The sequence below is a fragment of the Peptostreptococcus sp. D1 genome (assembly GCF_900112955.1).
In the GTDB taxonomy this organism is placed as follows: Bacteria; Bacillota; Clostridia; order Peptostreptococcales; family Peptostreptococcaceae; genus Peptostreptococcus.
In genome coordinates, this window is record NZ_FONP01000004.1 from 115,343 (window position 1) to 156,464 (window position 41,122).

The window sequence follows — 41,122 nt, forward strand, 5'->3', positions numbered from 1 at the left end:
TCAATAATAAATTGCTTCATAACACACCTAATTTCTATATTGGGCTTACCAGTTCACCTTGCTCGACAAAATACAAATCATTTCTGATAACATCGACCTCCAAAGGATCGATCGAAACTTCCAATAACTCAATTAGCTTAGGCAAAAATACGTTTGTATTTAAATTTTTTATCGAGCCTGTTGAGATTATTGAATTTATTGTTATTTTATCATCCTCAACAGATTTTACTTCCAAGCTTTTTATCATAGGTATAATATCCATTTCGACCAATTTTCCTTTTTTATTCATCCTCGTAATATTCAACGTCTCTAATGACAGTATTTTATCAATTTTATCACTTACTTCAGACCTTGTAAAATGTTCAAGGTTTTCAATAACAAAATCATAATTTCCATATTCAATATTTCCTGCCAGAGATTTTACACCAGTCTGTATCTCAATACATTTGATAAAAGACATCCCTTCTGGTAACTGGCTGTTTATCTTTTCCGCCAATAATTCTGGAGATAGATTATTCTCTATTTCAATATCCACATATTCTCCATAGCTTTCAACACCCAAAGCAAGTGCATTACCATAGCTCATCTTGGGATGAGGATTAAACCCCTGTGAGTATGATAGTCTAACATCTGCTCTTCTGAATACCCTTTGAAATAGACGTTGAACGTCTAGGTGGGAAATGTATTTCATATCACCCAGCTTTGTAAATTTAATTCTCATTATTTTAGACATTAACACAATCCCCTTCCAATATCATTAACATTGACCCCACATCCCTTACATCCCCATCTGCAATCCTCAGTCAATTCATTATTCTTCGCCTTCTCGTTTTCTCTGATCAAGAATGCCTTTGTTACCCCTACATCGATATGATCCCATGGCAATATTTCTTCATAGCTTCTCTCCCTATGAGCGTAAAAGCTAGGATCCAAACCACAAGCTTCAAAGCATCTCATCCATCTATCAAAATCAAAATGCTCTGACCAGCCGTCAAATTTAGAACCGTTATTAAAGGCTTCCAATAGCACCTTTCCGAGTTTTCTATCCCCTCTGGAGAAAATAGCTTCCATCAAGCTAGATTTCGATTCGTGATAGTTATATTTTATATTGCCGTTTCTCAAGATTCCGACAAGATATTTTTGTTTTTCTCTTATTTCATCCTGAGTATTTTGTCCATGCCATTGAAACGGTGTAAAGGCTTTTGGCACAAAGGTTGAAGTCGATACAGTTACTCCAAATTTATTTCTCAATTTACCACCATTTATATCTCTGTAAATATCAATAACCTCATAAGCCAAATCTCTAATTCCATCCAAATCCTCATAGTTTTCAGTAGGTAATCCAATCATAAAGTACAGCTTCACACTGTTCCATCCCATCTGGAAAGCCTTGCTAACAGCATTTCTCAAATTCTCCTCAGTAACACCTTTGTTGATTACATCTCTCATTCTCTGAGAGCCTGCTTCTGGAGCAAAAGTTAAGCCAGTTTTTCTTACCTGCTGAATCTTTTCAGCAATTTCCATCGAGAAATTATCAAGTCTCAATGATGGTAAAGATACACCTATATTCTGAGATGCATATTCATCAACCAAAAAATCTGTTATTTCTTCAATATGACTATAATCACTCGTACTCAAGGAAGATAATGAAATTTCATCATACCCAGTATTTTTTATCATATTATCGACTATCCCCTTCAATCTCTCAACAGTTTTCTCTCTAATTGGCCTATATATCATCCCAGCCTGACAAAATCTACAGCCTCTAGTACATCCTCTAAACAATTCCAAAACAATTCTATCATGAATAGTTTCTACAAAAGGGACAATAATTTTCTCCGGATACTCAATTGCATCCATATCAGTTATTATTCTCTTTCTAGGATTTTTAGGCGCCTTTTCATTTATCACCCTCAATTCAGAAATAGTTCCATCTTGGTTATATTCAAATTCATAAAACGAAGGTATATAAACACCATCAATTTCTGATACCAGCTCTAAAAAATCTCTTTTCGTCTTCCCATTGTTGTATGGGTCCGTTTTCATCCAATCAATATATGCTCTAACGACTTCCCTATTCAATTGTTCACCCTCACCCAATAGTGCTATATCTACAAAGTCAGCCATAGGTTCAACATTATACGCACACGAGCCACCAACCATAACCAGAGGACATTTTTCATCTCTGTCTTTTGAAAGTAGTGGAATATTTGCCAAATCAAGCATATTTAAAATATTTGTATAGCATAGCTCATACTGTAGAGAGAATACCACAAAATCAAAATTAGTAATTGACTCCCTCGATTCAAGTGCAAATAAAGGAATATTGTTTTCTCTCATCTTTTCTTCCATATCTACTGACGGAGCATATACTCTTTCACAATACACGTCTTCATCTTGATTCAACGAATTATACAAAATATGAGACCCAAGATGACTCATTCCCACTTCATACACATCTGGAAAACAATGAGCATATCTTATCAAATTTTCATCATTCGTATCTTTGTGAATTGTATTTGTTTCATTTCCCAAATATCTCGCTGGTTTTTCTACTTTTTTTAGAATCTTTCCGAGATCTACTTTAGCAATCTCTTTATTCAATCTTTTATTTATTTTATTCACTACTATAAACCTTTCTAAATAACCTATATAGACAAAAGAGGTTAGGAGTAAATTCCCAACCTTCTTCTCCTCAAATATACATTTAAAACAATGCCAATGTTTGCAAGTGACGTTATAATCGAGCTACCGCCATAGCTTACAAATGGAAGTGTCACACCCGTCACTGGCATTAAACCAACAGTCATACCTATATTCTGTATAGTCTGGTATGTAAACATTCCTGTAATACCAACCACAATAAAAGTGCCATAGGTATTTTTCGATTTTTTTGCTATCATCAGCAATCTCGTAATCATAAGCACAAACATCAGAATTACAAATAGCATTCCTATTAATCCCAGCTCCTCGCCAATAACAGCAAAGATAAAATCCGAATCTCTAACTGGTAGAAAGTTTTCCTGATTTTGAGAACCCAAATAAAGACCCTTACCAAAAAGACCTCCAGACCCTATTGCTATCATCGACTGCAAAACTTGATAGTTTGTGCTAGCCTGTGGATTGAACAAATTCAAAATTCTCACCTTTTGATGAGGAGCCATAAAAAGATACATAATCGGTGTGAGTATCGCCGCTCCAATTATGATATTTCTTATTATTTTTTTATTCAATCCAGCAGTATACAGCATGAAGAATATTATGCACATAAACACTACAGCAGTTCCCAAATCAGGTTGTGCCAACAGCAATCCAATGAATGGAAGCACATATACGAACAATTTTCCCAAAACCTTTACATTTCCAATATTATCCTTATTGTTGTCAATAATTTTTGCATAGCTAAGGATAAAAGTAAATTTTACAATCTCAGAGGTCTGAAGATTGAAATTACCGATTTTTATCCATGATTTTGCACCAAATTGTACATCTCCGACTCCTGGTACCAACAACACCACCAATAGTAAAAAACTGACAATGTACAACTCTTTGTAATGCTTTCCAATACTATCATAGTCAAATATCAACAAAATTACGATTACAATGGTACCTATACAAAAAGCCAACACCTGTTTATAAATCTGTGAAAAATCACCTGTAACATTCGCATGAGTAGCACTGCTAAGAACCACCAATCCGAACAAAAAAATTGTAAATACAATAGCTATAAGCTTCCAGTCGAGGCTTTTTACTATTCTTATTTTTCTCTTATAATCAATTTTTTTCATCTAACTGCCTACTTCCCATATATTTGTAAAAAATCCGCCAGAATCTTATTGCTCTGGCTGATTTTTTTCTTCTCCATCCTTTAACAATCCATAATATTGACCAATCACTTCTCTAATCGGTAATACAGCATAAGAACTCGTTTCACCCTGAGGAATCAAGCAAGCCACCGCAATTTTTGGATTATCGGCAGGCGCAAACGCCACACACCAAGCGAATGAACCATAGTCAGCCTTAAACCTATCAATATCATCATCGGTTATATTGTGATTTAGCTGCTTGATTGCCATTCTTAGATACGCTGCATTTACTTTATCGCTGTTTTCCAATTTAACCTTTACTCCACGATCAAGCTCTTTCTGATATTTTTCTCTATCTTCCGTACTCGTATTAGTATTTGCAATCTTGGCTTTTAACTCTTTAATCTTGTTATTTGTCAGCTCATATTCTTTGTCAGATTTTAGCTTTTCATATTTTGCCATTACTTCACTCTCACTGACTGAGTATGATGAGAGATGGGATTTAAGATATTCTAGCTCATTATCACTAGGAATCTTTCCTGTCTTTTCGGCAGTACCAGTTTTTGAGGCCACCTTTATTGGAAATTTTGAAAAAGCATCCTTTGCCAACCCTATTTCAGAAACTCTAACCATTCCTATTTTTAAATCTTTCAGGTATGCATTGTCTTTGAAATCTACCTTTTCAAGTTTGCGAGCTGGCTCTTCTATAGTTTTACCACTTGAAGATTCAACCCTATCGACAACATTCATATTGACTAGATACCCGCCATTTGCGATAACGGAAATATATCTGGCAAGCTGAGCTGGGTTATATGCATTTTCCCCTTGACCTATAGCCAAATTAAATGTGTCCCCTACTCTCCACTTCGCAAAATTAAAATAGCTATATACGATATAGTCTGCATCCGAAGTAACATACTGTTCCTTGACATCAAGCTTTTTTAGACGCTCAATTGTCTCAGTTCTTCCAGGTATTTCTTTTTCATCTATCCAACTGACTATTTCATCTATATTTTTATCAAATTCATCCTTATTCTTCGTGTAATCTAGTCCTTCAAAATGGAATCTCATAGTTCTATCCAATGCAATCTTCAACTGCATTTTAATATTTTCTTTCTTTTGTTTCTCACTAGGTACCTTACCATTTCTTGTTTCGATTTGCTTTTCAAGACCTGTATTTTCATCTAGCCCAAATTTTTTAGCATACTCAAGTATTCTTGAGGCCCCCATTCCATGGTTTAAATTTTCTCCTGTAACCCAATTTCTATCACTACCAATAATATAAAAATACACGTTACACGACTCTTGAATAGCCTTGTAAAGATTTACTATCCCATGATTTTTACCTCCATGATGCCAGATATAGTCTGCAAAATTTCTATTTCCAAGTCTGATGACACCAGGATCATTGATTGTGTAGTTGGGATTTAAGCCAGATTCCAATGCTGCCATAGCAGTTATCATTTTAAATGTGGATCCTGGCTGGAACGCTCCCTGTGTCGCCAAATTTAAAAGTGGATTTGGAGCAAGAGTGTCGTTTTTATTTTTGGGCATATAATTACTATATTCCTCTGAGGTTATTCCATTTGCAAATTTATTTGGGTCAAAATTGGGATAGCTTGCCATTGCTAGTGTATCACCTTTAGTAACATCCATTACAACAATTGCACCTGAATTTGCCTTCGGTGCAATCTCTTTTATGTTAATATTTCCAAATTGGCTCTTAAAGGTAGATCCAGTTTTGGCAGATTTTATTGCCCTCTCCAACGATTCTTCGGCAACCTTCTGTAGTTTACTATCTATAGTTAGCTGAACACTTCCTCCAGAAGTAGGATTTACTGATTTCATTTCTTCTATCACTCTTCCCACACTATCGACCTTTACTTCTTTATATCCGGCAGAGCCTCTCAGCTTTTCTTCATAGCTTTTTTCGATTCCAGATATTCCCACCAGCTCATTTGGATTATATCCATTTTTTATATATTTCAACGCTTTTGTAGACGGTATTTTTCCCAAATACCCTAATATATGTGCAGCAAGATTTCCCTGTGGATAAACTCTTTTCTGTTCAACTGCAACTGAAATCCCCGATAGATTCATGGAATTTTCCTCTATTTCAGCCACAGTATCAGATTTGATACCTCTCGCCAAGGCTACAGGATTGTATTGTGTATATACTTTTGATTTTAGCATATCTCTTACAATCATAATCTTCCTAGCTTCCTTATCGCTCATAGAAGGGTCTATTTCGTAGTACTCTCTAATCGCTTTAAAAGCATTTTGTGCAGACGTATTTTTGTTCAGCTTATTATAACTGTCAAGCCAGTCTTCCTTATCTTTTTCCTGAGTAAACGTCCAATTTGATACCAATATTGGTGGATAGTAGCCCAAGGAATTTAGCTTTGACTGTAAATCAACAGGTTCAAGCTTTCTGTCAGTTAAGCCTATAACCTCATTTTTTATCAAATAATCTACAAAATGATAAAAGCTTTGCTTTGCGTTATAATTCTGGGGAATTGCATTATCGTCCTTAAATGCTTTTATATTCTTGTCAAAAGTATACAAAAATTTTCCGTTCTCAATAGTAATCGGAAACTCATCTGTATACTTTTCATTTTTTCTCTCCAGTATATTCAGAATAGAATAAGCGATTTTGTTCGCCTCTTTCTGATTTTCTTTTCCAACCTTGTTAAAGGAGTCTGCCACCACCTGAACAGTAAATTGAGGCTCGTTTCCAGCCAACAGAACTCCATTTCTATCTCTTATCTCTCCTCTTGGAGCTTGGACCATAATTTGCTTATAGGTCTTTTGATTTGCCATGTTAGTATAGTATAAATGTCTAAATGTTGTCATATAGACAATTTTACCTGAAACAACCAAAAGTATAACAAGTAAAACTTTATTAATCATACTAAGTCTGACTTTTATTTCTGAATTCTTTTTCGTTTTACTCATATTTACTCCACTCTAAGCTTAATCAGCTTATCGCTAAATATTGTATATAGAACATACGCCACCACAGTATTTGAAATTGGAATTACGATAACAGATTTTAATAATCCCACCAAAAGTGGAGTTGGTATAAAAAATATTGATGCAGTAACCACATCAAGTATTGAATATACAATACTTACAACAAAAACCAACAAGCTAACTATCAGCTTATTATCCTTAAAAATTGACTTTTCGATACTCGACAAAAAATATGATGTCCCAAGAAATAGTATCGATGTAACACCAATAATACCTCCCGTTGCCAAATCACCAATAAGTCCCAGAATACCCGTAATTATTAGAGAATAGCTTCTGTCGATGTACAACGAAATAAAAATAACGAAAATCAACAGAATATTTACACTAAAATAGGTGACAACATAATTTGTAAAAAATGTCTCCAGCACTACTATTATTAATCCAACGATAAATATAAATATATTCTTCATAGATACCTCCTAATCAATCTTCCTAGGTGGTATTATACTCACGATATCAAGCTTTTTAAAATCTACACTCGGTCTAACCTTTATATATTTCATAGATTTATTTTTATCGTACGTAACCTTCGAAATTTTACCTATTGGAATATTTTCAGGATATAAACCAAGTCCGGAGGTTACTATCAAGTCATTTTTTTCTGCAGTTGCCTTCGTGTCAAAAAAATATCCCTGCAACAGCTTATCGACATCACTAAAATCAGAGCTACCAACATCAGAAGACGTTGTAATTACACCCTTGCTCGTTTCTTTACCCGATATCTTAAAGCTTACAGATGCTCTTGAGTCGATAATTGATATCGCCTTTGAATATTTGTTGCTCACACTAAATACAATACCGACAACGCCATCGCCATTGATGACAATACTGTCCTTTACCACACCACTGTCAGCACCAGCATCAATGACAAATGTCTTATACCAATCACCCTCGTTTTTACCAATAATGCTTGCGGAAACTAACTGATTTCTTTTATTACTATCCACGTAATTAAGAGATTTTTTCAACATTTCCAATGACTCAAGTTTATTTTCATTATCACTTTGTTCTATTAATTCCTGTCTCAGCTTTTCATTTTCGGCATTTAGTTCCTTTAATTTCATCGAGTTGCTTCTGAAATTTATCAAATCATCAATAAATCCTCCCGTACTGGTAACGACGTTGTTTAGATGCTTCCCAAACCCATAAAAAACACTAAAAAATGGAGCTTCTTCTAAAAACTGCACCCTGCCTCTATTAGAAAAGGAATAAGCAGTTACAACCACCAAAAGTATAACCACTCCTGAAGCAATTATACTTTTGATGGTAAATTTCGATTTACTATCTTTACTAAGCTTCACGGAGACCACCAACTAACCTTCAGCATTCATTTTTACGATGCTGTTGAAGATATCTTCATTCTCTATCGACCTTCCAGCACCAATCGCAACACATTGCAATGGATTATCAACAACTGTAACCTTAAGTGCAGTTTCTGCTTCTATCAGCTTGTCCATACCTTTTAAAAGGGAGCCTCCTCCTGTTAAGAAAATCCCTTTTTCCATGATATCAGATGCCAATTCTGGAGGAGTTTGCTCCAGGGTTGTCCTTATTGCCTCAATTATTTCTGCAAGAGGCTCTCTCAATGCATCTCTGACTTCAGTAGAAGCTATTGTAATTGTCCTTGGAAGTCCAGTCAAAATGTCTCTTCCACTAACCTTCATTTCGGCTTCATTTTCACTAGGGAAAGCAGAACCTATCATCAGCTTTATATTTTCACAGGTTCTAGATCCTATTATTATATTGTAAGAGCTTCTGACATAATTTTCGATCGCATTGTCAAATTCATCGCCACCAATCCTCGTTGAATTGGCAACGACAACTCCACCAAGGGAAATAACTGCTATCTCAGATGTACCACCACCGATATCTACAATCAAATTCCCCTCTGGATCATTTACATTTAAGCTAGCACCAATAGCTGCTGCCATCGGCTCATCTAGTATATATACTTCTCTACCACCAGCCTGAATAGCGGCTTCTTCAATGGCCTTTCTTTCAACCTTCGTAATTCCACATGGAACACAGATAACTATCCTAGGACTTACTACTCCTTTTGAACCCTTCTGAATAAAATAGCTCATCATGGCTTGAGTCGCTTCAAAATCATTGATTACACCCTCTTTTATAGGCTGTATTGCAATAATATTCTCTGGAGTTCTACCGACCATTTCACTGGCATTTTTACCAACTGCTAAAATTTCGTTGTTATCCTCCCTAACTGCCACAACAGATGGCTCATCGACTACTATCCCTTGACCTTTTATGTAAACAAGAGTATTTGCAGTCCCCAAATCTATCCCCATATCATTAGTAATAATGTTATTAATATTCGACTTAAAAAATTTACTAAAAAATCCCATAAAATCCTCCCGAAAAAATATTTTAACTATTAATTTCTAATAGGTACTTTCATAAATAATATTCTACAATATCACTCTTTAGTATACCATAATTTCTGTATGTAATGTGTGATAAATTATCTAAAATATGGGACAAAAAATAAATATTTTTTGGTAGGCTATGTTTCATCAAAAAAATGTGTAAGAATCAAAAGTCTCCATTTTCCTTTAAACTATAGTAAGTTCCATCACCGATAATAATGTGATCCAGCACGCTTATACCCAAAATTTCACCACTTTTTTGAAGTCTATACGTAACACTCTTGTCTTCATTTGATGGACTTGGATTTCCTGATGGATGATTATGCATCAATATTACAGAATTTGCACTCTTTTTTACCGGCTCGCTAAATACCTCTCGTGGATGTACTATAGATGTATTTAAACTCCCTACCGATACATTTATATCACATATTATCTCATTTTTTGTATTCAGCAAAATTACCTTAAAGACTTCTTTTTTTAAATACCTCATTTCCTCAATATAATAAGTATACACATCCCAAGGATTTTCAATTTTATGCTTTTCTGGCAGAAAACAAGCCACTCTCTCCCCTAGCTCAAAGGCTGCTTTTAGTATTGATGCTTTTGTTTTTCCAATACCATCTATTTCACAAAGCTCCTCAACTGACAGATCCCTCAAGCCTCTTATTCCGTCTACGCTTTTCTTCAAAATCTTCGAGCTCAATGTTACTGCATTATTACTCCTATTTCCAGTTCTTATTAATATTGCTATTAATTCAGCATTAGACAAGCTTTTAGCACCTTTTTTTAACATTTTTTCAATTGGTTTTTCGTCATCATTCATCTCTTTTATTCTCAAATTATTCATTTTTCCTCCTAATATTATGGCTCTTCAGCTCTTATTAATCTACTAGATAATTATAGTCATATTTATCAAATCTCTGTCCCATACTCTTGAAATTTTAAAAAAGAAAAAACAAATACAATAAAAAAATAAATATAAAAAAACAGAATCTGACGTAAAAATACTTTTCAACAAAAAAGCAAAAACCTATAGACGACGGTGCCGTCTATAGGAAAAAATAGCCCTGATGGCATTCGAGGATGTGAGGGAGTTTGCCATCAGTTTATAGGGTAATTATACTTATAAAAATGAACAACTCATTTCTACACTTATATAATACCATTATTTCAAAAAAATATCAATAATTTATAAAGAAAAAATTAAATTTTTTAAAATAAATTCCAAATAAAAACAAAAGATAATATTTATCAAGGAAAATTTTGCATTTTTCTGGATTTTTTTTGAAAATATAGCTTTTTTCTATATATACAATAAGTAATATCTATAAATAAATTGAAATATTATCAGAAAAATAGTATAATATAATTATAATATAAAAAGTAAATGCTTTATAGCAAATACAAAGATAATATTAAAGCATTATAAATTAATTACTATCTTTGTGTTAAAATAATAAAAGAGGTGAAACTATGGATATTAAGCAATTAGAGGTTTTTGTAGCTGTTGCTAAATACAAAAGCTTTTCTAAAGCGGCAAGAGAATTATTTCTGACACAACCAACTGTTAGTTCACATATTCAAAACCTAGAAAACGATATGCAATGTATATTATTGAATAGAAACAGTAAATCCATAACGTTGACAGATTCAGGGAAAGTTCTCTATAATCATGCCATAATAATATTGAATGACTGTAAAAAAGCTATATATGATATCAAGGAATACTCTGGAAAAATCGAAGGATCTCTAAATTTAGTATGCAGCTCAATTCCCGAGGCATTTATTATACCTAATTTCCTAGAAAAATTTTGCAAAAAGTACCCAAATATTACTTTAACAATTGATCACTGTGATTCAAATCTGGTAGTTCCTGAGATATTGAGTGAAAGAGTGACATTTGGTATAGTTGGTTCAAAAAAAAAGCATCCACACATCAAATATAGTGAATTTGTACATGACGAGCTGGTTTTGATTTGTCCAAAATCCTTGGAGCTACCAAATGAAAATGGTTATATTGATATACATAAATTAAAGGACCTAAGCTTCATTATGAGAAAAGACGGCTCCGGTACAAGAAACGTAATTGTAAAGGCGTTAAATTCAAGTCCAGTTCCTTTATCACAGCTTACTACAAGAGCAAATGTTGAATCCAATTCTGCCGTAATAGAAATGGTTAAAAAAGGAATTGGATGTTCTTTTGTGTCATTTATATCAATAGAAGAAATGGCAAAAAGAGGAGAAATTAACGCATATAGAATAAAAGACTATTCCTTTGAAAGAAATTTTTATTTTATTCACTCTCGCAAGAAAATTTTCACTCCTACTGAAAAGAAGTTCTTGGAGTTTTTTGTGGATTATTATGATATTAGAGATGAAGAAGAGGACAAGGTAATTAACTCTAATGATTAAAAAATACACTGTAAAAAATATATTGTATATGAGTCTATGAAAAAAGTCTAAAATTGTAATTCCTCCTGTGATAAAATTAAATTATCATAGGAGGAATTTTTTTACAGCCTAGATAATATAACTGGCATAATAACAATTAAATTATTTAGGCAATGAATTATCATGACGCGAGCCATTTTGCATTGTACCACTTTATTTTTCATCTTTGGTATACCTAGATTTTAGTAGTATGCCTTAGACGTTAATAGTAGACGATTAATTGATACTCTCTGTTTCAGGAGTTACAACTGTAATATTATCCAGCTGTTGTCTAAAGCCTGCTCTAAAATTAGCCAAAAACTCTTCTCGCAAAATTTTTCTTTCTTTTAGCTCTTCAGCAGTGAGCTCTCTCTCCTTGGCAAGCTTTGCCAATTCGTTTATTCTAGCTAACTTAACCTTATCAAATTCATTAGAAATATCCATTTTTACCTCCTTTCGAACTCACAACGATTATACTATAACTTGAATGATATTCCAACAAAAAATTTTATACTTGTCTAAAAGTATCCTCTTTGATAATATCTTCTTTAATAGTACCATCCTCACTATAAAACTCATTCATAGAATTTGCGATTATGTCTATCGCCTGATATAATCTGTCAACTTGTTCCCTCGCTATGTTTATCCTGAAATACCTATCATCTATTTCATTGTCATAAAACATTGCTCCAGATTTTAGAGCGACTCCCCTTTCGAGCATAAATGGAACAAACTCTCTAGAATAGTAGCCTCTCCTTAGCTCCAAAAAGAAATTAATTCCACCCTCTGTCTTTCTGATATTGAAATATGGCGATAATTTCTCGTTAATATACTTTTTGACACAAAAAAATCGATCTGTGTATATTTTCTCAACCAATTCTCTATGACCTTTCCAATCACAATGTTTAATATATCTATGTAAAGACCTTTGTATCAAGGTTGAAGTAGATAAATCAGAGGATTGCTTTGAAAAGCTCGCCCTATTCATCAATTCATTAGGCAAACATAAAATACCAACTCTAAGACCAGGCATCAATATTTTTGAAAAACTCTTTATATAAATAACTCTATCGTACACATCATAGCTCTTCATCGTTCTATTATTTTGTGATCCAAATTTGAAATCACTTATAAAATCGTCTTCCAGAATATAAAAATCCATCTCTTCAGCCATTTCAATAAGCTTTTTCTTCTTTTTTTCGGAATATGAAATCCCAGTAGGATTTTGAAAGTTTGGCATCACATAGAGCAGCCTCGGTTTTATCTTTTCAATTTTCATCTTCAAAATACCAATGTCGATGCCATCATCTAGTAATGGTATTCTAATGATTTTTGCGTTTCTATTTTTCAGAACATTCAATACACCAGGATAAGTTGGTTCCTCGACAAAAACTGCATCAGAATAATCTATCAAGGTTTTTGATACTATGTCCAAGCCCTGCTGAGCTCCAGAAATAATCATCAAATTGTCAACAGATGTCGATATCAGATTCTCTTTCAAATACTCTACCATTACCTCTTTTAATTCCATTACACCGTTTGTTTCATCGTATTCAAAAACACTGTCTCCATCACTATCTAGAGCAATATTAATAGCCTTTTTGAAATCATCAATTGGAAAAATATCAGAGGATGGATTTCCAGTATCCAGCCTAAAAATTTTTTCTGAATTCAAATTTTTGCCAGAACTATCATAGCCGTTGAATAAAACACCAGATACAAAGCTTCCACTACCAATTTTTTTTATAATGTAGTTTTCCTTTTCCAATAGCTCGTATGCCTTAACGATAGTAGATATATTTACACTCAGTATTTTTGACAATACTCTTATAGCAGGAAGCTTTTCATTAGCGTTTAAATCTCCCTCAATTATCATCTTTTTTATTTTATTATAAACCTGTATATACTTAATACCTGCAACAAAATTCATTTTGAATCTTTCCAAAGCAATCACCTCTAATGTAAGTACAAAACTATCTAAAATATTACAAACCCCTTAAAAATTGAAATAGACTTAAATATTACAAATTTCTAAAACAGTAAAAAATCTAAATCGCAATATCAAATTGTACAAAATAAAAGTGTTGCCATAAGACAACACTTTTACTACCAAAACACCGTAGACCAATCAAATTCACACCCGAGCATCACCCAGGTGGGTGACCCGTCTTACGCTTTCTGAAATCTCAAGCTATATATAGGTCGAGCATATCATATTCACATACGAACGAAGTCTCCCGTATAAAATATGTAGGTTGAACTTACAATAGTCGTGTCGTATGTTTCAGTTTATATTAATATTATACATCAAATTGTTGTAATATTAAAGTACTTTAATATTAATTAATATCTTGACTTTTCAAAAATATTTGTTCTATTATGAAATTTCAACATACCAATGTCAATAAAATATTTAATCTATTTTTCTCTTCTTTCAGAAACACTTTCTCTATCCATAATTCTGTAAGGTAATTCAACTATTTTATCGCCGACATCCTCTCCATTTATCATCTTGATAACCATTCTAATTGCAACTGCTCCCATATCGAACAAAGGCTGGGAAACAGTAGTCAATTTCGGTCTATATATTTTTGCGAACTTGATATCATTGAAGCCTGCAACTGAAATATCCTCTGGAACGTTATATCCCAAATCAAAACAAGCATTTATAGCACCTATTGCAGCCTCATCACTAGTTACAAATAAAGCATCAGGCTTGTTCTTCTTTCCTTTTAGCATCAATTTCGCAGTGGCATAACCGTCATCGTAGCTTGAATTACAGCTTTTCACTATTTTATCGTCATACTTTATTCCATTTTCCTCCAACGCTTCCTTGTATCCCTTCAATCTCTCGTCAGCAATTTCTGGAACATTCAAATTTGTTCTGATTAAACCAATTCTCTTGTGACCCTTTCCGATTAAGAAATTCGTCATCTCCTTAGTTGCCGGAGCATTCTTTATGGACACGTTGTAAATATCGAAATTCCCAGTCATCTTACTAACAAAAACAACCGGTATACCTATATTTTCAAGTACATTCACTAATTCTTCATCTATATCCCATGAAATGATGACAATCCCTTCAACCTGCTTTGCTCTCAACAAATTAATGCTCTTTAATTCCAATTCTCTCTCTGAATATGTATTAGCTATCAAAATATCATAGCTGTACATTTTCGATACTTCCTCAATACCATTAAGAATATCTGCAGAAAAAGTATCAGTCAGCTCTGGAACAATTACTCCTATTAACTGGCTTCTCTTCGTAACCAAGCTTCTCGCCAGCGGATTTGGAACATATCCAGTTTCCTTTATTACATCCAAAACCTTTTGTTTGACTTCATTTGTTACTGGTTTTGAATCATTTATAACTCTAGAAACAGTAGATATTGATACTCCAGCCTTTCTAGCAACGTCTTTAATTGTAGTAGGTTTCTTTGTTACCATATTACTTCTCCTTCCAATTTTATTTTAATATATAAAATTATAAAAATATTATTTTTTAAAATAACGTTTACCTAATGATTAACATAAATGAATAGTAAATATTATTAAAAAAAGCTTGTATTTTCCCTTATTTTCATTATATACTATTTTCAGAAAAATAAATATAGTTTTTTTATTTTTTTTATTGAAAAAAAAATAATAGTATATTATTATATACTAAAGGTTCTATAACAATATTAAAATAGGAGGAGTTCGAAATGTTTGAGAGAATTAGAGAAATAATTAGTGAGCAACTAAATATCGAAAATCCAGAAACACTAAAAATGGACACAAATCTTCTTGAGGATTTAGATGCTGATTCACTAGATGCTGTAGAAATTATTATGAACATCGAAGAAGAATTCGAAATAAAAATACCTGATGAAGAAATAGACAATGTTAAGACTATCGGTGATATAATTTCATTAATTGAATCCAACAGATAATTAAAAAAATCTTATCAATAACCATCCCACTAAAATACACTCAATAAAAGTTCCGGAAGGTAATTGATAAGATTTTTATTTTTTATATATTTTTTTAATTATAGTTATTTCTCTTAGTCTCAATCATATCTATTTTTCTTCGTAAAATTCAATGTTTTTTAGCGTTATATCCACCGTTCCATCTTCATTTTGCTTTATTGAGTATTTCATTGGATCTTCAAAATCTTCGAGCAATCCCTTTATATCAAAACCAGTACTCGTTTTAATCCCTCTTCTCTTTAGCTTTTTTTCAACCCAAGCTTTATCGATTGGAAATTCTTCAACGATTTCTTTTTCCTGCATCATTTCCTTGAAGCTTTGCTTTCTATCTTCGTCCAAGTTTCCCTCTTCAATAAATTTTTCTATATTGATATCATTACCTTCCTTCAGGGTATAGTTTAACAAACTTCTAAGATTTTCTGCATCCTTGATATTATTGCTGTATGAATTTGTTATCCAGTTGTCGGTAGAGCTTCTAAAGGTCTTTGTAAGAAATTTTTCGTCTTTAACCTTAGTAGCTTTTAAGAAATCAGTCACAAAGCTTGAATCGGCTTCCTGTTTTTCAGCAACCTTATCAAGAATCTGCAAATGCCATTCATCATTTACTCCACTCACACCAACGATTGCAGAATGAATTATTTTTTGTGAATCCTGTATTCCAATATCATTAGTAATCATCTTGATTGATACAACCTTATTGTCATCGTCATACCCGATTTCGTGAGTGTATAATTTTTTGTAATCAAGCTTTATTACTGCCACATTTTTTTGATCCTTATGAGTAAACAAAACGACTGCTAGATCACACGAGTCCAGCTCAGAATTTATCTTCATCGCATCAAACAAAAACCTTGCGATACCTTGAGAGCTCATAACAAAGGCTTTCTCATCATAAATTATATGATCGCAGCAAACTCTTATTTCATTTTCATTATAATTGTTAAAGGTTGCCTTTCTAAGATCCTCATCTCTCAATATTCTTCTTATTACCTTCTGATAAAAAGCATCAGTTTCCGGCGAAATCATATTTTCCACATCGTTAAGTATCGGAAATTCCGAATTTTTATCCAGTACATGAATTATAAATTTATTTATTATCATACTTCCTCCAAATTATAAAAATACATTACCTATCTACAAATATTTCAGCTTTTCAATCAATTGTATAAAATCCTTTGGTATCTCAGCTTCCACCAAAATTCTATCACAAGATCTCGGCTGATTGAACTCAATTTTGCACGCATGAAGAGCCTGTCTGCCTATTAAAGTCTCATCTACAACTCCATACAGCTCATCACCAACTATACCATTTGAAATCGATGACAGGTGAACTCTAATTTGGTGAGTTCTTCCTGTATCTATCTTCAATTTAACCAATGTATGATTACTATATCTTTCTAATACCTCATAATGAGTAATAGCCCTTTGACCTCTTGAATCGACTACTCTCATAATACTATCCTCTGCTTCTCTGTAAATCGGAAGATCGATTGTATCTCTATCCTTTTCAATTACACCTTCTACAATAGCCAAATAATTCTTAGAGATATCGTTTATCTCCATATCCTTTGATAATTTGTGATGTGCATAGGCATTTTTTGCTACAATCACAATACCAGAGGTATTCATGTCCAGTCGATTTACAAACCTAATTTTAAACCTCTCATCCAAAGTATCAACAAAATACGAAGCATGATTAGCAAGTGTACCCTCCTGATGGCTCTTTGTTGGATGCACTACCATAAATGGAGGCTTATCAAAAATAAGCAAATCCTCGTCATTGTATAGACACCTTACACCCAAATTTTGCGAAATGAATTGCGATCCATCCTCCTCCAATACAATCTCTAAAATATCGCCTTTTTTAACTTCTGCAGTAGGCTTTGAAGCCTTACCATTAATAAAAATATTTCTTTCCTTCTTCATTCTAGAAATTGAACGAATTGAAAAACTCATTTCATCTATTAAAAAATCCTTTAGCCTGCAATCTTCATCAATGGAAATAACAAACCTATTCCACTTTTGATTTTCCTTAGTAAACATATTTGCCCCTTATCACTCTTCATTTTTTTCTAACATAATTTTCCAATGATTTATAATCATAGGTTTTCAAAAATTTTAAATAAACTCTATCCCAAAATTCATAATCCGACAATCTCATAAGCTTGATCCTCTTTCCATTGTTTCTAGTCTGAATCTTTATCACATCACTGTACTTAGTCTCCTCTCCATCAACAACTATCAAGATGGACTGATCAAATTTATACTCCGGAAAAATTGAAATTTCTGTATCCTCTGCTGGAAGAATAATACTTGAGGTAAAGCTTCTAAACGCATTCGTACTGATTGCAGAAATCGGAGTAATCTGGATAGTATTTAATCTGTTATCGACGATACTACCACCTGCAGAATAGTTATAGGCAGTTGATCCAGTAGAAGTCGAGAGAATCAAGCCATCTCCACTAAATGTCTCCATATAATTTCCATTAACGAACAAATTAAGATGTACTGTGCGAGATCTGTTCCCTCTAACGACAATTTCGTTTACAGCAGTTTCTTCAATCGTAAAATCATTGCCTATGATATTTGCTTCCAAAAGATCAAACTCATTAATTTTATAGTCGCCATTTAGATAAGACTCTATAAAATAATCAATTTGATCCTCATTTGGCAAAATCTCAGCAAAAAAACCCAAATGTCCCGTATTTACACAAAAATATGGAATATCTGGAAAATTCATCTCCCTTGCAGCCCGTAAAAAAGAACCATCACCACCAATTGAGATAACCAGCTCTGTATCTTCAGTTAAATCCTCACTCAAGGTATAATCCAATGATTTAAATTTATCGATTAATATTCTTTTAATATCAGTCGAAATGTCCAAATTATTCGATCTAATTGTAATATTTTTTCCCATAAAAACCTCTATCCAACACGCTATTCGTGTATTTTTTCTAATAAATGATTTTCTACTATCTAAAAAAGGCTGTCACATTCCTTTTTTGTAAAATGCGACGCCTTTCTCAATAAACTTATTTTTCTATCCTGTACAAATTATCTTTGCCAGTACAAATTAATCGTTATCTTTGCTATTTTCCTTTTCGATATATTCTTTAAAAGAAATTTCGTCTTCTTGTTTTTCTATCTCTCTGACAATTAACTTCAATTTTTCAATTCTATTTTTATCAAGAGAAATTATATTGACAGTCACAGAATCGTTCAATTCAATCACTTCACCTTCATCTGGCAAACCATTTAAATGCCCGAGTATATATCCACCGATAGAATCAAATTCATCTGACTCTAAATCATCATATAAATAGTCATTTACATCAGTAATTTTTGTACTTCCATCAACTATGTACTCACCTTCGCCCACTTTAACTATCTCATCGTCTTCCTCGTCATATTCGTCCTCAATATCCCCCACCAAGACCTCTACCAAATCTTCGACAGTAAGCAATCCAGAGGTACCACCATACTCATCTAATACTATTGCAATCTGAGTCTTTGCCAGCTTCATTTCTTCTAGAAGCTGCGAAATCTTTTTGAATTCATATGTAAAGAATACATCTCTCATATACTTTTCAACTGAAAAGGCTTCCATTTCCTCCTTGCTGATAAAGAAAATATCCTTTATATTCAGAATTCCCACTATATCGTCAATATTTTCTTTGTATACAGGCAATCTGCTTTTTTTCTCTTCCTTAAAAATCTCCAAAACCTCATCAAAGGTAGTATCCAGGCTGACAGAAACCATATCAATTCTCTGAATCATAGCATCCTCTGCACGCATATCACCAAACTCAAACACGTTGTTGATAATCTCTCTTTCTTCCTGCTCCAAAACACCCTCCTCGTGGCTGACATTTACCATAACCTTCAAATCTTCTTCAGTAATCAGAGACTTTGGATCGTCGTCTTTTATTCTGAAAATCTTAAAAATAATGGTAGTAAACAAGTTTAAAATAAATACTATTGGTGACAAAACAAGAATGATTACATTCAATACTTTTGCAACGCCAAGAGATACTCTTTCCTTGTTATTTGAAGCCATTGTCTTTGGAGTAACTTCACCAAAAACCAATATCAAAACAGTCATCATTGCAGTTGCCACTGCAACTCCCTGTGCGCCAAAAAGCTTTAGCAATAAGGATGTAGAAATAGACGTCGCAGCGATATTTACAGCATTATTGCCGACCAAAATTGTACTCAACAATTTCTTTGGTTCGGATATTAACTTTTCAACCACGCTAGCTCCACGTACGCCTTCTTCTCTCAAGTGCCTAATCTTTACCTTGCTGACAGACATCAATGCTGTCTCAGATGCAGAGAAAAACGCTGAAATAATCATCAATACCAATAATATTATCACCTGAATCCACAGACTACCAGATTCCAAAAAAACCACTCTCCTAAAATATTTTATTAAATATAATTATAACATAACAATAAATCATAGTACACTAAAAAATATCAAACTATGTACTATCAGTAGGTTTTTGCCATTTTCATAATTGGGTTACAGCTTGTAACCCAATTAGGTAATCATTATAAAAGATATACCAATATCTAATATTATATTCTTTTATATTTTTCTAATCAATATATACCTTTGAAGACATCTCAGCTTGATCTACCTCAACAACAAGCTTTAGCGGAATCCTATTTTTCATCTCTTCCATATGTGAAATCACTCCTATACTCAAGGTCAAACTCTTTAAATTTTCGAGTGATTCCATAACTACATCAAGCAGCTCTTCATCCAATGTTCCAAAGCCCTCGTCAAGGAAGAAAAATTCCAAAGGTGCTGACCCCTTTAGCTGTATTTGCGAGGATAGAGCTAGTGCCAAGGCTAGTGAGGTTAGAAAAGTTTCACCTCCTGATAGTGTATCTGCTGATCTTCTCAACCCACCGTTATAATTATCCCTCACAACAAACATATACTCGGAATTAATCTCCAGAGAATATCTGCCATTTGTAATTTTATTCAACCTCTTCGAAGCGTCTACAACAATATTTTTCAAGTAAATTTTGGATAAAAACTCAACAAAGCGATTACCTCTCATCACCTTTTCCAAGCTATCAATATTATCTTTTTCGATCTGTTTTTTAGACAGCTCATCAGAAATTTTCCTGGAGATCTCCATATTTTTTTGCAGCTCTCTATGGATAGCCTCAAGTCCCGACTTGTTATTTTTTTCTTTTTCGATTTCGTCTTTTAGAAGACTTACATTTGATTTGCGTTCTTCCAATTCTTCATCCGATATATTTCTACCATCTAGCTTGACGATATTGTCAGTGTGCCTAACTCTTAATTCACTCGTTTTCTTCTCAAAAATGTCAATTTCGCTAGTGATAGACAAGAGCATTTCATCACTGACAATAGAATTTTTTACAGCTTCAAAATCATCAAAGCCATGAATATTCATAAGAGCTATTATAGAATTTTCCGTTTTTTCGACATATTCTCCCGCCGCTTTGTTTTCAATAGCTATAGCCTTGATTTCATTTTCAGTATTCTTCAAATTTTCTTTAAGAGCTTCTACTTCACTTAAAGCAAATAAATATTTATTTTCAAACTCAGTGATAAAATTATCTACAAGGCTTACGAGATTTTTAACATATATGCTTTTATCATCTATAATATTGCTTTCTTCAAATCCAAATTCTTCGATTTTTTTTATTATAACGTTCAATGAAGCTTCAAAAGAAGTCTTCTCAAATCCCAATTTTTTATATAGCTTTGATTTTTTTTCACTCAAATGTTTTTTATCTGATTGAAGTGACAGTAATTTTCCAGATATTTCATTTTTTTGTTTTTCTAAGCCTTCTATTTTTTTCTTAGCTTCCTCTAGCTTACGAGAAAAATCTTCATAGTTTATTTCTTTTTCATCAAAATTTTTTATTTCATCTTCAATTTTTTCCAGCTCTTCCTCTTTAAAAGGAACGTGCTTCAATTCATTTTCTAATAAACTAATTCTCGAAGTAATTCTCGAAATGCTAGATAATACAGATTTTTCAGAAGCCAAAAGCTCAACCTTCAGCTTTTCAATTTCACTTTTTTCCAAATCTAGCTTTGACCGTTTCGACTGAGCATTTAAAATATTTTCGGCAACTAAAAGCTTTAATTTTCTCTGCTCGTTTTTTAACTGTTCTATTATTTCAACCTCAGCCTTTAATTTTGTAATATCTCTATATCCCTTTTTTTCTAAAGCTGTATTTTTATCTTCATCCAAAGCGTACAATAAATTTCTCAAATCATTGACAATATTTTTTAAAGAATCAAGCTTCACTGACAAATCATACGACTTTTTTTCCAATGCAAGTATTTCTTTATTTATTTTTTGGTCATTATACAAATCAATTTTCTTATTTATTTCTAATTTCTCGATTTTAGAGTTGCAAACAGGACAATTATCCCCCTCGTGAAAATGCTTAGACCACTCAGCCCTTAGCTTATTTGCCAAATTTTCATATTCAAATCTATCCCTTTCCTTCTTCAAGTAAATCAGCCTTTTATCAATATTTAGAAGTAAATTTTCAAGCATCCTGATTTCCTTACTGTTATCATCAATTTTTCTTGAATTTTGAATGTAGTCAAAATCTATTTTGTTCAACCTTTCCTCTAATTGAGAAACCTCGCCGATTTCTTTGTGTAAAGACATAATTTGCTTGTCCATTTTATCAAATTCGTTCTCATCTAGAGTTTTAATTTGCTCTTGACTTGTCAATAGCTCAATAATGTTTCCAATTTCTTCATCCTTCTTATCAAGCCTTCCATTTATAGCTTCTATTTTTTTTTCCAGCCTTTGTAGGGATTTTTTTTCAGATTCTAACTCATGTTTATTGTCATATAATTCTTTGGTCAATCTGATAAGCAAATCCAAGCCTTTCTTCAATTCCAATACTCTTTCTCTGTCATCTTTTTCAATCTTATTTACTTCACATTTTTCCTTTAATAGCTGGACTCGTGAATATTCAGACTCAAGCATTTCTTCCAAGTTATTTTTTTGATGGCTGGATTCTTCTATTTTATCCATCAATTTTAGAATTTCAGATTTTACAGATTCCAATTCGACGCTAAACTGAAATATCTCATCATATTTATCAAGTAGTATTTCCAAATCCTTTCTCATAAGCTTCAAATCTGGTATAATATCGTAATTCTTTTTTGATGCTTCAAAATTATTCTTCAATTTATCAAGCGACTCCAACAAACTTTTCTGTTCATTTTCTAGCTTCAATAATTTGACACTATTTTTTTTAATCTTCAAATTCCCCTCTTCCAAAGATACGATGCTTGGCAAGATAATCGATGCCTTGCTAGCTTTATCAATCATCTTTTTTTTGACATCTATTATATCCCTACTTTTCTCCAATCCTTCCAGTTCCTTAGATAAAACTAAATTCTCTGAACATAGATTATATACAAGCTGATCCTCTTCAAGCTTTTCGTTTTCAAACAAAAGCTTTTTGTCAAGAGCTTTAATCATATCCTTCAAATTCTTAATTTTTTCATCCAAATCTCCAATACTCTCATCTGTTACACTCGAATATTCGGATAATCTGCCTTTTAAAACCTCCAGCTCCCCAGAAATAATATTTCTTTTTTTTATAATTTTTGAAGTCAGCTTCGAGCCATACTCCTCAAGGTTAAAAATCCTCTCAAGCATATTTCTTCTGTCTTTTCCACCCAAGCTTAAAAACTCGCTAAATTTTCCCTGTGGCAAAACTACAGACCTTAGAAAATCACTTTCTTCAAGACCTATTATTTCTTTGATCGCTTGATTTACATCTCCAACCTTGTCAGCTATTACTATTATATTTCCCATTTCATCTTTTTTTACCAGCTTTACATAGTCGCTTCTCGATGTAGATTTTGACGCTCCAGAGCTTCTTTTAAATCTTCTAGATACGATATATGTATTTCTATCAATACCCTCTCCTATCTGAAATTCGTATTCAATACTCGCCTTTTCAGAATTTGAATTGATAAACTCTTTTGTCCCTCTTGCAATATTTCCATATAGGCTTAGAGTAATCGCATCTAATATAGTCGACTTTCCACTTCCTGTTTTTCCGAATATACCGAAAATCCCTTTTGATATAAGGGCTTCAAAGTCAATTACCTGTTTTTTTCTATAGCTATTCAGTCCTTCTATTTCCAATCTAATAGGCTTCATCTTCAAACTCCTCCATATCAGAAGAAACTATTGTTTTAAACAGTTTCATAACATCTTCACTCGGTTCCAAGCCAGAATTTTGCTCCTTATAAAAATCAGAAAAATACTGTGAAATATTGTTCTTATTGATTTCTACTATTTCCTCTGCAGGAAGCTCTTCGGAATTCCTAACAATAGGCTTTATTTCAACTATATCCTTCATCAATTTTTTCATCTCTCTAATGCTATTCTGGTCAATCACATCATCTGTAATAATATCAAAATATGCAAAAATTTCTTGTCCTACATTCCTTTCACATACCTCCAAGGCATTCTGAACATCATCACATTCAAATACCTCTATTCGTTTATAGCTATCAATATATCTTTCTCTTATCTCCGGCTCTTTTCCTACTTCTAAATCAACAATTCTCACAGATTTAACAGTATTTCTCTCTCCCTTACTGTACTGAATCGGAGAACCTGAATAATACGCATTCAAGGATTTTGATGCAGTTTGTGGTTTGTGAATATGACCTAATGCTGTATACTGAGATTTCTGTGGCAGGTCATTTTTTCCAACTAGCAAAGTTCCACCCAATTCAATTCTTCTTTCTGAATCAGAAACCTCACTTCCTACCACGAAAAGATGAGAAACAGCTATATTTATTTCATCGTCATTGTAGTATTTCTCTCTTTCTAAAAAGAACTCTCCGACCTTTTGTGAATAAGTTTTTTGGAGCTCATGCTCATCATCGAAATCCTCAAAGGATTCATTTAGTCTTTTCTCACTCGGATATGGCAAAGACAAAATATTTATAACACTCTTTTTGTCATCATTAATCCTAAGCTTAGTAAAGCCGGATTTAGCTTCAATAACTTCAAATCCGTCAAAGCTTGAAATCATAGCCTTGCTGTTAGGATATCCCAAAATAATAATTCCATTTGTCAGAGCCATACCATTTATTGCCTCTAGCCTTTCTGGATTATCGTGATTTCCAGCGATTACAAAAACACATCTCCTTCCATTTTCCGATAATCTTATAACAGTGTTGTAAAATAATTTCTCTGCAATCGCTGGAGGATTAGACGTATCATAAATATCACCGGCTATCACAACAATATCAGCATTTTCCTCATTTACAATTTTAATAAAATCATCACAAAACTTTTTTTGCTCATCAATTCTAGATCTACCTTCAAGGCTTTTACCTAAATGCCAATCAGATGTATGAATAATCCTCATCTTATCCTAAACCAACCTTCCTTATTATTTTATCAGTAAATTGCCTTTTCTTATCATTAGCAACAGCTTATCTTAATTATTGGCATTATCTTATTTCATCAATAAATTAACTTATCTAAGCTCACTACTTTTACAGCTGCAATAGCTTAGATTTTAACTAATTCACCTATCCCAAATAAATATATATACTTGCTTTCGACCTCTTTTCCAGATATATCCTCAATCGCCTTTTTATAATACTCCAATTGAATTTTATATCTTGAAACAACTTCACTTAAGTTATTTTCGTCAACATAATCAGTTTTGTAGTCAATTAATATAAGCTTTCCATTTCTATTTTCAAAAAATAAGTCGATAATACCAACCAACATCAGCCTCTCATTATCATTGATATTTTCTTGCGGATATAATTCATTTACACGAATGCTATAGTTGATTGCCTTTTCTCTATATAGCCTTCCCCTGCTCTGAGCATCTAATATTTGCGTAAAAATATCACTCCTAATAAATTTTACTATCCTTGTAGCATTAATCGTGTTCGCCTCTTCAGTTGACAGTATTTTTTTCCCTACTAAAGCCTTTATTTGATTTTCTATTTCCCATCTGAGTCTCGCATTATCTGTCAAAATATCCTTGAACCTAGCAAAATCCAACAGCTGCATTACAAGATGGAAGATTGTACCCTTTTCACTAGAAGAAAATTCCACACCAACTTGTGCAGTATGCATAAAATTAGGCACCTTAAAATCTATATTTCTACTCTGCTTGAAATATTTTTCATGATATTCCTCATCGTCATCGAAAATCTTTTTAATCTCGGAAACAGATATACTAGACGGCTTGCTTGAACTGCTTTCATACCTATATGAAGTATTAAAATTATTCTTCAATATTTCGACTATATTATTATCAATTTTTATATCTTTAGCTACCTCAATATCAGCTTTATCGATTTCAGATCCCTCAATATAATACTTGATGCTTTCAATTCCCTCAATGCTATATTTATGGGTATCATTTTTCTTTAAGTCATCGTTATCAACATCTCCTGCTTTAATATCCGAATTACTTTCATTCAAACGTTCGATGACATTTTCAACCAATTTGCGATGATTCTCTATCAAATTCTTATTTTCAGCAACTATATCTACATTGTTCGATACACCAATAGACCATTTGCAATCACCATAGCCCAAATATTTCATTTCTTCTCCATACACATTAATAAACTTATCTCTTTGTGCCAAATTCACAATAGCTGGCATAATCCAGTCCAAGAAACTGTTCTTTGACAATATCTCATAGCTATCAAGGTTACCATCCTCATCAGTTTGGAAGCTTTCCCACTTCGGTAGCTCATTATTCACAAAGGCTTTAATACCTCCTGTGATTATTAGCTTCTCTTTAGCTCTAGTCATAGCAACGTAAAGTAACCTCATTGACTCCGCCAACATCTCATTCCTATGTGTACTCTTTATTCTATTTTTGATATAGCTGTTATAGCTAACGTTATTTTCAATGTCAAATACAGTAGGACCATATCCATATTTAGAATGAAGAAAAAGATTACTGTCGTCTTGGTTTAGCTTAAACCTTCTATCGGCATTAGCCAGAATTACTACAGGGAACTCCAAGCCCTTACTCTTATGTATACTCATTATTCTCACCAAATTTGCATCATCAGACACATTTTTTGCCTCACCCAAATCAACCGACTTGTTTTTCAATCTCTCAATATAGTTGATAAAGTTAAAAATACCTCTAAATGATGAGCCTTCAAACTGTCTTGCTCTTTCATACAGTAGCTTCAAATTATTCTGTCTCTGTTCGCCCATTTCCAAGACACCTACATAGTTATAGTAATTTGTGTCCTCATAAAGATACATAATCAATTCATCAACCGGCAACAATACAGATTTTTCAATATATCTCTCTAAAGAACTGAAGAAATGAGCTATCTTATTTTTCAAGCCCTCATCAGCATCAAATTCTTCTAAATTATCATTTACTTCCTTTAATGCTTGATAAAAATCGCCATTCCTGTTATGCAATCTAATCCTTGAAAGCTCATTTGCATCAAACTCAAAAATCTCTGATCTCAAAACTGATAAGAGTGGTATATCCTGCATTGGATTGTCGATAATCCTCAGTAAGTTTTCAATCGTGCTGACCTCTAAAGTTGAGAAATAGCCCGAAGATTGATCAGAATAAGTCGGGATTCCAAGCTCGTACATTTTTTCTTCCAAAATACTCGCCTTTGTCTTTAGAGCTGACATCAGAATAACTATATCCCTATACTCAACTCTACGATATTCATTTGTAGCTTTATCAAATACCATAAAATTGCTATCATTATTCTCATTTACCATCTTGTATATGATATTTGCAATATTCTTTGCTTCAATCTCAAAATTAGTCAAATCCTCATTGTCGCTATCTTCTTCAACAGCTTCATTATCCGAATAATCCTTTACAATTTTGGATATATTCGCTTTGTCCTGATTTTCTGGCACACTGTTTTCAATATCTTTTTCCTCATCTGCCTCTGAATTATTTTTTTTCTTTTCGGACAAATATATTTCAATAGGACCACCACAATGACCTGATACCTCAGAGCTCAATTCCTCGAAAAACGCACTCGGATTTAACCTTTCATCATCAGTATAGTCCAGCTCTCCAGTTTCCTTCTTCATTATCGATTTGAAAATATGATTACATCCCTCCAAAACCTCCGCTCTACTTCTAAAATTATTGTACAGCAATATCTTCTTATCCTCGCCAGCATTATCGCCAGTCTTGTAGGTATCATATTTATTCATAAAAATTTCGGGCATAGCTTGCCTAAATCTATAAATACTCTGCTTTACATCACCTACCATAAATCTATTTGGATAATCACAGCTAGAAACCAATGACAAAATTACCTCCTGAATCATATTGCTGTCTTGGTATTCATCAGTAAAAACCTCTTCATACAAATCCTTATATGAATTGGCAACCATTGATGGAACTATCTTTCCATTTTCATCTTTTTCAGATAAAATTTTCAGTGCAAAGCTTTCGATATCTGCAAAATCCATTATTCCCAATGACCTTTTCCTATAGCTAAAAGCCTCACGATATTTCAAAACCAGGTTTGAAAGAGATCTCATATACGGATACACTCTATTATGCTCATCAATCAATACATTCAGCTCAATACTCAAATCATTAATGCTATTTTCCATTTCATTTTTGATATTTTTAAAGACGTCCTTGTATTCTGAATATATAGAGCTTGACTCTTCCGACCATTTCTTCGATGCCCTAAAATTAATAAAATTAGAAACATAATTTTTATACTCATATACTGATTTTCCGACATTGTTCCAAGATTCGATATTTTCTAGCTCCAAAAACGACTTCAATGCATTGTAAACTGATTTTACACCTGAAAACAAATTCACTGCATTTAGATGCATCTTTTCCAAATCTTTGTTTTCATCAGTTATATCGACGATTTCTTTTATCTTTCTAATTCTAGATTTTATAATCAAAAATACGTCTTTTGCAGTCGGAATAAGATAGCTATCTATATAAAACTTCTCATCTTTTCCAACATTGTTAAAAAACTCCGCACTGTCCTCCAGCCATTTCTCCGGATATGGAAATGCACTCACAAACCTATTTATCTTTATCATCAGATTTCCAAGTGATTCGTCGCCATTCTTATTTCCATACCATTCAAATATCTTCAACAAATCTTCATCATGAGAATTATATAGGTCATCAAGTAAATCCTCCAAAACCTCTGCAGAAATAATCCCTATCTCTGTTTCGTCAGCAACCTTAATATCAGGCTCCAAATCGATAACGTGAAAGTTCTCTCTTACAATTTTTCCACAAAAAGAATCTATAGTAGTTATATCTGCCTTGCTGAGAAGAATCGCCTGTCTTTGAAGATGCTCGTTTTCCGGATCTGAATCCAATGCTTTTTCGATTGCAATTCCAACACGCTCCTTCATCTCGGCAGCAGCGGCTCTGGTAAACGTAACGACCAATAGCTTGTCTATATCAATAGGCTTTTCCTTGTCTATTACCAATTGAATAATTCTCTCTATCATTACGGCTGTTTTTCCAGAACCAGCAGCTGCAGCTACTAGAAGATTACTTCCTCTACTGTCGATAACCTCTCTTTGTTCTTTTGTCCACTTAGTAGCCATCAATCTTCCTCCCTTAGCTTTTTAGTCATAAGAGCCAAAATATCATCATATTGATTTCTGCTCACCAATTTTGAAATATATCTGTATCGATTGCCCTTTAGCTTATCATCAAACCTACAAACTGAAATATATTCACAATAATCGCAGGGCACACTATTCGAAAATTTCGCTGGCATAATATCAATATTTCCAGAGTAAATATCCTCACAAATTTCCCTTGATTTTTCAATGACAAACCTGTCAACAATTTCGTACTCATCTATGGTCAAGCCCTTACTATTTGAATTAAACCTTCCATCCTTAGTCATTTGAACTGAAACAACCTTAGATTTTGTCCCATTATTTTCAAGCTTTTTATCGAATAGCTTTACCACATCTCTGTCCTTAATAACCAATCCATTCAATAAATTTTCAGATAAATCTCTATCAACAAAATCCTTACTCTCCAAATTCATATACTCACTATGATTTTCAATTCTACTTATCTTGCTATTAAAATTTGAGTAGAAAAGACCCGCCGGCTTCATTTTTTTATTCTTATTCAATCCCGTAATGGCATTCATATAGACAAACAGCTGTAGCTGTAATCCATTGTATACTCTATCCAAATCAATACTTCTAGTAGATGATTTATAATCTATCACAGAGCAATATCTTTCACCATCTTTTTCAGCAATATCTACCCTGTCGATTTTTCCACGTAGCTTGATACTTTTACCATCATCCAGATCGACCACTATTGGTGGAATCGAATTTTTTCCAAGGAATCCAAACTCAACCTCAAAACTATTTGGATTGAAATCGCCCTCTCTAATCTGTCTAATCATTCTAGAAATACTCTTTTCAAGTCTTGAATTTATACCTCTCGCAAAATATCGATATTTTTCAGATGTATTTAAAATATAATTTCCAGATCTTTCAAATATACTTTCACTTATTATGCCTATCTGATTTGAAATATAGCTTTCACTGATATCTCTCCAATCCAAACCATCCTTGGCTATATTCTTTGAAAACTCATCCAAAATTTTATGAGAATAAGTACCAGAATCCAATGGCGAAAAAGAGTATATTTCCCTCTCCTTTGCCTTTAAACCATATGTCATAAAAAACGAAAACGGGCAATATGAATACTTTTCAAGCCTTGACACACTATAGCTTCGGCTATTATACAGCTCATTCGCCATAGAAACGCTCAGTTTTCCAGCACTATTAAAATAGTTTTTTGCTCTGTATGCCTTGATCAGCTTTTCTCTATAATCAGAATCATTGTAAAAGAAATAAAAAACACTTTTCCATGAGTTGTCTTCCTCAACTTTTTTTATATTCCTTATCAGCAATTCAAACATCTTATGTTTATCCATAGCTTCAAGATTTACAGTATTGAAAGCATCTATAACATGAGTAGTAACCTTTAGAGTAGGAAATATTCCACCCAGCTTTTTAATCAAGGACGACGGTCTAAGTGATTTCCCCTCCAGACTTGCAAGAGGATAAGATATGTATAGCAAGCCCTTGGATGAACTCATCGCCTTATAAACAAGAAACTGCTCATCATAGACCTTACTTTCAAAATTTGAGTCGAATACAACACCACTCTTATTCAGCTTTTCCTTATCATAATCACTAATCAGGGCATTGTCGCTTACAGTCGATGGGAATATACCATCATTTACACCGAGTATAAACAGAGCCTTTGTATTTGGATTTTTCATTCTATCAATGCTTGTAACGAGAACCTGATCTCTAGCTGGAGGTATTATACCTAACTCAATTTCTGAAATATGGCTTTCCATTAAGTTGATAAATTTTTCAATGCCAATTTTTTCATCACCCATAAACTCCACAAGCTCATCAAGCATCTCCACAAAAATATTCCATACCTGAGCATATTCCTTTGCCTTGTACAAATCCTCTCTGGACTCAAAATCAGCAATTATTTTTTCTAGAGCTTGAGGTAATTCAATCTCTAATGTAAACTCATAAAGATATTTACAAATTTCTGCAACAGTATTTCTCCCCTTCAGCTTTTCACTCAAATTTGATATTGGAGTCATGACACTTTCTCTGACTCTATTTATATCGTTAATTTCCTCTGACAATTTTTCTAAAGCTGCCTTATCATCCTCTGCTTCCACATTTCTGCTGACCTTGTCTTTCCAAATATCAAACCACTTCCTGCCCTTTATCCCATTTGCCAGCACAAAATTTTCCAATTTATGAACAGAATCGTTATCAATATTTACAAGACCACTTTTCAAATATTGAAAAACAGAGGAATAGGAATAATTTTCTTTCTTCATATTCAATATCGAAAAAATCAATACTATAAATGGATTATTTTTCGCTGAAATTTTCTCATCAAGGAAAATATTTACTCCACTTTTCTCAAAAACCCCCTTGATAATGTGTGAATACGTATCCATATTTCTTGAGCATATAGTGATTTCGTTATATCTAAAGCCCTTCTTTTTTACCAGCCTTTCGACTTCGTTTAGTACAAAATCCACCTCATCATAATAGTTTCCAAATTCATCAATTCTAATTGGTAAATCACATTTTTCACAAAAAACCCTAGGTCTAAATTCACTAATATTTTTCTCTAAATGTAGTAAAGCATTATTATCTACATTTTTACTATTTACAGTTCTATTATTTAGAGTTTTACTATTTACAATTCTATTATTTAAAGTTTTATTATTTACAATTTCATTTTCTATAATTTTGTTATCAATAATTTTATCATCAATATTTTTATTTTCTAAACAGTTCAAATTTATATCTTTTAGTCGTGGTATTTTATTTCTCCTACAGATTTCATTTATTTTTAAATATGAAATATTAGTCTTTGAAAATACTCCATTTTTTGAGCTTAGCCTTTTTAGATCTGTAGTTAAGGAAAAATACATATTCTTTGAAATCTTTGCCAAATTTTCGATAATATCATACTGTAGTGGCGTAAAGCCAGTATACTCATCGACAAAAATAGTAGCACCACTTAATTCCTCTAGCTGTGAAATCTTTCTAGCCAGCACTCCATAGACATCCTCTGTATCGAAATACTTGTTTTCAATTAAATTTTCATATGCCTCGTATACTTTTGAAATATCTGATAATTTGCACTTTAACGCCTCGTCATCAGCTTTTCTAGTCATAGCCTGCAAATCCTGAACTGTCATATTATTCTGCTTAAGCTCTATTATCATATCCAGCAATTTACCTACAATGCCTATTCCAGTTTTTGAGGTTTTAAATGTCTTCAGTTCACTAGCCACAGAATCCACAGCCCTGCATACAATCATACTTCTCGCACTTTTACTTATTTTTTTTTCTTTTAGACCACCTGCCTTTGTAAACACAATATTTCCAAGTGTGGAAAAGCTGACGACTCTTATTCTAAAATACGGATCTTTATTGTAGAGAAGTCTATCACTTAGCTTCTTTTCTATCTCATAGGTATACTTTTCAGGAACCAGATAGTAAATCGGCTTTTCATCAAATTTTTCTGCTTCCTCAAAGCAAAGATCCAACAGCTTATCAGTTTTGTTACAATCCATTCTTCCTATTACAAAGCCTATTCCCATACTCTATTCTCCTGAATTTCCTTTATAGTTTTTACAATGTATTCGCCATACTCCATATGTCTTTGCTCCGAATATTTTACAACTACATTATTATCCAAATGAGGCTGATAATAATGCATTGAAATATTCGCTTTATCTATATTTTTTCCAATTCCCTCTCCGCAGGCATAAAGATATACAACCGTTTGCATTTTCCTATTTGCATCCATTTCTCTAATCTCTTTTCCCTCGGTCTTCCAATCCCAAATATCAATCCTTTCAAGCTCTGAATTACTCAAGTCTTTAAAAATGAGAATCAATAAATCATAAATGACAAAAACTCCATTATCCAGTGTCATTTTGTACTCTGGAAAAAACTTAACCCTGTCGCCATAAGTATTTTCGTACTTTTTTTTCAGCCGATATATCTTTCTTAAATTTTCAACCTGAGAGCCTTCAATCAAACCGTTGGACAGATCCTCAGACGTAAAAGGCTGTATACCAATGAAAACTCTCTGACAAAGTGTATGAAAATCACGTCCAAAGGTCATTTTTTCCTCGAACTGTCTATCCTTGTCAGAATCATCACTCCAAAAGATATCCATTATATACTTTTCAAAAAACTCTCTTTTACTCCTGTTCCACGTATTGAATAAATTTTGACTAAACACCAAATTCTTTAATCTATACTCCAAACGCTTCTCATCAACCATCAATAATTTTTCTCTTTCCATGTCTTTATTGTCGACTGACGAATCATTTATATTTGTCTCATTTTTATTCTCAATACCTACTTTGTCATCAATCATTTCTAATTCTACCTCTAACACCATCTATTTTACGTTTTAATTCAACAAAAAACTCAGAATCTTTTTTTGTCAGGTTTAAGCTGATGCTTTCAATATATTTCTGTCTCGAATTTAGCAAAAATAGACTTTTCTTTGCTCTCGTTATTCCGACGTACAGCAGTCTAACTCTCTCAGCAACCAAATCCCTTTTCAGACCAATTTCAAAATACCCTACATCCTGTGATAATCCATTCAAAATATTTTCTATCTCCATATTTACAAATGCTTCCGGATACCTGTAATCATCTCTCAAATACTTTCTATCCATCCTAAAATAATCAGTCAGCTTTGAAGGAAATTCACTGTCATTGATTCCAGTAATTATTACAGCATCCCATTCAAGCCCCTTTGATTTGTGCAAGGTTGCGACCGTTATACTGCCTGGCTCAATTTCCTTTTCACCCACATCGTAAATTCCAGCTATAGCACTGTCAAAAACTCTTGAGTACCTACTGTCAAAATATGGCAATAAACTATTTAAATCTATATTTTCAAACCTTGTTAGTCTATAAATATAGAAAAAAATATACTTTGACAGCATCCTTTCCTCATCACTTAGATTGAGACAAAAACAAATAAATTTGATCAATTTTCCCAAATCGGATTGAGAATGCTCACAAATATCCTTCACACCATCTAAAAATCTATCAAAATTTCTAAAAAATGCGTGTTCAATCATATCATCTACCCTAATAGACAAGCTCCTAAAAAAATCCCTTCGCTTATCCAGTGAATAAACTATGCCTTCAATATTGGAGTACAATTTATCAGCATTAAATTTTAGACTCGACTGCTTCAGCTCTATTGAGCTGGAAGATTCGCTAGATTTCAAATTTAAATATTCTCCAAAAAATCCCAATATACTTGTTTTATCCTCATCACTCAGCTCAATGCTTTCCAGCCTTTGTAAAAAGCAATTATCCAAAATTTCTATAAAATTTTCAGTCCTTGTAGGGAATATTAAAAATTCCAAAATTCTGCCGATATCACTAATCAATTTTTTTCTATGCTTTGGATTTGAGCCTATCTTCTCATGAGTAATTTCTCTCGCTTCCAAATTCTGAGAAATTGCATCTACCTCATAATTTGAAAAGGTTAAAATCCCTAAGGAAAAATTAGGATACTTTTCCTTGTAATAATTACAAAGAGCTACGATCTTATCCAGCTCTTCGGAGCCATTTGACACACTGCTCGCATTTATCAAATATTCATCTGAACTCGGATTTTCCTTGTATCCCTTTCCTTTTTCAACCTCTTCAATAAACAAATTCTCAAGAGAGCCATAGTAAAGACTATCCTCATCATCATTTACAAACTCCACCAGTTTATTAGCCAAATCAATAATATCCCTTGAGCTTCGACCAGCCATGTTCATATTAAAGGAACGGTCTGCATTTGAACAAAAATCAATAAAATGTCTTGGATTTGAGCCTGTAAACGTACCTGTAATACTCTGATTGACATCACCTACTCTAACCAGATTTTTCGATGATTTTTTTCTATTACTCTTACCATCTGCAATAATGTCGATTATCTTTCCTTGAATCAAATTGGAATCCTGACATTCATCCTCAAAAACATACAGATACTTCTCCTGATATTTTTTTGCAATACAGGGATTATTTGCCAAAATATTGTACGCCATCAAAAGGATGTCATCATAATCCAGATATCCTTCTAATCTTAGACTCTCCTGATAGCTCGAATATATCGGCGAAATTAGAGTCAATATCCCCCTATAGCTTGAAGATGTTATCTCCCTCAGCTTTCCATCGTCTATATTTGCATATTTAAGTAGGCGTATTGAATCCCTTACTAGAAAATTAAACTCCTTTTCCCATTTTTCGATAAACTTTTTATTATCTCTTTTCTCTTTACTGATGAAAAAAGTTAGCTTCTTATCATTATCGTCAATTTCTCTAAATTTTTCTATGGAATCGGAAATAATGATTCCTTTTTTTATATCATCTATTATTTCAAATTCATCCTCAATCAACGCCAAATTTGAATTTTCCTTGATTATCTTCATTGCAAGAGAATGAATAGTCATAACTTCGAAATTATTGCTGGATATTTCATTATCACTCAATATTTTTCTAATTCTCGACTTGAAATTATTTGCAGCAGAATTCATATAGGTCAAAACCAATATTTTTCGCTTATCCCCCTTGGAGCTCATATTACCCAATAATTTCGCTACCAAATTCGTAATAATAAAAGTTTTTCCAGCACCCGGTACAGCTTGGATTCCCATTGTACCAGAAGTGTACTCCATTATTTTCTTTTGATCTTTTCTGTATACAATACTCATAAACCATCATACCTCTCAACAAGCATTTATCATTATAACCTATCCATTTATTTCTATAATCTGTAATCTATAATTAAATACATTATTCTATATATTAGATATTATATATTAACTATCAAAATATTACTAAATACTTTTTCCTGTATATTAAATACAATCTATCAAAATATTACTAAATACTTTTTCCTGTATATTAAATACAATCTATCAAAATATTACTAAATACTTTTTCCTGCATATTAAATATAATCCATCAAAATATCTCTAAATATATTATCCTGTGAAAATCCAGAAATAGATAAATCAGATTCCAAAATGTAGGTATTTATATTCGTGCAGCTTGCGTTTATTAAATCTAAAAAGCTATCTACCTTCAATTTCGTAAAATACTCCATATAATCGTTATACACTTGTACCAAATTATTGTCATCTATATTTGATAGAGTTTTGTCATCAAAAAAAGCCAACTCTGTAGATAATAGAGATTCAGCCCTAATATCATATACAGAAGAAGAGGCATCAAAGAAAACATAGTGATCTCTGATAACCTTATACTCCACCAAATTATCAATATCTATAAATAACACTGAATCCATGGCAATATTTTCGGAAATTCTCTTTTTACTAGAAAATATCGAAATGCTCTCCTTGATAAATTTCAAATAAAGCTCAAAGCCTCCAAGAATATCAAGTACTTCGTACTCTTTCAGCAGCTTTGAAATCTTTTCAATAGTTTTAATTCCAATTTCATCTTCTTCAAAATACTTTTTATAAATAAATTTTAGAAATTCAGAATTATTTTCTATTTCAGATGAGCAAATTTCGTCAACAATGGCTTTAAAATAATTTTCAAGATTTTCCTTTATATCAAAATAACTCAACCCATCATTAAAAATCTTTGTAAGCAATACTTTGTCCTGTTCATCAACCAAAAATATGCAGTTATTCTTTATAGCCAAAACTGAGATTGCAAAGCGACCTATGTCTGTCTTTCCCACCTCATCTACAATACCGGCAAAATCAATTTTAATACCATTCTTTTCAAATACATCTACCATCGTATCATAATAAAAAGGAGTCAGCTTTGGCACGACAACACAAATATCTCCAGCATTTATTTTTTTCTCAATTATAAGCTCAGATACAAGTGATTCAAGGCCTCTGAGCATATCGAAAAAAGTATCATATCTTATATTAATATTTTTTTTACTTTGTATATCATTATTTTCTTTACTAACAGTATCAGTATTCTTACAATCGACCGTACCTGTATCTTTAAGATTAAGCATATCAAGATTTTTTTGATTGTCCTTGATATCATCTATTTTCATTATATCTAAACCAACTGTATCGAGTTTTTTTCTATATTCAACATATTGATTCATTCCAGATAGTTTTTGAAAATATAATTCGATCATAAGCAACCTATCGAACAGTTTATTCTTTTTCAGAATAGACCGATATTCCACTATTACGTTCTTCATATCAACATATGTCTGTTGATCTCTCTTTGAAACTCTAAATCTCAATATTCTATCAGAAATTGCCTCGACAGGAATATTTTGATGTACAGCTTTACTCATCACCTCGAATACTTCATTCGCAATAATTATGTTGCTTGCATTTACCATTTTGAAATATCCGTCAAAGGTTCTTCTCTCGTCGATAATTTTGCATAAGAGAGAAATCGATAAATCTCTGGACAAAACCTTTGGAAATATTCCATTTTCTAAAATTGACCAAAACAATTTTACATCCTCAATAATTGAATAATCATCAATATTATTTTTTGTCATATTATTATTCAAAACACTTTTTTCCATTAAAACCACCATAAAAATTCTTTTAAAATATTGTAATCGATACACGAAACTGCTAATACAATTATATCATAAAAACAAACAATCTAATAATAGGACATAATAAATTCAGTGTCTTTTAGTTATTCTCACAAAATAAAAGATCCCTCTATGGAATATTTCCATAGAAGGACCAGAGTAATCAGCTCTCTAATCGACAATTCTCAAGCTCTTTGCATCAACCTCAATTTTAGGGTTCTCCACAGTCTTAGAATTATCTGAATAAATCAAGTGTCTTAAGCTTCCATCATATTTCTTATCATTTATCCTCTGAAGTATCTTATCATTAGAAATCTTTCTATATAAAATATATTTTAAATCAAGCTCATCAGTTGTGCTTATTTTCAAATTCGGATTAAAGCCATCCACAACAAATAATTTTGCTCTATGATTTGCCGAATTGATTTTAATAGTATCAGATACTCCTTTTCCAGCGACAATAAATATATCAAAATCTGAGTTAACAGTTGAAGCTCCATTATAACTATTATTTTTTAAGTTTGTATTAAAATGAGCTTCATCTTTTTTGAATATATCGATCAAATTCTTAATATCTTGATTATCACCTGATTTTGCCTTTATATTATCATAAAAAGAAACATTGCCAAGCTTATTGCTTTCAATATCACTCAAATCAGCTTCCATTTGATCCAAATCATCATCATAAGATTCATCATCACTCTCAGAATTTAACTTCTGAAGTCTCGATAAATGAGCAGATATTTCTCCTTTAACCGATTCAAGAATGGCTTCCTCTCTATTTATCTTCTCATATTCATCATATCGAATATCAGAGTCGCTTGATTTTATTTTTTCGTCCACATTTACTAAAATTTCATCAGCAACCTTTTTACCTTTAGAGTTTAACTCAATCAAGGATTTTGAGGCAGTATTTACCACCAATGTTTTAATTTTCAAGCTATTATCAAAATGCTGTGAAGAATCTCCATCATCATCAAATGAATATTCATTCTCATAATTGAAATTCAATACAGCCTTATTATTTTTTACTTCAAATCTATCTATTTTGCTTTCAGAATTGATTTTTCTCATTATAGAAGGAATATACACATTGTCAGATATAGAGAAATTTTTCACCATATCCTTATCAATGTTTATTCCACCAATACTATTGAAGCCATTAATGGATGCCAAATCTACATTGACAGAAGTCGGCAAATACACATCGACAACATTATAAACCTTTTCGTATTTTTCCCTATTTTTTATATCACTTTCGTAACCAGAGTTATCATCAAAATATGGATCGTCCACACTTATATTCAACCAATATTTTTTAATCTTTGCACCATGACTGGCAGCCAAACCAAGAGCACTTTTTACAGTTTCCTTTGCCTCTCTTGTGTTTTTTATCAACGAAAAATAGTGATCATTGTTTTCTGCTCTATAATTATTATTTAGAGCATCTATATTTAGGTTCAGCATTTTATTCTTTTCATCTACACCCAAAGTTAATACACCATTATCTACATTGGCTGTAAACACTTCTTTTCCGACCTTAGAATCCACCTTTACAATCGCCCTATTATCATTAGATTTTTTTATGTTCAATATAGTTCTTTGTGAAATATCATTATCGCTAAAAAGATTCAGCTTTATCAATTTGACAGCTTTGTCAGTGTCTAGAGCATCTTCCTTGACCACTAGCTCATTCTTCTTTTTTTCGATATATAAATTAACCTTATCTACTGCGGAGTCAACCGTAAAAATCGATCCAACAATACCTACAATCAGTAAGCAACACGCAATTATAGAAATCTTTTTCATCTGTCTCACCTCTACTACTTTATTTTTGTACTACGAGAAATATATCCATATACTTTTTTATTAATAAAAACACCAAGCTTAACTAAATAAAACCCTGCTATTGCAACCAAAATTAGGACAGAAACAATCGTTAACATCGGAAATAATGCAAAAAACTTAATTTCCCCAATAATTTCGTAAGCTGCAAACAAGTATGGCATAAACAGCAACATGAACAACCCAACACCAATTATAGACAAAGCACTAAAGACAACGACAGGAAAATATATTACATCGAATAGCGCAAGAGCAACTTTCTCAAAAAATCTAATAAAACCATGAAATATTAAATCTACCTGAAATCTTTTGTCGGTGATTATTCCATCATTTATATCGTTTCTAGTGTACATATCATTTCTATCACGCACATCATCTCTATCGTATATATCCATTTCTTCTACAATCTTTTTGGGATCTCCAAGAGAATCTACCAGCTCCAACTCGCTTTTCCCTTCAATAATTCCATCGGTAAAATACTCTTCGTAATCTCTGACTATATCCTCAATTTCCTTTTCATCAATATTACTATATGTTTGTCTCAAGTTTAATCTCAATTCGGATAAGAATTCCTTTTTATTCATTATTCTTTCCATACTATTCACCATCAATCCCCCTCCTTAAAATCAAATCTACACCTTTTACAAAATCATACCACTCTTTCTTTTGTTGATTCAAAAACTCTATTCCAGATTCGGTTAAGCTATAGTATTTTCTAGCAGGACCACCACTAGAATCAACCATATATGTTTCAAAATATTTCTCCTTTGTCAATCTTCTGAGAATAGGGTAAATGGTTCCCTCATTTACATCCATACTCTCGGAAATATTTTGAACAATTTCATAACCGTACATATCTTTATAATAGATCATCGCCAACACACATAATTCCAAAGCACCCTTCCTGAATTGTGTATTCAAATATCTCACCACCTTATTATATATTTCACGGTTTTAAGTTGAGTCTATAATCGCAACTCTTTAGAAATGTGTTTATATTCACCTCTATTACTACTCTTTATTAGTTTTTATTAGTTTCTATTAGTTTTTATTAGTTTTTATTCTTTTTATTACTATCTTTTTATCGCTTCTCGTAGTTATATTTTTAAAACTACTATGTATTGTATATTACTAAGTATAACACACTATTGTTTATTACACAATAGTGTCGCAGAAAAAAACTCTAGCATAAACTAGAGCCAATCACGTGGCTATGTCCTATTCTTCCAGGCAGCTTCCCACCAAGTACCTTCAGCGCTAAGGAGCTTAACTTCTGTGTTCGGAATGGGAACAGGTGTATCCTCCTCGCTATAATAACCACATATTTAATTGAAGCTTTTATACATCACCATATAAATATGATGTGATTGTACCTTCAAAACCGAATATATTAGCTTCCATCTATTTCTTGGTCAAGTCCTCGATCTATTAGTATTAGTAAGCTAAATACATTGCTGCACTTACACCTCTAACCTAT

At 32.6% G+C, this 41,122-nt stretch carries 28 protein-coding genes, 1 rRNA gene and 1 other RNA gene (1 of these 30 only partly in view); 2 read left to right on the forward strand and 28 right to left on the reverse strand.

The features are described 5' to 3' along the window. From BM120_RS04935 to radC, 9 genes are all read right to left on the reverse strand, one after another. On the reverse strand, positions 1-20 hold the start of the coding sequence (locus BM120_RS04935; RefSeq protein WP_091993766.1) for a ribonuclease E/G. The gene continues 1,480 nt to the left of window position 1, outside the view; only the first 20 of its 1,500 coding nucleotides appear in the window; its start codon is at positions 18-20; its stop codon lies off the left edge, out of view. A gap of 14 nt (positions 21-34) precedes the next feature. Then, positions 35-721, reverse strand: a complete 687-nt coding sequence (locus BM120_RS04940; protein WP_330389364.1) for a TIGR03936 family radical SAM-associated protein — start codon at positions 719-721, stop codon at positions 35-37. Between the two features lie 11 nt (positions 722-732). Further along, positions 733-2,592 (reverse strand): TIGR03960 family B12-binding radical SAM protein, encoded by a 1,860-nt coding sequence (locus BM120_RS04945; protein ID WP_091993814.1) that lies wholly within the window; start codon positions 2,590-2,592, stop codon positions 733-735. A 74-nt stretch (positions 2,593-2,666) separates the two neighbouring features. Then, the gene (locus tag BM120_RS04950; protein ID WP_091993769.1) at positions 2,667-3,788 is read right to left on the reverse strand and encodes an FtsW/RodA/SpoVE family cell cycle protein; all 1,122 of its coding nucleotides are present in this window, start codon (positions 3,786-3,788) and stop codon (positions 2,667-2,669) included. A gap of 45 nt (positions 3,789-3,833) precedes the next feature. Next, positions 3,834-6,761, reverse strand: coding sequence for a penicillin-binding transpeptidase domain-containing protein (locus BM120_RS04955; protein WP_091993771.1), 2,928 nt, complete (start codon positions 6,759-6,761; stop codon positions 3,834-3,836). Positions 6,762-6,763: 2 nt separating this feature from the next. Then, the gene (gene mreD / locus BM120_RS04960; protein ID WP_091993772.1) at positions 6,764-7,249 is read right to left on the reverse strand and encodes a rod shape-determining protein MreD; all 486 of its coding nucleotides are present in this window, start codon (positions 7,247-7,249) and stop codon (positions 6,764-6,766) included. 9 nt (positions 7,250-7,258) lie between these two features. Then, on the reverse strand, positions 7,259-8,140 hold the full coding sequence (mreC, locus tag BM120_RS04965) for a rod shape-determining protein MreC (RefSeq protein WP_091993774.1): 882 nt from the start codon (positions 8,138-8,140) through the stop codon (positions 7,259-7,261). A gap of 12 nt (positions 8,141-8,152) precedes the next feature. Next, positions 8,153-9,202 (reverse strand): rod shape-determining protein, encoded by a 1,050-nt coding sequence (locus BM120_RS04970; protein ID WP_091993775.1) that lies wholly within the window; start codon positions 9,200-9,202, stop codon positions 8,153-8,155. A 187-nt stretch (positions 9,203-9,389) separates the two neighbouring features. Then, positions 9,390-10,073: a RadC family protein gene (gene radC / locus BM120_RS04975; RefSeq protein ID WP_091993777.1), complete on the reverse strand. Its 684-nt coding sequence runs from the start codon at positions 10,071-10,073 to the stop codon at positions 9,390-9,392. Between the two features lie 626 nt (positions 10,074-10,699). Between radC and BM120_RS04980 the strand changes: the two genes are divergently transcribed. Continuing rightward, complete coding sequence (locus BM120_RS04980; protein ID WP_091993778.1) at positions 10,700-11,638, forward strand: selenium metabolism-associated LysR family transcriptional regulator; 939 nt, start codon at positions 10,700-10,702, stop codon at positions 11,636-11,638. 255 nt (positions 11,639-11,893) lie between these two features. Here the strand turns inward: BM120_RS04980 and BM120_RS04985 are convergent, their stop codons facing one another. The 4 genes from BM120_RS04985 to BM120_RS05000 form a co-directional block, all read right to left on the reverse strand. After that, positions 11,894-12,100 carry a DUF896 domain-containing protein gene (locus BM120_RS04985; protein ID WP_091993780.1) on the reverse strand — a complete coding sequence of 69 codons (207 nt, stop codon included), beginning with the start codon at positions 12,098-12,100 and terminating at the stop codon, positions 11,894-11,896. A 64-nt stretch (positions 12,101-12,164) separates the two neighbouring features. Next, entirely contained in the window at positions 12,165-13,601 is a 1,437-nt protein-coding gene (gene pdxR, locus BM120_RS04990; RefSeq protein ID WP_242941564.1) for a MocR-like pyridoxine biosynthesis transcription factor PdxR, read from the reverse strand. A gap of 157 nt (positions 13,602-13,758) precedes the next feature. Next, positions 13,759-13,950: non-coding RNA, 6S RNA (gene ssrS / locus BM120_RS04995), on the reverse strand. A gap of 124 nt (positions 13,951-14,074) precedes the next feature. Continuing rightward, entirely contained in the window at positions 14,075-15,103 is a 1,029-nt protein-coding gene (locus BM120_RS05000) for a LacI family DNA-binding transcriptional regulator (RefSeq protein ID WP_091993782.1), read from the reverse strand. A gap of 257 nt (positions 15,104-15,360) precedes the next feature. Here BM120_RS05000 and acpP point away from each other — a divergent pair, with 257 nt between their 5' ends. Next, positions 15,361-15,588 (forward strand): acyl carrier protein, encoded by a 228-nt coding sequence (gene acpP, locus BM120_RS05005; protein WP_091993783.1) that lies wholly within the window; start codon positions 15,361-15,363, stop codon positions 15,586-15,588. Positions 15,589-15,717: 129 nt separating this feature from the next. Here acpP and BM120_RS05010 read toward each other — a convergent pair whose 3' ends face one another. The 15 genes from BM120_RS05010 to rrf all read right to left on the reverse strand — a co-directional run bounded on the left by BM120_RS05010 (position 15,718) and on the right by rrf (position 40,967). Continuing rightward, on the reverse strand, positions 15,718-16,728 hold the full coding sequence (locus BM120_RS05010) for a nucleoid-associated protein (RefSeq protein WP_091993785.1): 1,011 nt from the start codon (positions 16,726-16,728) through the stop codon (positions 15,718-15,720). Positions 16,729-16,761: 33 nt separating this feature from the next. Then, complete coding sequence (locus tag BM120_RS05015; RefSeq protein ID WP_091993786.1) at positions 16,762-17,670, reverse strand: RluA family pseudouridine synthase; 909 nt, start codon at positions 17,668-17,670, stop codon at positions 16,762-16,764. A gap of 19 nt (positions 17,671-17,689) precedes the next feature. Next, positions 17,690-18,544 (reverse strand): NAD(+)/NADH kinase, encoded by an 855-nt coding sequence (locus tag BM120_RS05020; RefSeq protein ID WP_091993788.1) that lies wholly within the window; start codon positions 18,542-18,544, stop codon positions 17,690-17,692. A gap of 156 nt (positions 18,545-18,700) precedes the next feature. After that, positions 18,701-20,029: an HlyC/CorC family transporter gene (locus BM120_RS05025; RefSeq protein WP_091993789.1), complete on the reverse strand. Its 1,329-nt coding sequence runs from the start codon at positions 20,027-20,029 to the stop codon at positions 18,701-18,703. 196 nt (positions 20,030-20,225) lie between these two features. Then, a complete protein-coding gene (locus BM120_RS05030) occupies positions 20,226-23,813 on the reverse strand; it encodes an SbcC/MukB-like Walker B domain-containing protein (protein WP_091993791.1) in 3,588 nt (1,195 codons plus the stop codon). Next, a complete protein-coding gene (locus BM120_RS05035; protein WP_091993792.1) occupies positions 23,800-25,038 on the reverse strand; it encodes a metallophosphoesterase family protein in 1,239 nt (412 codons plus the stop codon). Before BM120_RS05035 ends, BM120_RS05030 begins: the two co-directional genes overlap by 14 nt. A 146-nt stretch (positions 25,039-25,184) precedes the next feature. Then, positions 25,185-29,240, reverse strand: a complete 4,056-nt coding sequence (locus tag BM120_RS05040) for a UvrD-helicase domain-containing protein (protein WP_091993794.1) — start codon at positions 29,238-29,240, stop codon at positions 25,185-25,187. Next, on the reverse strand, positions 29,240-32,824 hold the full coding sequence (locus BM120_RS05045) for a PD-(D/E)XK nuclease family protein (RefSeq protein ID WP_091993795.1): 3,585 nt from the start codon (positions 32,822-32,824) through the stop codon (positions 29,240-29,242). The genes BM120_RS05040 and BM120_RS05045 overlap by 1 nt, the downstream gene beginning before the upstream one ends. Then, positions 32,815-33,612 carry a PD-(D/E)XK nuclease family protein gene (locus BM120_RS05050; protein WP_177187372.1) on the reverse strand — a complete coding sequence of 266 codons (798 nt, stop codon included), beginning with the start codon at positions 33,610-33,612 and terminating at the stop codon, positions 32,815-32,817. The genes BM120_RS05045 and BM120_RS05050 overlap by 10 nt, the downstream gene beginning before the upstream one ends. Further along, a complete protein-coding gene (locus BM120_RS05055; protein ID WP_091993798.1) occupies positions 33,605-35,962 on the reverse strand; it encodes an ATP-dependent helicase in 2,358 nt (785 codons plus the stop codon). The genes BM120_RS05050 and BM120_RS05055 overlap by 8 nt, the downstream gene beginning before the upstream one ends. Positions 35,963-36,201: 239 nt before the next feature. Beyond that, positions 36,202-37,785 carry a hypothetical protein gene (locus BM120_RS05060; protein WP_091993800.1) on the reverse strand — a complete coding sequence of 528 codons (1,584 nt, stop codon included), beginning with the start codon at positions 37,783-37,785 and terminating at the stop codon, positions 36,202-36,204. A 186-nt stretch (positions 37,786-37,971) separates the two neighbouring features. Next, complete coding sequence (locus tag BM120_RS05065; protein ID WP_091993801.1) at positions 37,972-39,609, reverse strand: hypothetical protein; 1,638 nt, start codon at positions 39,607-39,609, stop codon at positions 37,972-37,974. Positions 39,610-39,623: 14 nt separating this feature from the next. Further along, positions 39,624-40,253: a DUF1700 domain-containing protein gene (locus tag BM120_RS05070; protein WP_091993803.1), complete on the reverse strand. Its 630-nt coding sequence runs from the start codon at positions 40,251-40,253 to the stop codon at positions 39,624-39,626. Continuing rightward, a complete protein-coding gene (locus BM120_RS05075) occupies positions 40,243-40,575 on the reverse strand; it encodes a PadR family transcriptional regulator (RefSeq protein ID WP_418889363.1) in 333 nt (110 codons plus the stop codon). Before BM120_RS05075 ends, BM120_RS05070 begins: the two co-directional genes overlap by 11 nt. 275 nt (positions 40,576-40,850) lie before the next feature. Continuing rightward, positions 40,851-40,967, reverse strand: a 5S ribosomal RNA gene (gene rrf / locus BM120_RS05080). Positions 40,968-41,122 lie beyond the last annotated feature (155 nt).

Excerpts from the sequence above, each read along its gene's own strand:
- BM120_RS04940 (WP_330389364.1), bottom strand. The coding sequence starts at position 721 with ATGAGAATTAAATTTACAAAGCTGGGTGATATGAAATACATTTCCCAC.
- BM120_RS04950 (WP_091993769.1), bottom strand. The coding sequence starts at position 3,788 with ATGAAAAAAATTGATTATAAGAGAAAAATAAGAATAGTAAAAAGCCTC.
- BM120_RS04955 (WP_091993771.1), bottom strand. The coding sequence starts at position 6,761 with ATGAGTAAAACGAAAAAGAATTCAGAAATAAAAGTCAGACTTAGTATG.
- mreD (WP_091993772.1), bottom strand. The coding sequence starts at position 7,249 with ATGAAGAATATATTTATATTTATCGTTGGATTAATAATAGTAGTGCTG.
- BM120_RS04970 (WP_091993775.1), bottom strand. The coding sequence starts at position 9,202 with ATGGGATTTTTTAGTAAATTTTTTAAGTCGAATATTAATAACATTATT.
- radC (WP_091993777.1), bottom strand. The coding sequence starts at position 10,073 with ATGAATAATTTGAGAATAAAAGAGATGAATGATGACGAAAAACCAATT.
- BM120_RS04980 (WP_091993778.1), top strand. The coding sequence starts at position 10,700 with ATGGATATTAAGCAATTAGAGGTTTTTGTAGCTGTTGCTAAATACAAA.
- BM120_RS04985 (WP_091993780.1), bottom strand. The coding sequence starts at position 12,100 with ATGGATATTTCTAATGAATTTGATAAGGTTAAGTTAGCTAGAATAAAC.
- BM120_RS05000 (WP_091993782.1), bottom strand. The coding sequence starts at position 15,103 with ATGGTAACAAAGAAACCTACTACAATTAAAGACGTTGCTAGAAAGGCT.
- acpP (WP_091993783.1), top strand. The coding sequence starts at position 15,361 with ATGTTTGAGAGAATTAGAGAAATAATTAGTGAGCAACTAAATATCGAA.
- BM120_RS05010 (WP_091993785.1), bottom strand. The coding sequence starts at position 16,728 with ATGATAATAAATAAATTTATAATTCATGTACTGGATAAAAATTCGGAA.
- BM120_RS05015 (WP_091993786.1), bottom strand. The coding sequence starts at position 17,670 with ATGTTTACTAAGGAAAATCAAAAGTGGAATAGGTTTGTTATTTCCATT.
- BM120_RS05020 (WP_091993788.1), bottom strand. The coding sequence starts at position 18,544 with ATGGGAAAAAATATTACAATTAGATCGAATAATTTGGACATTTCGACT.
- BM120_RS05030 (WP_091993791.1), bottom strand. The coding sequence starts at position 23,813 with ATGAAGCCTATTAGATTGGAAATAGAAGGACTGAATAGCTATAGAAAA.
- BM120_RS05035 (WP_091993792.1), bottom strand. The coding sequence starts at position 25,038 with ATGAGGATTATTCATACATCTGATTGGCATTTAGGTAAAAGCCTTGAA.
- BM120_RS05040 (WP_091993794.1), bottom strand. The coding sequence starts at position 29,240 with ATGGCTACTAAGTGGACAAAAGAACAAAGAGAGGTTATCGACAGTAGA.
- BM120_RS05045 (WP_091993795.1), bottom strand. The coding sequence starts at position 32,824 with ATGGGAATAGGCTTTGTAATAGGAAGAATGGATTGTAACAAAACTGAT.
- BM120_RS05050 (WP_177187372.1), bottom strand. The coding sequence starts at position 33,612 with ATGATTGATGACAAAGTAGGTATTGAGAATAAAAATGAGACAAATATA.
- BM120_RS05055 (WP_091993798.1), bottom strand. The coding sequence starts at position 35,962 with ATGAGTATTGTATACAGAAAAGATCAAAAGAAAATAATGGAGTACACT.
- BM120_RS05060 (WP_091993800.1), bottom strand. The coding sequence starts at position 37,785 with ATGGAAAAAAGTGTTTTGAATAATAATATGACAAAAAATAATATTGAT.
- BM120_RS05065 (WP_091993801.1), bottom strand. The coding sequence starts at position 39,609 with ATGAAAAAGATTTCTATAATTGCGTGTTGCTTACTGATTGTAGGTATT.
- BM120_RS05070 (WP_091993803.1), bottom strand. The coding sequence starts at position 40,253 with ATGGTGAATAGTATGGAAAGAATAATGAATAAAAAGGAATTCTTATCC.